Origin of the sequence: Burkholderia sp. BCC1985, from assembly GCF_905339915.1 — a bacterium.
Classification (GTDB): Bacteria; Pseudomonadota; Gammaproteobacteria; order Burkholderiales; family Burkholderiaceae; genus Burkholderia.
In genome coordinates, this window is record NZ_CAJPGY010000007.1 from 1 (window position 1) to 55,696 (window position 55,696).

General features: G+C 68.0%; 53 protein-coding genes and 1 pseudogene (1 of these 54 cut by a window edge). 22 read left to right on the forward strand and 32 right to left on the reverse strand.

Annotation, left to right across the window (positions count from 1 at the left end):
• Positions 1-100: 100 nt before the first annotated feature.
• Positions 101-415, forward strand: a pseudogene (locus tag U4Z31_RS08635) (helix-turn-helix domain-containing protein); the annotation flags it as partial.
• Between the two features lie 85 nt (positions 416-500).
• Here U4Z31_RS08635 and U4Z31_RS08640 read toward each other — a convergent pair.
• The 3 genes from U4Z31_RS08640 to U4Z31_RS08650 all read right to left on the reverse strand — a co-directional run bounded on the left by U4Z31_RS08640 (position 501) and on the right by U4Z31_RS08650 (position 5,417).
• Positions 501-3,599: an efflux RND transporter permease subunit gene (locus tag U4Z31_RS08640; RefSeq protein ID WP_321809973.1), complete on the reverse strand. Its 3,099-nt coding sequence runs from the start codon at positions 3,597-3,599 to the stop codon at positions 501-503.
• Entirely contained in the window at positions 3,596-4,723 is a 1,128-nt protein-coding gene (locus U4Z31_RS08645) for an efflux RND transporter periplasmic adaptor subunit (protein ID WP_321809974.1), read from the reverse strand. Before U4Z31_RS08645 ends, U4Z31_RS08640 begins: the two co-directional genes overlap by 4 nt.
• A 76-nt stretch (positions 4,724-4,799) precedes the next feature.
• Positions 4,800-5,417, reverse strand: coding sequence for a TetR/AcrR family transcriptional regulator (locus tag U4Z31_RS08650; RefSeq protein ID WP_321809975.1), 618 nt, complete (start codon positions 5,415-5,417; stop codon positions 4,800-4,802).
• Positions 5,418-5,515: 98 nt separating this feature from the next.
• Between U4Z31_RS08650 and U4Z31_RS08655 the strand changes: the two genes are divergently transcribed.
• The 7 genes from U4Z31_RS08655 to U4Z31_RS08680 all read left to right on the forward strand — a co-directional run bounded on the left by U4Z31_RS08655 (position 5,516) and on the right by U4Z31_RS08680 (position 13,705).
• On the forward strand, positions 5,516-6,982 hold the full coding sequence (locus tag U4Z31_RS08655; RefSeq protein ID WP_321809976.1) for an efflux transporter outer membrane subunit: 1,467 nt from the start codon (positions 5,516-5,518) through the stop codon (positions 6,980-6,982).
• 236 nt (positions 6,983-7,218) lie between these two features.
• Positions 7,219-8,151, forward strand: a complete 933-nt coding sequence (locus U4Z31_RS08660) for an AraC family transcriptional regulator (protein WP_321809977.1) — start codon at positions 7,219-7,221, stop codon at positions 8,149-8,151.
• Between the two features lie 372 nt (positions 8,152-8,523).
• Positions 8,524-9,993: a catalase gene (locus tag U4Z31_RS08665; RefSeq protein WP_321809978.1), complete on the forward strand. Its 1,470-nt coding sequence runs from the start codon at positions 8,524-8,526 to the stop codon at positions 9,991-9,993.
• Between the two features lie 66 nt (positions 9,994-10,059).
• Entirely contained in the window at positions 10,060-10,701 is a 642-nt protein-coding gene (locus U4Z31_RS08670) for an HD domain-containing protein (RefSeq protein WP_059502101.1), read from the forward strand.
• A gap of 159 nt (positions 10,702-10,860) precedes the next feature.
• Positions 10,861-11,607 carry a glucose 1-dehydrogenase gene (locus U4Z31_RS08675; protein WP_257773258.1) on the forward strand — a complete coding sequence of 249 codons (747 nt, stop codon included), beginning with the start codon at positions 10,861-10,863 and terminating at the stop codon, positions 11,605-11,607.
• A gap of 450 nt (positions 11,608-12,057) precedes the next feature.
• Positions 12,058-12,444, forward strand: coding sequence for a DUF3331 domain-containing protein (locus U4Z31_RS37175; RefSeq protein WP_415750278.1), 387 nt, complete (start codon positions 12,058-12,060; stop codon positions 12,442-12,444).
• A 553-nt stretch (positions 12,445-12,997) separates the two neighbouring features.
• Positions 12,998-13,705, forward strand: a complete 708-nt coding sequence (locus U4Z31_RS08680) for an SDR family NAD(P)-dependent oxidoreductase (RefSeq protein ID WP_044843508.1) — start codon at positions 12,998-13,000, stop codon at positions 13,703-13,705.
• 124 nt (positions 13,706-13,829) lie between these two features.
• On the opposite strand, the gene U4Z31_RS08685 is transcribed toward U4Z31_RS08680, so the two are convergent.
• The gene (locus U4Z31_RS08685) at positions 13,830-14,762 is read right to left on the reverse strand and encodes a LysR family transcriptional regulator (RefSeq protein ID WP_321810135.1); all 933 of its coding nucleotides are present in this window, start codon (positions 14,760-14,762) and stop codon (positions 13,830-13,832) included.
• Between the two features lie 339 nt (positions 14,763-15,101).
• Here U4Z31_RS08685 and U4Z31_RS08690 point away from each other — a divergent pair, with 339 nt between their 5' ends.
• From U4Z31_RS08690 to U4Z31_RS08715, 6 genes are all read left to right on the forward strand, one after another.
• Positions 15,102-15,566: a RidA family protein gene (locus U4Z31_RS08690; RefSeq protein ID WP_321809979.1), complete on the forward strand. Its 465-nt coding sequence runs from the start codon at positions 15,102-15,104 to the stop codon at positions 15,564-15,566.
• Positions 15,567-15,837: 271 nt separating this feature from the next.
• Entirely contained in the window at positions 15,838-16,257 is a 420-nt protein-coding gene (locus tag U4Z31_RS08695; protein ID WP_124485459.1) for an organic hydroperoxide resistance protein, read from the forward strand.
• A 66-nt stretch (positions 16,258-16,323) separates the two neighbouring features.
• Positions 16,324-16,650, forward strand: a complete 327-nt coding sequence (locus U4Z31_RS08700; protein WP_321810136.1) for a DUF4148 domain-containing protein — start codon at positions 16,324-16,326, stop codon at positions 16,648-16,650.
• A 90-nt stretch (positions 16,651-16,740) separates the two neighbouring features.
• A complete protein-coding gene (locus tag U4Z31_RS08705; protein ID WP_321809980.1) occupies positions 16,741-17,067 on the forward strand; it encodes a DUF4148 domain-containing protein in 327 nt (108 codons plus the stop codon).
• Between the two features lie 72 nt (positions 17,068-17,139).
• Positions 17,140-17,469 carry a DUF4148 domain-containing protein gene (locus tag U4Z31_RS08710; protein WP_321809981.1) on the forward strand — a complete coding sequence of 110 codons (330 nt, stop codon included), beginning with the start codon at positions 17,140-17,142 and terminating at the stop codon, positions 17,467-17,469.
• A gap of 141 nt (positions 17,470-17,610) precedes the next feature.
• Positions 17,611-18,354, forward strand: coding sequence for a GNAT family N-acetyltransferase (locus tag U4Z31_RS08715; RefSeq protein ID WP_321809982.1), 744 nt, complete (start codon positions 17,611-17,613; stop codon positions 18,352-18,354).
• Positions 18,355-18,478: 124 nt separating this feature from the next.
• Here the strand turns inward: U4Z31_RS08715 and U4Z31_RS08720 are convergent, their stop codons facing one another.
• The 7 genes from U4Z31_RS08720 to U4Z31_RS08750 all read right to left on the reverse strand — a co-directional run bounded on the left by U4Z31_RS08720 (position 18,479) and on the right by U4Z31_RS08750 (position 24,657).
• Positions 18,479-18,934 (reverse strand): MarR family winged helix-turn-helix transcriptional regulator, encoded by a 456-nt coding sequence (locus tag U4Z31_RS08720; protein WP_044843621.1) that lies wholly within the window; start codon positions 18,932-18,934, stop codon positions 18,479-18,481.
• A 126-nt stretch (positions 18,935-19,060) separates the two neighbouring features.
• On the reverse strand, positions 19,061-19,204 hold the full coding sequence (locus U4Z31_RS08725; RefSeq protein ID WP_321809983.1) for a hypothetical protein: 144 nt from the start codon (positions 19,202-19,204) through the stop codon (positions 19,061-19,063).
• On the reverse strand, positions 19,201-19,572 hold the full coding sequence (locus tag U4Z31_RS08730) for a GFA family protein (protein ID WP_044843515.1): 372 nt from the start codon (positions 19,570-19,572) through the stop codon (positions 19,201-19,203). The genes U4Z31_RS08725 and U4Z31_RS08730 overlap by 4 nt, the downstream gene beginning before the upstream one ends.
• 202 nt (positions 19,573-19,774) lie before the next feature.
• Complete coding sequence (locus U4Z31_RS08735) at positions 19,775-20,875, reverse strand: nitronate monooxygenase (RefSeq protein ID WP_321809984.1); 1,101 nt, start codon at positions 20,873-20,875, stop codon at positions 19,775-19,777.
• Positions 20,876-21,154: 279 nt separating this feature from the next.
• A complete protein-coding gene (locus U4Z31_RS08740; protein ID WP_321809985.1) occupies positions 21,155-22,414 on the reverse strand; it encodes an MFS transporter in 1,260 nt (419 codons plus the stop codon).
• Positions 22,411-23,613, reverse strand: coding sequence for a YbfB/YjiJ family MFS transporter (locus tag U4Z31_RS08745; RefSeq protein ID WP_321809986.1), 1,203 nt, complete (start codon positions 23,611-23,613; stop codon positions 22,411-22,413). The genes U4Z31_RS08740 and U4Z31_RS08745 overlap by 4 nt, the downstream gene beginning before the upstream one ends.
• A gap of 117 nt (positions 23,614-23,730) precedes the next feature.
• Positions 23,731-24,657, reverse strand: a complete 927-nt coding sequence (locus U4Z31_RS08750; RefSeq protein WP_044843518.1) for a LysR family transcriptional regulator — start codon at positions 24,655-24,657, stop codon at positions 23,731-23,733.
• A gap of 142 nt (positions 24,658-24,799) precedes the next feature.
• Between U4Z31_RS08750 and U4Z31_RS08755 the strand changes: the two genes are divergently transcribed.
• The 3 genes from U4Z31_RS08755 to U4Z31_RS08765 all read left to right on the forward strand — a co-directional run bounded on the left by U4Z31_RS08755 (position 24,800) and on the right by U4Z31_RS08765 (position 27,913).
• Positions 24,800-25,969 carry a hypothetical protein gene (locus U4Z31_RS08755; RefSeq protein ID WP_321809987.1) on the forward strand — a complete coding sequence of 390 codons (1,170 nt, stop codon included), beginning with the start codon at positions 24,800-24,802 and terminating at the stop codon, positions 25,967-25,969.
• 140 nt (positions 25,970-26,109) lie between these two features.
• Positions 26,110-26,388, forward strand: a complete 279-nt coding sequence (locus tag U4Z31_RS08760; protein ID WP_321809988.1) for a hypothetical protein — start codon at positions 26,110-26,112, stop codon at positions 26,386-26,388.
• A 67-nt stretch (positions 26,389-26,455) separates the two neighbouring features.
• Positions 26,456-27,913, forward strand: coding sequence for an MFS transporter (locus tag U4Z31_RS08765; protein ID WP_321809989.1), 1,458 nt, complete (start codon positions 26,456-26,458; stop codon positions 27,911-27,913).
• Between the two features lie 89 nt (positions 27,914-28,002).
• On the opposite strand, the gene U4Z31_RS08770 is transcribed toward U4Z31_RS08765, so the two are convergent.
• From U4Z31_RS08770 to U4Z31_RS08790, 5 genes are all read right to left on the reverse strand, one after another.
• The gene (locus tag U4Z31_RS08770; protein WP_044843520.1) at positions 28,003-28,896 is read right to left on the reverse strand and encodes a LysR family transcriptional regulator; all 894 of its coding nucleotides are present in this window, start codon (positions 28,894-28,896) and stop codon (positions 28,003-28,005) included.
• Positions 28,897-29,016: 120 nt separating this feature from the next.
• Positions 29,017-29,844, reverse strand: coding sequence for an alpha/beta hydrolase (locus tag U4Z31_RS08775; protein ID WP_321809990.1), 828 nt, complete (start codon positions 29,842-29,844; stop codon positions 29,017-29,019).
• A gap of 294 nt (positions 29,845-30,138) precedes the next feature.
• Positions 30,139-30,522 carry a VOC family protein gene (locus U4Z31_RS08780; RefSeq protein ID WP_044843522.1) on the reverse strand — a complete coding sequence of 128 codons (384 nt, stop codon included), beginning with the start codon at positions 30,520-30,522 and terminating at the stop codon, positions 30,139-30,141.
• Between the two features lie 19 nt (positions 30,523-30,541).
• The gene (locus U4Z31_RS08785; protein WP_321809991.1) at positions 30,542-31,507 is read right to left on the reverse strand and encodes a hydroxymethylglutaryl-CoA lyase; all 966 of its coding nucleotides are present in this window, start codon (positions 31,505-31,507) and stop codon (positions 30,542-30,544) included.
• Between the two features lie 29 nt (positions 31,508-31,536).
• Complete coding sequence (locus U4Z31_RS08790; protein ID WP_321809992.1) at positions 31,537-32,727, reverse strand: CoA transferase; 1,191 nt, start codon at positions 32,725-32,727, stop codon at positions 31,537-31,539.
• A gap of 394 nt (positions 32,728-33,121) precedes the next feature.
• Here U4Z31_RS08790 and U4Z31_RS08795 point away from each other — a divergent pair, with 394 nt between their 5' ends.
• Positions 33,122-34,087 carry a D-2-hydroxyacid dehydrogenase gene (locus U4Z31_RS08795; protein ID WP_321809993.1) on the forward strand — a complete coding sequence of 322 codons (966 nt, stop codon included), beginning with the start codon at positions 33,122-33,124 and terminating at the stop codon, positions 34,085-34,087.
• A gap of 357 nt (positions 34,088-34,444) precedes the next feature.
• On the opposite strand, the gene U4Z31_RS08800 is transcribed toward U4Z31_RS08795, so the two are convergent.
• The 12 genes from U4Z31_RS08800 to U4Z31_RS08855 form a co-directional block, all read right to left on the reverse strand.
• Entirely contained in the window at positions 34,445-34,657 is a 213-nt protein-coding gene (locus U4Z31_RS08800; RefSeq protein ID WP_044843526.1) for a hypothetical protein, read from the reverse strand.
• A 287-nt stretch (positions 34,658-34,944) separates the two neighbouring features.
• On the reverse strand, positions 34,945-35,382 hold the full coding sequence (locus tag U4Z31_RS08805; RefSeq protein WP_124485474.1) for a hypothetical protein: 438 nt from the start codon (positions 35,380-35,382) through the stop codon (positions 34,945-34,947).
• A gap of 228 nt (positions 35,383-35,610) precedes the next feature.
• Positions 35,611-36,534: an ABC transporter permease gene (locus U4Z31_RS08810; RefSeq protein WP_321809994.1), complete on the reverse strand. Its 924-nt coding sequence runs from the start codon at positions 36,532-36,534 to the stop codon at positions 35,611-35,613.
• On the reverse strand, positions 36,534-37,406 hold the full coding sequence (locus U4Z31_RS08815) for an ABC transporter permease (protein ID WP_044843529.1): 873 nt from the start codon (positions 37,404-37,406) through the stop codon (positions 36,534-36,536). The genes U4Z31_RS08810 and U4Z31_RS08815 overlap by 1 nt, the downstream gene beginning before the upstream one ends.
• Before the next feature lie 145 nt (positions 37,407-37,551).
• Positions 37,552-38,631: an ABC transporter ATP-binding protein gene (locus U4Z31_RS08820; protein ID WP_321809995.1), complete on the reverse strand. Its 1,080-nt coding sequence runs from the start codon at positions 38,629-38,631 to the stop codon at positions 37,552-37,554.
• A gap of 49 nt (positions 38,632-38,680) precedes the next feature.
• Positions 38,681-39,847, reverse strand: a complete 1,167-nt coding sequence (locus U4Z31_RS08825) for an ABC transporter substrate-binding protein (protein ID WP_321809996.1) — start codon at positions 39,845-39,847, stop codon at positions 38,681-38,683.
• 280 nt (positions 39,848-40,127) lie between these two features.
• Positions 40,128-40,703, reverse strand: coding sequence for an RBBP9/YdeN family alpha/beta hydrolase (locus tag U4Z31_RS08830; protein ID WP_321809997.1), 576 nt, complete (start codon positions 40,701-40,703; stop codon positions 40,128-40,130).
• A gap of 22 nt (positions 40,704-40,725) precedes the next feature.
• Entirely contained in the window at positions 40,726-42,054 is a 1,329-nt protein-coding gene (locus U4Z31_RS08835) for an MFS transporter (protein ID WP_321809998.1), read from the reverse strand.
• Between the two features lie 163 nt (positions 42,055-42,217).
• Complete coding sequence (locus U4Z31_RS08840) at positions 42,218-43,273, reverse strand: 3-keto-5-aminohexanoate cleavage protein (RefSeq protein WP_044843535.1); 1,056 nt, start codon at positions 43,271-43,273, stop codon at positions 42,218-42,220.
• 120 nt (positions 43,274-43,393) lie between these two features.
• Positions 43,394-44,242, reverse strand: a complete 849-nt coding sequence (locus tag U4Z31_RS08845) for a TauD/TfdA dioxygenase family protein (RefSeq protein WP_321809999.1) — start codon at positions 44,240-44,242, stop codon at positions 43,394-43,396.
• Between the two features lie 10 nt (positions 44,243-44,252).
• Positions 44,253-45,233 carry a quinone oxidoreductase family protein gene (locus tag U4Z31_RS08850; RefSeq protein WP_124485480.1) on the reverse strand — a complete coding sequence of 327 codons (981 nt, stop codon included), beginning with the start codon at positions 45,231-45,233 and terminating at the stop codon, positions 44,253-44,255.
• Between the two features lie 33 nt (positions 45,234-45,266).
• Complete coding sequence (locus U4Z31_RS08855) at positions 45,267-46,235, reverse strand: universal stress protein (protein ID WP_321810000.1); 969 nt, start codon at positions 46,233-46,235, stop codon at positions 45,267-45,269.
• A gap of 254 nt (positions 46,236-46,489) precedes the next feature.
• On the opposite strand from U4Z31_RS08855, the gene U4Z31_RS08860 reads away from it, so the two are divergent.
• The 3 genes from U4Z31_RS08860 to U4Z31_RS08870 all read left to right on the forward strand — a co-directional run bounded on the left by U4Z31_RS08860 (position 46,490) and on the right by U4Z31_RS08870 (position 51,625).
• Complete coding sequence (locus U4Z31_RS08860) at positions 46,490-49,183, forward strand: LuxR C-terminal-related transcriptional regulator (RefSeq protein WP_321810001.1); 2,694 nt, start codon at positions 46,490-46,492, stop codon at positions 49,181-49,183.
• 290 nt (positions 49,184-49,473) lie between these two features.
• Positions 49,474-50,598 (forward strand): porin, encoded by a 1,125-nt coding sequence (locus U4Z31_RS08865; protein ID WP_044843540.1) that lies wholly within the window; start codon positions 49,474-49,476, stop codon positions 50,596-50,598.
• A gap of 322 nt (positions 50,599-50,920) precedes the next feature.
• Positions 50,921-51,625, forward strand: coding sequence for a glutathione S-transferase N-terminal domain-containing protein (locus U4Z31_RS08870; protein WP_321810002.1), 705 nt, complete (start codon positions 50,921-50,923; stop codon positions 51,623-51,625).
• 151 nt (positions 51,626-51,776) lie between these two features.
• Here the strand turns inward: U4Z31_RS08870 and U4Z31_RS08875 are convergent, their stop codons facing one another.
• A complete protein-coding gene (locus U4Z31_RS08875) occupies positions 51,777-52,289 on the reverse strand; it encodes a MarR family transcriptional regulator (RefSeq protein ID WP_321810003.1) in 513 nt (170 codons plus the stop codon).
• Between the two features lie 135 nt (positions 52,290-52,424).
• On the opposite strand from U4Z31_RS08875, the gene U4Z31_RS08880 reads away from it, so the two are divergent.
• A complete protein-coding gene (locus U4Z31_RS08880; RefSeq protein WP_321810004.1) occupies positions 52,425-53,609 on the forward strand; it encodes an MFS transporter in 1,185 nt (394 codons plus the stop codon).
• Positions 53,610-53,873: 264 nt separating this feature from the next.
• Here the strand turns inward: U4Z31_RS08880 and cobM are convergent, their stop codons facing one another.
• The 3 genes in view from cobM to U4Z31_RS08895 are tightly spaced (at most 44 nt apart) and all read right to left on the reverse strand, a layout consistent with a single transcriptional unit that may run on beyond the window.
• Positions 53,874-54,602 (reverse strand): precorrin-4 C(11)-methyltransferase, encoded by a 729-nt coding sequence (gene cobM, locus U4Z31_RS08885; RefSeq protein WP_124485487.1) that lies wholly within the window; start codon positions 54,600-54,602, stop codon positions 53,874-53,876.
• A 44-nt stretch (positions 54,603-54,646) separates the two neighbouring features.
• Complete coding sequence (locus U4Z31_RS08890; RefSeq protein ID WP_321810005.1) at positions 54,647-55,378, reverse strand: cobalt-precorrin-6A reductase; 732 nt, start codon at positions 55,376-55,378, stop codon at positions 54,647-54,649.
• Positions 55,375-55,696: the end of a cobalt-precorrin-5B (C(1))-methyltransferase gene (locus tag U4Z31_RS08895; protein ID WP_321810006.1), read on the reverse strand. Its footprint extends 767 nt past the window's final position; only the last 322 of its 1,089 coding nucleotides appear in the window; the start codon falls outside the window, past its right edge — the gene reads right to left on this strand; it ends in the stop codon at positions 55,375-55,377. Before U4Z31_RS08895 ends, U4Z31_RS08890 begins: the two co-directional genes overlap by 4 nt.

Consider the following 55,696-nt stretch of genomic DNA (forward strand, 5'->3'; position numbering starts at 1 on the left):
TGTAGTAGCTTTTTAGAAATGTCGTGTTCTGGCTACTTAGAAATGTCGTGTTTTGACCTCGGTATGCTGGCCGGTTCTTTGCGGGACCACGGAGCCGACCATGTATCCAGGTGCACTGGTGACACTGAACATGCGAGAACTCGACCGTCTGAAGGTAATCCAGGCCGTGGTGGACATGGGACTCAAGCCCGGACGCGCGGCCGAACGACTGGGCGTGACCGTGCGTCAGCTCCAGCGTCTGGTGGATCGTTACCGTGAGTCTGGCGCCGCCGGACTGGCTTCGCGCAAGCGTGGGCGTCCCGGTAATCGGCGGCTGGACGCTGATCTGGCCGATCGAGCACTGTCGATCATCCGTGATCGCTACGCCGATTTTGGCCCGACGCTGGCCTGCGAGAAGCTCCCCGAATGTCACGGGCGGAGTTGCCTTCCGTCCGGACGCATCGTTGCCGGTTCACATCGACGGCCCCGGGCGAGACCGTCATCGCCCGGAGCGCACCTGCCTACGTCGTCACGCTGGCACTGGGTTCGAGCGCAGGATTGTTTTCCCCTGCCCCGGGACGGATCTTGAACCAGATCGAGTACATAGCCGGCAGAAACACCAACGTCAGAACCGTTCCGGCGAATGTTCCCCCGATAAGCGTATAAGCCAGCGTGCCCCAGAACACGGAATGGGTAAGCGGAATGAACGCAAGCATCGCGGCGACCGCAGTCAGGATCACGGGCCGCGAGCGCTGCAGCGTGGCCTCCACCACCGCATCGAACGGCGTCATGCCCGCGCGCGCGTTCTCTTCGATCTGGCCGATCAGGATCAGCGTGTTGCGCATCAGGATGCCGGAGAGCGCAATGAGTCCCACCAATGCGTTGATGCCGAATGCCTGATTGAACAGCAGGAGTGTTGGCACCACACCGATCAATCCCAGCGGACTGGTCGCGAACACCATCATCGTGGCGGAAATCGAGCGCGTCTGAAAAATGATGATGAGCAGCGTCAGCGCGATCATGATCGGGAACAGCGGCGCGAGCGCAGTTGTCGCCTTGTTGGCCTCCTCGATGGAGCCGGCCTCCTCGATCCGGTAGCCGCCCGGCAGCTTCGCGATGATGGGCTGAAGCTGCGCGAGCATCGCGGTCGACACATCGGGCGGTTGCAACCCTTCGGCGATATCGCCGCGCACGGTGATCGTCGGCGTTCGGTCGCGCCGGCGCAGGACCGGATCCTCCATGCGGATGTCGACTTTGCCGACCTGCGAGAGCGGCACCCGCTGCCCTGCGGCGCCGATCAGCGTGAATCCGTCGATCCGTTGCGGGTCGAGCCGGATGTCGCCCGCCGAACGCGCGACAAGCTCCACCGAACGAATGTCCTCGCGCACGTGCGTGACGGGAATGCCGGTCAGCAGGAATTGCAGTTGCTGCGCGACCGAGCTGGACGTCAGTCCGAACGCCCCGAGACGATTTTGATCGAGCGTGAAATGCACGGTGGGAACGCGCGGCCCCCAGTCGGCGTTCACCGTTCGCATCATCGGGCTGGCGTTCATGGTCCGTTCGACCTGTGCGGCGATGGTGCGCAACGTCTGGGCGTCCGGGCCCATGACCCTGAACGCAACGGGGTAAGGCGAGTAAGGGCCGAACACCAGCTGCGTGACGCGAACCTGCGCCCCGGGCACCAACCCTTCCGCGATGACCTTGCGCAGACGGAATTTGAGCGCTTCCCGTTGGCGCTCGTCATTCGTGCGGATCACGATCTTCGAGAAGGACGAATCCGGCAACTCCGGAGACATGGCCAGATAGAAGCGCGGAGCGCCCTGCCCGATGTACGAGGTCACGATCTGCGCTTCCGGCTGCTTCGCGAGCCATGCCTCGACTTTTTCCGTTGCCGACGCGGTCTGCTCGATCGAAGTCCCATAGGGCATCTGCACTTCGACGAGCACTTCCGGGCGATCGGAAGTCGGGAAGAATTGCTTCTTCACGAGCCCCATGCCCATCACGGCGACCACGAACGATGCCACCACGATCCCGGCGACCATCCACTTGCGCGCGACCACGCGCCCGAGGAAGCGGCGAAAGCGCCGGTAGTTCGGCGTGTTGTAGATCGCCTCGTGGCCGCCTTCGATCACGGCGATGTCGGGTAACAGCTTGACGCCGAGGTACGGTGTGAAGACGACGGCCACGATCCACGAGGTGACCAGCGCGATGCCGACGATCCAGAACATGTTGCTGGTGTATTCGCCGGCCGTCGAGCGCGCAAAGCCATTCGGCATGAAGCCGACAGCCGTGACCAGCGTGCCCGACAGCATCGGTGCGGCCGTGTGGCTCCACGCGTAAGCTGATGCCTGGACGCGGCTATAGCCCTCCTCCATTTTCACGACCATCATTTCGATGGCGATGATCGCGTCGTCGACGAGCAGGCCGAGCGCGAGAATCAGCGAACCGAGCGTGATGCGGTCGAAGCTCTTGCCCGTTGCGGCCATGACGACGAAGACGCCCGCGAGTGTCAGCGGCACCGCCGCCGACACGACGATGCCGACACGCCATCCCATGCTCGCGAAGCTCACGACCATCACCACGAGCAGCGCGACAAAGAACTTCACCATGAATTCGTCGATGGCCGAATGGATGTTGACGGCCTGGTCGGTCACTTTCGTGAGGCTCACGCCCAGCGGCAGCCCGGCATTGATCGATGCGACTTCCGTGTCGAGCGCCTTGCCGAGATTGAGCCCGTTCCAGCCGTCCCGCATCACGACGCCGAGGAGCAACGCCGGTTCGCCTTTGTTGCGAATCTGGAACGTGGCCGGGTCTTCGTAACCGCGTTCGACGGTCGCCACATCGGAGAGCTTCAGTGTGCGGCCCTGAACGACGATCGGCGTGTCACGGATGGTCTGCAGCTTGTCGAAGGCGCCTTCGACACGAATGAAGACCTGCGCGCCCGCCGTATCGATCGAACCAGCCGGCGTGAGAACGTTCTGGTTGTTCAGCGCGGCAAAGATCTCCTGCGGGGTCACGCCGAGCGTCGCGAGCCGGTCGTGCGAAAACGACACGTAGATCCGTTCCGCCTGCTCGCCGATGATGTTCACCTTCTTGACGCCCGGCACATGAAGAAGCCGCTGGCGTAACCCCTCGGCGTCGCGCACCAGCAATCGTTGCGGCTCGCCTTTCGCCTTGAGCGCGAACAGCGCGAACGTTACGTCGGAATACTCATCATTGACGAGCGGGCCGATCACGCCGGGCGGCAGGTTGCCCGCTTCGTCGTGCAGCTTCTTGCGCGCCTGATAGAACTCCTCGGGCACGTCCGCGGGCGGCGTACTGTCGAGCAAGGTCACGGTGGTGAAGGCCAGCCCCGGACGCGTATAGGTCTCGGTCCGGTCGTACCAGCGCAGCTCCTGCATGCGCTTTTCGAGCGGCTCGGCCACCTGGTCCTGCATTTCCTGCGCGGTCGCGCCGGGCCATGCCGTAATGACCGTCATCGACTTGACGGTGAATGGCGGATCTTCTGCCCGCCCCAGTTTCAGGAAGGCAATCACGCCGGCGATCGAAATCAGGATGATCAGAAACAGCGTGACCGAGCGCTCCCGCACCGCAAGAGCCGACAAATTGAAGCCGCTCATTGCGCTGCTCCTTGCGTGGAGACGGATGCCGCGGCCAGCTTGTCGTTGGCGAGACGCACGCGCTCTCCATCGTGCAACAACTGGGCACCGAGCGCGACGACCTGGTCGCCTTCGCGAAGATCGCCAGTCACCGTCGCACTGTCGTCGCTCAATGCGGTGACACGAACCTTGTGCCAGGTCACACGCGATTGAGATCGATCGACGGTCCAGACGCCGGTGCCGGTTCCCGTGCCCGGATCGAACAAGGCGCCGACCGGCACCACCATGCCGGCCTGTGTCTGGCCGGCATTGCCGGCGAGATCGATGGTCACGGTCGCGCCGAGCGGTGCATTCGAGAGCGCGCCCTCGAGGACGTATCTCGCCTCGTAGGTTCGTGTCAGCCGATCCGCAGAATCGGAGAGCTGGCGCAGGACGGCGGGAACGGGCTTCTGGTCCGCGCCGTAAAGCGTCGCCGCGGCCATCGAGCCGGACGCGGGACGCAGCGTCTCGGGAAGCTGGACGACGGCCTCGCGGGGGCCGGCATGCGCGAGCCGCACGACGATTTGTCCCGGCGCGACGACCTGGCCCGGCTCCGCCAGCGTCTCGACCACCACGCCGTCGGCGTCCGCCATGACGACGGCGTATCCGGAAGCATTGTTGGCGAGCACGGCCTGCGCCTGCGCTGCGACGAGCTGGGCCCTGGCGGAATCGGCGGCCGCCTTGAGCTGGTCGTAGGTCGATGCCGACACCGCCCCCGCCCCGACGAGATCCCGATACCGCGCCTCGTCGGCAGCCGTCTGCGTCGCGCGCGCCTGCGCAGCGTCCACGAGTTTCTGCTGCGCACGGGCCTGCAGCCCGAGATCGATCGGATCGATGCGCATCAGGGGCTGGCCGCGCTTGACCGTTTGGCCCGCGTCGACCAGTCGCTCGATGACTTTACCCTGAACGCGGAAACCGAGATCGCTCTGAACGCGGGCGCCCACGACACCCGAAAACGACCGGCTCGTACCCGCCGCGCCATGAACGGCGCTGGTACGCACAAGTGGCGCCTCGGTACGCGGATCAGCAGCCGGATGCTCGCCGCATGCTGCGAGCGCAAGCGAAGCCAGGCCCAATGTGTAGACAAGACGATGGCGCCGGAACATGAGATCCCCTCTCGCAAAGAACAGGAGACCTCATTCTGATACCAGTGACCAAATCAGTCAATAGTCACAACAAGATTCATGGAGCGAGACTTCTGAGGACGAGGTTCGCGAGTTGGGCCGTCGCCTCTTCCGCACCATCGAGGTTGTACTGGAGCATCAACGGATTGAAGTAAGGCTTCATCACCAGAAAGATCGCATTCACCGCTTCGTCTGGCGGCGTCTTGCGTTCGAATTCGCCGGTTTCGCGTCCGAGTCGCAGGATATCGGTGATGAGTTGCCGGATCTGGTCCTCGTAGCCTTTGACGGAGGGCCAGGGCGATGCGGCCGCCTCGGCGGCGATATCGTAGAGCTTGCGATCCTGGAAGAAAAGCTGGCTTCCAGACGCAAGCAAGGTCTTGAACATACGGCGAAATTTCTCGGTTGCCCCGTGCGCGCCGTCGACATTTTCGCTGACCGCGGCCGCGATCGCGGCGAGCCGATTGGCGCAGATGACCTGACCGATCGCCTGTTTGGAGTCGAAAAACTTGTAAATATAGGCTTTTGAAAACCCGATTTCCTTCGCGAGGTCGGAGACCGTGGTTTTTTCGTAGCCGTAGCGGCTGAAGTATTCCGTTGCGGCGTCGACGATCTGGGCGCGAACTTCGTGGTCCGAGGGGCCACGGGACGAAGAGGTGGAGGGAGTCGGTTTGTTCATGCGTCAAGCTTAGTCCGACGATCGTCAGTTGACAACGTGTGACCATATTGTATATTGGTCACTGTATTTCCTCTCCCGTTGTCGCTCCCGAGATGATCATGCCCTTGCGCCGTCCACTTGTTCTCCTGACTAGCGTCGCCGCCCTTTCGGCGTGCGCCGTGGGTCCCGACTACCACCGCCCGGATGCGCCGCTGGCGCAGCACTACATGACCCAGCCGCCCGCCCGCGCGGCAAAGGCGCCGGTTGCCGACCTGTCCGCATGGTGGGAAAGCTTCAACGACCCGCTGCTCACGCATTACGTTTCGCTGGCGCTGGCCCAGAACCTGGACCTGGCCCAGGCCGTCGCGCAAATCACTCAGGCGCGCGCGCGCCTCGGCACGGCCAACGCGGCGCTCCTGCCGTCGGCCTCGGTTTCCGCGTCGGCGGCACGAGCCTATCAGTCTGTCGATACGCCGTTGGGGCGATTGCTCAATGCCAGGCCGGGGTACGAGCGCTGGGGCACCGAGTACGAAATCAACCTGGAGGCCGGTTGGGAGCTCGACATTTTTGGCGGTCTGCGCCGGCAGCGTGAAGCCGCGCTCGCCGATTACTCGGCAACGCAGGCGGCGGCAGTTGCCACCCGGCTTGCCGTCGCGGCCCAGACTGCCGATATCTACGTCACGATCCGAGGCCTCCAGGCCCGTCTGGATATCGCGACCCGGCAGGTGCAGACGCAGCAGGCGCTTCTCGCAGACGTGAAACTCCTGTATTCGAAGGGCGCGGCAGCCGACTATCAGGTTCAGCAGGCGCAAGGTGCGCTCGACCAGGTGCAGGCCAGCGTGCCCGTCCTCCTCGCGGCGCTCGATGCGGCGTCGAACGCCCTCGACGTGATGCTCGGTACACCTCCTGGCACGCACCGCGCAGAGCTGGGCTCGCCTTCCCCGATCCCCGTCGCGCCGGCGCTCGCGGAAATGGGCACGCCAGCCGATCTGCTGCAAAGACGTCCCGATCTGATCGCCGCCGAACGTCACCTCGCCGCCGCCAATGCGCGCATCGGCGCTGCGATCGGCGAGTACTACCCGACGGTCTCGCTGAACGCCTTCCTCGGCAGCGCGACTTCGGCCGCCGCCGGTACGTTGTTCTCGGGCGGCGCCAACCAGGCGGCCGGCCTCGTCGGGCTGCGCTGGCGACTGTTCGATTTCGCGCGCATCGGTGCCGATGTCGACGCGGCGAAAGGCGCCGACGCGCAAGCGCTCGCGGCCTATCGGCAGGCCGTGCTCCGCGCCTCCGAGGACGTCGAAAACTCGCTCTCGTCATTGGTGAATCGAGAGGCGCAGGCTGCCACGCTGTCGCATGCCGAGTCGTCGTTTTCCCGCGCCAAGGATTCCTCGATGACCGCGTACCGCAGCGGTGCAGCGAGTTTCATCGACGTATTGCACGCCAACGAGACCCTGCTCCAGGCCGCCGACGCGCGTGCACAGGCACAGACGGAATCCGCTCGTGCAGCGATCTCGACGTTCAAGGCGCTCGGCGGCGGCTGGGATCCGGCATCGCCCGATGCGCAGACGTCGTTGACCTCACGCTGACGCCGCCGCCCTGCACTGGCGCGCGCAATGGCGCCTGCGCACGTTCCTGGTTCGCGCAATCGCGCACCGCACCATTGACGTGCGCGTCGCGCCCGCGATCGGAGAGCGTCTCGCGCGTCACGACACCAGTCGCGCGCCAGTCATCGAATTGCGCTAAATTGGGCCTGTTTTCATTTGAACCCGCCGTCGGGTAAAGGCACACGACGCCTGTACGGGCGCACTCCAAGGCGCGATGAATGAACGATAGGAATCACGTCGATTTCGGGCAACCCGTTGCAGACGACGCCCTCGCCAAACGGTTTCTACTGCGAGATGCGCCCACCGTGCGGGCCGGCGTTTTCTCCCACGGGCAGCCTATCTCGTTCACACGGCTGACCAACCCCCGGCCTCAACCGGGGCGCTCGCTCACGCCGCAACCGGAGGAAGCCTTTGTCTTTCAGATGCCGCTGATACTGAGCCCCGATCCCGGCCTCCGTTATTCAAGCGGTCACCTCGATGCTTCCGCGTCGTGCAGTCCCGGCAGCTGCTTTCTGCTCGACCTGCGCTCGAGCCCGACGCGCCGTCTCGACATGCCGTTCGATACCATGCGGCTCTATCTGGCCCAGAGCGCGATCGAGGAATTCACCGATCAAAAGCGGCGCCGGCGCATAGGCGGACTCGTGCAGCCGCATCTCGGCGCCAGCGACCCGGTGCTGTTCAGTCTTTCGCATACGCTGCAGGCGGTCCTGCAGCAGCCCGACCTGACGAGTGCGCTGTTCATCGATTACCTCGCGCTGGCGTTTTGCGAACACGTCGTCACACGATATGGCCGAGCCGATCCGGCGCTCCGGCCTCGCCGCTCCGGACTCGCTCCGTGGCAGATGCGGCGCATCGAAGATTATTTCGCGTCCCACCTGCACGACAATCCGTCGATTGCCAATCTCGCGCGCGAGTGCAATCTCTCCACCAGCTATTTCGGTGAAGCCTTCAAGCAGACGACCGGCAGCACGCCCCATCAGTGGCTGCTCAAGCGCCGCATCGAGCGCGCGAAATCGCTGTTGCGGGAAACAGATGCGAGCCTGGCCAGCATTGCATCGGACTGCGGATTTTTCGACCAGAGTCATTTTTCGCGCGTGTTCTCGCGCCTCGAAGGATGCGGGCCGAAAGACTGGGCACAGCGGAACCGATAGCGCCGGATAGGTGCGAACGTCGTTATCGGCGCTTGCGCGCCCGCTCGATATGCGTCGACGCACGACGCACCATCGCCTCCTGATCCGAATTCAACCGCCCCCGGTGTTCGGCGACCGTCCGGGATTCGTCCATCGAATCGTTGTTTTATACAAGATCGTTCTGGCACCCGACAGGTACGCTTCTCTCACATCGACTCGTCGATGCCTGCGCGGCTCGTCACGCATCGAGCGGGTGGCCGTCGCAGTACGGCCGTTTCTTTTCACCGCACCCGCCGGGATAGCACGCTGATTTGCCCGTAAAGCTTCGCGCGGCCGCCACCCTGGAACGGTATGGCGCTGCGCCGGTCCGCCCAACCCTCCTGGAGTCGAGGCATGAAAAACCGCGATACGTCTACGCGTCTTGATCACGCAACGGGCGCGCCCGTTGCCGACAATCTGAACATCGAAACGGCCGGCCCGCGCGGCCCCGCGCTGCTGCAGGATATCTGGCTGATCGAGAAACTCGCGCACTTCGACCGCGAGGTGATTCCCGAACGACGCATGCACGCCAAAGGATCGGGCGCGCACGGCGTATTCACGGTAACGCACGACATCACGCGCTACACCAAGGCCAAACTCTTTTCGGAAATCGGCAAGGCAACGCCTGTATTCATGCGATTTTCGACGGTCGCCGGCGAGCGCGGCGCCGCCGATGCCGAGCGCGACATCCGCGGCTTCGCGGTGAAGTTCTATACGGAAGAAGGAAACTGGGACATCGTGGGCAATAACACGCCCGTGTTCTTTTTCCGTGATCCGCTGCGTTTTCCCGATCTCAACCACGCGATCAAGCGCGACCCGCGCACGGGACTGCGCAGCGCAAACAGCAACTGGGATTTCTGGACGCTTTTGCCGGAGGCACTTCACCAGGTCACGATCGTTATGAGCGACAGGGGCATTCCGCGCAGCTATCGCCACATGCATGGGTTCGGCAGCCATACGTTCAGCCTGGTCGATGCCGACAATCGGCGGACGTGGGTGAAGTTTCACTTCCGTACGCAGCAAGGCATCGCGAATCTGACGGACGGCGAAGCCGAACAGCTCGTGGGCAAGGACCGCGAAACGCATGGCCGCGATCTTTACGTAAGCATCGAGCGCGGCGACTTCCCGCGCTGGACGCTCTTCATTCAGGTGATGAACGACGACGAGGCCAGGTCTCTGCCGTTCAATCCGTTCGACCTGACCAAGGTCTGGCCGAAAAGCGATTTCCCGTTGATCGAGGTCGGCGTACTCGAATTGAACCGCAACGCGGGCAATTATTTCGCCGAGGTTGAGCAGGCGACCTTCTCGCCCGCGAACGTCGTGCCCGGCATCGGCTTTTCGCCGGACAAGATGCTGCAGGCACGTCTGTTCTCTTACGGCGACACGCAACGGTATCGGCTGGGTGTGAACTTCAATCACATTCCCGTCAATGCGCCGAAGTGCCCCTTCCACAGCTACCACCGCGACGGCGCCATGCGCACCGACGACAACCTCGGCGGCACGCCTTCTTACTATCCGAACAGTTCCGGCGAGTGGGAAGTGCGGCCCGATCTTCACGAGCCGCCGCTGCGAATCGAAGGCGACGCCGCGCATTGGGACCACCGCGTGGACGTCGATCACTTCGCGCAGCCAGGAAACCTGTTTCGCCTGATGAGTCAGGCGCAGCAACAATTGCTGTTCGACAACACCGCCCGCCAGATGGCCTCGGTTCAGGCGCATATCCAGGAACGCCACATCCTCAATTGCACGAAGGCCGACTCCGACTACGGCGCGGGTGTTCGCGAGGCCCTGGCGAAAATCGGGGCGACGACTGCAGCGAAGTAGCCAGCCATTCGCGTGCGGCGTCCGCGACGACGCCGGCGTCCGCTCACATTTCGATGGAGGACCGTCATGCCAGAGTTCATTCAGGATGTCGCGGTGCCCGACAGTCAGCTTGCACGGGAAATTACCGAGTTCGTGCGCGACACGTCCACCCCGCTGCTCTTTCATCATTCGAGCCGCGTATATTTGTTCGGCGCGCTCGAGGGCGTGCGCCGCGGCCTGAAATTCGATCCGGAACTGTTGTACGCCGGTGCCATGTTTCATGACGTCGGCCTCACCGGAGCGTACAGCAGCGCCACCGAACGCTTCGAAGTCGACGGGGCCAATGCGGCCCGCGACTTTCTCTCGGGCCGGGGCATCAACGCGGCCGACATCGATCTCGTCTGGACGGCGATTGCGCTGCACACCACACCCGGCATTCCGCGCCATATGCATCCGGTCGTCGCGCTGGTGACCGCCGGGGTCGAGATGGATGTGCTCGGACTGTCGTACCACGCGTTCACGCACGAGGAACGCGAAGCCGTGACGCATGCGCATCCGCGCCCGCCGCACTTCAAGGAAGAGATCATTCAGGCGTTCTACGACGGCATCAGGCACAAGCCGGAAACCACGTTCGGCAACGTGAAAGCCGACGTGATCGCCGACAAGGAGCCTCATTTCCATCGGGGGAATTTCTGTTCCGTCATCCGTAATTCGGCATGGCCGGGTTGAAGATGCCGTGTCCCGCGCATCGATGCCCGGCCAGTCGCGCCGCGCCACTCGATCGCGATCGTACGCAGGTCCGCATAGGCAGAAAACACCGGCGATCGCATTGGGCGAGACGGCATGCCGGTGTCCATCAACGGAATCATTCACACTGAGGTGAACATCATGGGCAAGCTTGCAGGGAAAGTGGCCGTCGTAACCGGTGCGTCGAAGGGTATCGGTGCCGCCATCGCCAAGGCGCTCGCAGCAGAGGGCGCGTCGGTCGTAGTGAACTACGCAAGCAGCAAGACGGGCGCGGACGACGTCGTGTCTGCCATCACCACGGCCGGAGGAAAAGCGGTTGCCGTCGGAGGTGACGTGTCGAAGGCCGCCGATGCAAAAGGCATCGTCGATGCGGCGATCGAAACGTATGGCCGCCTCGACATCCTCGTCAACAACTCGGGCGTCTACGAGTTCGCCCCGATCGAGGCGTTCACGGAAGCGCAATACCGCAGGCAGTTCGACATCAACGTGCTCGGCGTCCTGCTCACCACACAGGCCGCTGTCCAGCACCTGGGCGAAGGCGCCAGCATCATCAATGTCAGTTCGGTCGTCTCGACGCTCACACCGGCGACGACTGCCGTCTACAGCGGCACGAAAGGCGCGGTGGATTCCATCACGGGCGCGCTCGCACGTGAACTCGGGCCGCGAGGCATTCGCGTGAATACGATCAATCCCGGCGTGATCGTGACCGAAGGCGCACAAAGCGCCGGGGTGATCGGATCGGAGTTCGAGAGTTCGGCGGTCAGCCAGACGCCGCTCGGGCGCGTGGGCAGACCGGACGACGTTGCGTCGATTGCGGTTTTCCTCGCGTCCGACGACGCAAAGTGGCTGACGGGCGAGCATATCGTCGCCAGTGGCGGCATGCGATGACGCAGGTTCGCGAAACCGCGCACGCACGGTCGGCCTCAAAATCGACGAAACAAGCGTGACGGTCGTTCTGGATTTCTCACGCTTGAGTGTGTCCTCACGTCCAGTTGAAGCGTGACGACCGAAGTCACCGACACGAAACGTCGACGCCCGTACTTTGCAAGTGTGACCTGCATTCGCGGGTCACCTCCCTCTCCCGCTTTTCACGCGTTTTTCGTTCGTTGAACGGTGCGTGGCCGGGGATCGGCGTCAGCACGATCGCACACGCCGGGTTCACGCCGACGTCGCCTTTGACGCTTATCCAATGGCGATCATGAAGCTATGGAAAACACTCCAGGTACCGACGATGTCACGAACGGCATCAGCGACCGGCATCGCTGGGACAGGATTCTTGACGCCCTGCGATCGCCTCCGGCCGCACTGCCCTTTCCGGGAGTGGCTGAGCGTGCGTGCATGAGCCACTCAAACCTGGGGGCCGTCCGCATTGTGATTCTCGAGCGCCCGTCAACCGACACCGTTCTCATCTCGTGGAGCAGCTCGACGGCGTGTCGATATGGCGAACAGACCTGGCGGAGAGTGATTGCCCGAGAGGACGGGGTTTGCATTCTGACGGGCGACTCGATTGCCCGGGGGGATTCGGTCTTTCGTCCAAAGCGCACACGGAATGCGATGTGCAGCAACTCGATGGCGATGATCAAGGCGTCGTCCATCGATCTGCCGCGGTATCGGGTCGGTCAGACATCGGCCAGGTTGGTCGCGGAACCCAAGCCCTCGACGCCAGACCGGCTCGGAGATCGGCACGCAGATGCTCTCCCCGATCTCGAACCGCACCTTGCCTGACTGTTCTCCGAGGCTTGAGTCGGCGGCCGACGTAAGCGAGAAAACGGAGACGTACGGACCGTTGCCGTGATTGCAGTTCCATTCGATGCGCCAGCAGATGAGCAAGCCTGAGCCGCGGAAGGCACAGGAAGCGTATGCAGGTCAGGTCAGACGCGTTTTCGTACTCGCCGGTTTCGATTCATATCGATGCTATTGTGATAAGAAAAGTTATCCGGATAGATTCGATAAACCCTCGAAGTACCCGACGTGTCCGAGTACACCATCGCGCGGCATTGACAGCACTTCCTCGCACGAATCGCGGATTTCACGGCGATTCGACGTGCGGTGTCGCCCCCGATTGCTGCTTCGTTCGCAGCCGCGTCGATTCCCCTTCCGCCGCAACGATCGCCGTCGCGGCCGCCCCGTTCTTTCCCGCATTTGTTCCCGCGACGCAAGACTGTTGGTCCACGGTGGGTGTTCGAACTCCGGCGCGACGCGCCTAAAGTCTGGTCCATCGGATTCATCGATCCGGTCGGCACCCACGCCGAAAACCAGTCACCTGTCGAGGCATATCATGAGCACATCCAAAGTCATCATCGTCACCGGCGCATCGCAAGGCATCGGCGCGGAGACGGTCAACGCATTCCGCGCCCACGGTCATCGGGTGGTCGCGACGTCCCGTTCGATCGGCGCGTCGGACGATCCCGATCTGGTCACCGTCGCGGGCGACATCGGCGACCCGGCTGTCGCGCGGCGGGTGGTCGATACCGCACTCGAGCGCTTCGGCCGGGTCGATACGCTCGTCAACAACGCCGGCGTGTTCATCGCGAAGCCGTTCACGCAGTACACCGCGGACGACTATGCGACCATCACCCGCGTGAACCTGGACGGGTTCTTCCACGTCACGCAGCGCGCGATCGCGGCGATGCAGCGCAACGGCGGCGGACACGTGGTCAGCATCACGACGAGCCTCGTCGACCATGCGAACAGCAACGTGCCGTCGGTGCTCGCATCGCTGACGAAAGGCGGACTCAACGCGGCGACGAAGTCGCTCGCAATCGAGTACGCGAAGGCCGGCATCCGCGTGAATGCCGTGTCCCCCGGCATCATCAAGTCGCCGATGCATGCGCCCGACACGCACGCGACGCTCGCTTCGCTGCATCCGGTCGGCCGGATGGGCGAGATGAGCGACATCGTCGGCGCGATCCTGTATCTCGATTCGGCGCCGTTCGTTACCGGCGAGATCCTGCACGTGGATGGCGGCCAGAGCGCCGGGCATTGAGCGGCGACGATGGGAGACTGCGCCGGGGCAAAGGGGGCAAATGGTGAGCGGCGGTCCGGCAACGGCGCAGCCGCGCCATTCGCGCCCCGCTCTGCCCCGTTGCCGGCATTCTCCCCGGACGCGCCTAGCGCGCCCGCTTGCCGGGCGCTTGTTGCAGATGTTCGACGAGAAAGTCGACGAACACGCGCACGCGCGAAGACAGATAGCGCGCATGGGGATACAGCAGCATGAACGGCCGCGACCGGCCGCCCTGGCCGGACAGTACCTCCGCGAGCGTGCCCTCGCGCAGATCCCGGTCGACGATGAAGCGATAGGTCTGGAACAGGCCCGCACCGCTGCGCGCGAGCGTGACGCCGGCGAGGACGTCGCCCGACGTGCCGTAGCCGCCGGTCGTCGCGACGTCGATTTCCGCCGAGCCGTCGTTGAACAACCACGGAACCGGCCGGCCGCTGCTCGGGAGCTCGAACTGGATGCATTCGTGCGCGTGCAGATCGTCGACGGCGCGCGGCACGCCGGCGCGTTTCAGGTAGCCGGGCGTCGCGACGACAACGAGTTCCGCATCCTCCAGCTTGCGCGCGACCAGGCTCGAATCCGCCGGCGCGCGGCCGCGGATCGCAAGATCGAAACCCTCCTCGGCGAAGTCGATGTTGCGGTTGCTCAGATGCGTTTCGACGCGCACGTCCGGATATCGCTCGCGAAACGCGGGCAGCAGCGGCAACACGCGATAGTGTCCGTACGGCGTCGGCATGCTGATGCGCAGCACGCCGGCCGGCGTGGCCTGCTGACCCGTCGCTTCGCGCTCGGCGTCGACGAGCTGCGATAGCGCATCACGGCATTGCTCGAAATAGCGCCGGCCGGAATCGGTCAGGCGGATCTGCCGTGTCGTCCGCACGAACAGGCGTACGCCGAGACGCTCCTCGAGGCGCGCGACCGAGCGGCTGACCGCGGCCGGCGTGACGCTCGCAGCCGTCGCCGCGAGCGTGAAGCTGCCGAGTTCCGCGGCCAGGCAGAACAGCTCGATGCTGCCGAGCAGCAGGTCGTCGAATTTTCTCTGCATGGGGCGCTCCTGCTGCTTCGTGCGTGGCGTGGCCGGCAACGCGAACGTAGGCATCACGGAATCGCGCTCGCGGCGAGCCGGCGCGCGCCGTTTCGTCGCGTGACGCTGAAGCAGCGAGTGTGCATGAATCCCGGCCGGGAAACCAGCGTACCGATGACCGTCGCCGGCAACCGTTCGCGCCACATTGCGCCGCGCGCGATTCGTTACATCGCGTGTCGATTCAATTGCGCGAACGATATTTACCGGCGTCGACCGGCTCAATAGAGTGACTGACAGAGACCCGTGCGAGTGAATCTTCCTGGCCTGGGCGCCACTCAATCTTCCCCGAAGGAGCAAGCGATGACGATCGAACAGAAGCTGGCCGAACTCGGCCTCACGTTACCCGAACCGCCGCAACCGCTCGGCAGCTACACGGCCGTCAGCGAAGCCGGCAACCTGTTGTTCATCTCCGGACAACTGCCGCTCGTCGACGGCAAGGTTGCCTATACAGGCCGCGTCGGCGAACGGCTGAACGTCGACGACGGGCGGCATGCGGCGCAACTCGCGGCGCTGAACGTGCTTGCGCAGATCCGCAAGCACCTCGGCGGGTTCGACCGCCTGCATCACATCGTGCGTGTCGAGGGGCACGTTGCGTCGGCGGACGGCTTTTTCGGCCAGCCGGCCGTGATCGACGGCGCCTCCGATCTGTTCGCCGCCGTGCTGGGCGACAAGGCCGGACACGCGCGCTCGGCCTTTTCCCAGCGCCAGTTGCCGGCCGACGCAGCCGTGATTCTGGTCGTGATCGCCGAAATCCGGCCGGCGTAGCCGCGTTGCCGTCGCGCGGGCAGTCGCCGTTCCGACGGCGGCTGCCCTGCCGGTGACTGGAATTCCGTGGGACGCGATCTTTTCGATATAAGGGATGGAACACCGCACATCCTTGCCTGGCAAGGCCGTACACGATCCAGATACATTGAAATACAAAATATCGCATGCGATTTAATCGAATCCGCTTGACGAGGTTCGGCGTCTCGACCAAACTGCATCGCATGCGATCGAATCGCATTAGATAGAACCTTCCAACCTGACGGAGTGAACGATGAGCAAGATCGAAAAAGTGCTGTACACGGGCAAGACGCATACGACTTCCGGCGGCCGCGACGGCGCGGCGCGCAGTTCCGACGGTCGCCTCGACATCCAGTTGTCGTCGCCGGGCACCGCCGGAACCGGCACGAATCCGGAACAACTGTTCGCGGCCGGCTGGTCGGCCTGCTTCATCGGCGCGATGCAGCTCGCGGCACGTGCGGCGAAGGTGACGCTGCCGGCCGATCTCGCGGTCGATGCGGAAGTGGACCTGGGCATGGGCGGCAACGCGTACTTCCTGCAGGCCCGCCTGAACGTGAGCGCGCCAGGGCTCGACCGTGACGTCGTGCAGCACATCGTCGACACCGCGCATCAGACCTGCCCGTACTCGAAAGCGACGCGCGGCAACATCGACGTCGAAATCCGCATCGTCTGAACGTTGAATCGGGCGGCCAGGCGCCGCCCTCCCGAATCTCCTGCCATTTTCTTGTCGAGGTAAATGATGAAGACCCAACTGATCGCCGCCCTGCTCGTCGCCGTGTCCGCTGCCGTTGCCGCACCGGCCTTCGCCAGTGACGCCGTCGTGACGCGTGCGCAAGTGCGCGCCGAACTCGTGCAGCTCGAACGGACCGGCTACCCGCTGAACCGCGCCAGCGACGCGACCTACCCGGACAACCTGCAGGCCGCGCTGACGCAGATCCATGCGGACGACGCGGTGGCCAACGCACCGTCGAACGCGGGCTACGGCGGCGACGCCGTCGCGTCGACGCAGTCGGGCCGACGCGCGGTCGTGCAGATGGCCGAGCGTTCGATCTATTTCGGTCGTTGAGCGCGATCCGCGATTCCGGACGAATCGCGCCGACATGCCGCACACGCCTGAACACCCCGTTTCTTTCCATTGAATCTGTCGAGGAAAATGATGAAAACCCCAGTGATCGCCGCCCTTCTCGTTGCCGTATCCGCCGCCGTTGCCGCCCCCGCCTTTGCCAATGAAGCCGTCGTGACGCGTGCGCAAGTGCGTGCCGAGCTCGCCCAGCTGCAGCAAGCCGGCTATGTGCCGGGCCGCGCGAACGATCCGCACTATCCGGACGACCTGCAGGCCGCGCTGACGCGTATCCATGCGAACGACACCGCCGCAGCCGATACGGCGACGTCCGGTTACGGCAGCGACGCGGCAGCCGGCACGCAGTCGGGCAGCCGTCTCGTCACGCGTGTCGCCGAGCGCTCGATCTACTTCGGCCATTGAATGAAATCGCGATCGGCGCCGATTGCCGGCGTGCGACGCTCACACTCCGATCACTCTTTTCCGTCGAGGTCAATGATGAAGACCCAACTGATTGCTGCCCTGCTCGTCGCCGTGTCGGCTTCCGCTGCCGCACCGGCATTCGCGACCGAAAGCACCGTCACGCGTGCGCAGGTGCGGGCGGAACTGGTCGCCCTTCAGAAGGCCGGCTACCTGCCGAATCGCCCGAACGATCCGAACTATCCGGAGAATCTGCAGGCCGCGCTGAAGCGGGTGCGCGACAATGCTGCGACAGCGGCCGATACCGACGCATCCGGTTACGGCAGCGACGCCGACGGCGCGACGCAAGCCGGCAGCCGGAACGTCGTTCGCACGGCCGAGCGCTCGATCTACTTCGGTCATTGAGCACCGCGCCGAAATCGGCGACGTCATCCATCAGATAAAGCGCATGCGATGTAATCGCGTGCGCTTTTTGTTCGTCTGAGACCTGAATGGACGATCGCGTCTATGCTGTGCGACGAACGACCTTCAATCAGGGAGCAGGCAATGCGGCAAGCAACGACGGGGAACGAAGGAAGCGGAGCGTATCCGCTCGACAACGCCGTGTGGCATGCGCTCGCCGGCGAGCAGCAGCGTTTTGCGCTCGGCGACGAGCGCGCGCGGCGCTTTCCTCCCGAACTCGCGCCGTTTGCCGGCCTCGCCGAGCGCAGCCCCGCCGCTTTCGACGCGTTGCGCGCATTGATCGACACGCACGGGCCCGCGGCACTGGTCACGCCTGACGAGATCCCGACGCCGGGCGGATGTTCCGTGGTCCGGCGCGCGGTGCTGCATCAGATGATCTGGCAGGGAACGCCTGACGATGCGCAGCCGCTGGAGCATGTCCGGCTGACCGACGGCGACGTACCGGCGATGCTCGAACTGATCGCGGCGACGGAGCCGGGTCCGTTCGGCCCGCGCACGATCGAATTCGGCGGCTATCTCGGTGTACGGAGAGAAGGACGGCTCGTGGCGATGGCCGGTCAGCGACTGACTGCCGGCGGCCATACGGAGATCAGCGCCGTGTGCGTGGATCCCGCCTTTCGCGGCCAGGGCCTCGCGGCCGGACTGATCCGCGCATTGATCGCGCGGATTCGTGCGCGGGCGGAAACGCCGTTTCTGCATGTGTTGTCGTCGAATCGCGTCGCAATCGAGCGCTATCTGGCGCTCGGTTTCACGATCCGTCGCGACATGCAATTGCTGGTGTTGGGGCGTGAGGATACCGGGACGGGCCAGCCCGAGCGTCAACCGTAAGCAACCGAGCGCAGCATTGCAAAAGTCGGTCCGGACGGCCGGAAAAGCATGGAAATCGTGGAGGAAGCCGGCTGCAATCGTATCGCCGGCTCGACATCGAGCCGGCGGCCAGGCTATTCGTGCTTTACTCGTCGATCGAATCGATCAGGTTGCCGCGCAGCGTGACGATCGCCTTCTGCATCTTCGCGAATTCGTCGGGTTTGAGCCCGGTGGCTTCGACGAGATTCATGTCGAGCCCCTTCTCGCGCACGCGGCGACCGCTTTTCGTCAGGCTCACGACCACCTGGCGCTCGTCCGACGGATCGCGGTGCCGTTCCAGATAACCCATCGCCTCGAGCTTCTTCAGGATCGGCGTCAGCGTGTTCGATTCGAGGAACAGCTTTTCGCCGAGCTGCCCGACCGTCTGGTCGCCCTCCTCCCACAGCGCAATGATCGTGATGTATTGCGTGTACGTGAGGCCGAGCTCCTCGAGGATCGGCTTGTAGGCCTTGCCGAACGCGAGGTTCGTCGAGTAGATCGCAAAGCACAGGAACTCGGAAAGCTTCGGCGTGGCGGGCGATTGGGTTTCGGTCGGTTTCATGAGCATCCTCCATCGACACGGGAGCGTGTCGCAGATGAATGCATTATATATCGCGTGCGATCTTATCGGAAGCATGATTATCGTTTCCGATCGACAGCACGCGACGCGAGCGCTGCCCGCTCACGCTCAGTCTCGAGCGCCGTCGTTCCGGCCCCGGCGCTCGCCGTGCCGTTGCCGGCTGATCGACAGCAGCGAACACTGCACCGGATGCGCGATTTCGGTCGCGAGGCCGCCTGCGGCGAACAGCAGGATCGTCAGCCAGCGTTTCATGCATCCTCCACGACGGACAGGCTCGCGCCGTCGGCGACGGTCGCGTCGAGCGCATACGGATCGACGCCTTCGAGGCAGCCGAGATTGACGCGCCAGCACGCGGGATCCTTGCGCGTCTGATGAAACGGGTAGACGCCGCACCGGCTGCAGAAAAAGTGACGGGCCGTGCGCGTGTTGAAACGGTAGGTCGTCAGCGCGTCCTCGCCTGCGACGATCTTCAGGTCGGCGGCGGGGAACATCGGGCTCATCAGCGCGCCGCGACGGCGGCAAAGGCTGCAGTTGCAGCGAACGGCCGGCGCAAGCGCGGTCCGGACCTGGAATTTCACGGCGCCGCAATGGCAGGATCCGTTGAACCATGTAGCAGACATGTCGTGCTCCTCGAGAGGTGATGTCTGCTTTATAACGAACCCGGGCGGACGCGTTGTATCGCTCTGTATCCGCGCGGTGCGCAGACACAGAGCATTGCAATTTTGTCGCGAACGGTGCGGATTTCAGCGCCTTCCGGCGCCTTCGGGCACGTCCGCCGCGCGCCGGCGTGCGCGCCGCGTGATCCGGCACTCATTCCGGCACTCAGTCCAGCGCGTGCTGCAGCCGCGCGATGGCCGCCCGCGTCTCGCGCTCGAGCGTCGCGAACAGTTCCGCCGCCGGCAGCGACCGCACGAGCGGCGCCGCCTGCCCTGCCCACTGCGCGCCGTAGCCGAACTCGCCCTTCGCCTTCGCGGCCGCATGCAGCGCCTTGCCGGCGTCGTACGCGATCGGATAGGCGGGCGTCGCCGGTGCGTGCGGATCGTCGCCGAGCGCGGTCAGCCGGTTCGCGATGCCGCGCGCGACACGGCCGGAGATCGCGGTCGTGAAGGTCGTGCGGTGCGCCGCGTCGCCGAGGATCGCGCGGCGATAACCGTCGTCGATCGACGTTTCCGGACACGCGACGAACGCCGTGCCGAGTTGCGCGGCCTGCGCGCCGAGCGCGAGCGCCGCGGCGATGCCGTCGCCGTCCATGATGCCGCCGGCGGCGATCACCGGCAGCGCGCATTCGCGCACGAGCAGTCGCGTCAGCGCGAACGTGCCGAGCCGGTCGTCGTGCGCCGTCGAGTCGAATACGCCGCGATGCCCGCCGGCCTCGATGCCCTGCGCGACGATCGCATCGATGCCGGCCGCGGCGATCTGGCGGGCTTCGTCGGGATGCGTCGCGGACGCGAACAGCGTGATGCCGGCGCGCTTCAACATCGCGATCGCCTCGTCGGACGGCAACCCGAAATGAAAGCTCACGACCGCCGGTTTTTCCTCGAGCAACATCGCGAGCATCGCATCGTCCGCGACGAAGCTCGTGTAGATCTCCGACAGCGCCGCCGGCGGCGTCGCGCCGTATTCGCGGAACACCGGCGCGAGCCACTCGAGCCACGTGCGTTCGACGGCGGCATCGGCACGGGCCGGCTGGTGGCAGAACAGGTTGATGTTGAACGGCCGGTCGGTGAGCGCGCGCGTGTCGCGGATCATCTTGCGCGCGCCGTCGGCGTTCGTCGCGCCGACGCCGAGCGAGCCGAGCCCGCCCGCGTTCGACACGGCAGCCGCCAGCGCGGGCGTGCTGACGCCGGCCATCGGCGCCTGGATGATCGGAGTGCGGACGCCGAGCGTGCGCAGCAGCGTCCGGTTGTCGGTCGGTCGATTCATGTCGTTGCCTCCTGCAACGTCCGGGATCGGAAGGCTCGGGCCGGCTGCCGGCCGAAGCGGCTTGGGTGGGTCCGGCGACGTCGCGGATGCGCGGTGCGTCGCGTGGACCCTGTCATGCGAATGCGAAAGCGGTGCCGGGTACGGCGGCTGACCAAACGACGACGCGGCCGTCGCGACGCGTTGTTGCGGCATCGCCTCCGCACGGCGTGCGAACCGGCCGCCCCGCAACTGCGCCCATGCTACGCCAGAGCGCCGCCCGCGGGCCAGCGCGCAGCGCTTCTACCGGCTGCGCACCCGATACGCGAGCGCCGCGCAGGCCGCCAGCAGCGCGGCCGTCACGAAGAACACCGAATGCAGGCCGAGCGCGACGCCGATCTGGCCGCCGATCACCGGGCCGATCACCTGCCCGCCGAACTGCGCGGACTGCAGGTAGCCGAGCATCTGGCCCGTCGCGCGCTCGTCGACCGACTGCCGGACCAGCTTGCCGATCGATGGCAGCAACCCGGCGAGCGTCATCCCCATCAGCACGCGCAGCGCGGCGAGCTGCCACCAGTGCGTGACGAACGCCTGCGGCAGCATCGCGAGCGCGGTCAGCAGCAGGCAGCCGACGATCACGTTCCAGCTGCCGATCCGGTCGGCGAGCGCGCCGAGCCGCGCGGCGGTCAGCATGCTGCCGAGTGCGGAGCCGGCCATCACGACGCCGGCGATGCGCGCCAGATTACTGCCGTCCACGCCGAGCCCGCCGATATAGACCGTGATGATCGGCTCGATCGACATGTTCGCGAGCAGCACCATCATCGCCGTCACGAGCAGCGCGGCGACCGCCACGCGATCGGTGCGCCGGGCCGGGTTCGCCGACGTTGCGCGGGCGTGCCGCGCGTGCGCGTCGGTGGCCGGATCGAAGTCCTCCTTCACGACGACGATCGTCAGCAGCGCGGCAACGGCGATCATCGCGCCACCCGCGAAAAACGTGCCGCGAATGCCGAGCCAGCCCGGCAGCAGGCCGCCGACGAGCGGCCCGACGAGATTGCCCGCGAGCGCGCCGGTCGACAGGATGCCGAGCGCCCAGCCCGCGCGTTCGCGCGGCGCCTGGGTGCCGACCATCACGGTCGACGCGGACGCATAGCCGCCGACGAGCCCGGCGATCAGCCGCAGTGCAACGAGTTCCACCACGTTGTGCGCGACGCCGATCAGCGACATCACGACGGCCATCCCGAGCGCCGCGCGCACGAGCATCGGCTTGCGGCCGAAGCGGTCCGCGAGGCGGCCCCACAGCGGTGCGGTGACGGCCGTGCCGAGAAACGTCGCGCCGAACGCGACGCCCGACCACTGGATCACGGCCGACTGCGCGTCGACGCCGAGCTGCCGCACGTACAGCGGCAGGAACGGCAGCAGCATGCTGAGACTCACGAGCGTCGTGAACGAACCGAACACGCACACGGCGAGATTGCGGCGCCAGTAGCGCGCATTGCGTTCGGCGTAGCCGGCGCTCGAGCGGCCGGCGTGTGCGGCGGCCGGTGGGTGGGCGGTCGTGCTCATCGCGCCCTCGCCGAGGAGATCACGTCGACCGCGAGCGCCAGCAACAGCGCGGCGGTGCCGACGCCGAACAGCGCTTCGTAACGGCCGCCGCTCGATACGAACAAGTACGACAGACCGTAGGCGGCGACCGCCTGCATGATCGCGAAGCTGGTCGTCGCGCTGCGCCATGCGCGCTTCGCGACCGACGGATGATGCGCGAGCAGCTCGTTTACGCGGCCCAGCGCGAGCGGCACGATGCCGGGCGTGAACGCGCCGACGAGCAGGCTCGACACGATCAGCGCGGCCGGCCCCAGGCCGAGCAGCGGCAGCGCGACCGCGACGGCTTCGATCGCGAATGCGATCCGCAGTGCGCGGCCGAAGCCCGCACGGTCGGCCAGATGCCCGCACGCGAGCGGCCCGACGATCGCGCCGAGGCCGTACAGCACCCAGTACTGCGCGCCCGCGTCGACGCCCTTGCCGAGTCCGCGCGCGACGTAGTCGACGAGGAAGATCATGTGCGGGACGAGCCCGACCGCGTTGAGCCCGTATTCGACGTACAGCGCGCGCAGGCTGCCGGCCGGCAGGTTGCGCGCGTGCGCGGCATGCGCCGCGGCGGCTGCGGGCTGTGCGTCGTCGGCCGGCCAGCCGCGCCACGCGACGGCGGTCAGCAGCAGCGACACGATCGCGAGCCCGAGCCACGTGACGGTGAGCCCTTGCCGCAGCAGGATCGGCACGATCGTGCCCGATGCCGCGATGCCGAGCCCGATCCCGGTGAAGATGCCGCCGCTCGCGAAACCGCGCCGCGACGGCGGCACGTGCGTGAGGACCGCCGGCGCCGCGAGCACCATCAGCGCCCCGCCCGACAGGCCGGACGCGAACCGCCACACGAAGAACCACAGGAACGACACGGGCGCCGCGCACGCGACGAATGCGAGCGTCGCGAGCAGCATCATCGCGCGCAGCACGGCGGTCGAGCCGGCGCGGCGCGCGAGCGTGCCGGCGACCAGCGCACCGGCCAGATAGCCGCCGAGGTTGGCCGCCCCGAGATACGCGGCGGTGGACGCGGGAAACCAGTGCGCACCGATGATCGCCGGCAAGAGCGGCGTGTACGCAAAGCGCGCCAGGCCGATGCCGATCAGGCTCGCACTGGCGCCGGACACCGTGCCGCGCCACACGTTGAACGCAGGGGCGTGCGGCCGGTCGAGAAGCGCTTGTTGCATGGAGACCTCCCATTCGCTGGGCGGATGCACGCGCATCCGCCGGTTGAAGGAAGTCTAGATTGAACCGGGTATCGGGAGAATCCATGCAGCACGGAAGCCATTCTTCCGTAACGCGATTCAATCTCCGTCGGTGATGGCCGCCAGCTGCGCGAAATGCTCGCGCAATCGCGGCGCGGCGAAATCGACGAACGTCCGCACCTTCGGCACCGACAGGCGTCCGTAAGGCGTGACCAGATGAATTGGCAGCGGCGCGTGCTCGCTGTCGCGCAGCACGATGCGCAGCGCGCCGTCCCGCACCGGCTCCGCGACGTGATACGAAAACAGCCGCGTGACGCCGTGGCCGGCGAGCGCCGACGCGAGCGCGCCGCGGATCGTGTTGACGATGAAGCGCGGCGCGAACTGGACCACCTGCGGCAGCGCCGACGGCGCGGACGGCGGAAAGCTCCACGAATCGAGCCCGAAGTGCGTCATCGAGATGATCCGGTGCCGGGCGAGATCGGCCGGCGCGGTAATCGGCGGATGGTTCGCAAGGTAGTCCGGCGACGCGACGACGACACGCCGCACCGCACCGACGGGCATCGCGACGAGCGTCGAATCGCTCAGGTGCGCGATGCGCAGCGCGACGTCGATGCCCTCGTCGATCAGGCTGACGGGACGGTCGAGCAGTTGCAGGCGAATCGACACGGCCGGATGGCGGTCGATGAATTCGTCGATGAGCGCACGCAGCACGTCTTCGCCCGCGGCGACCGGTGCGGTGATCGTCAGCAGGCCGCGCGGCGCCGAGCGTTCGTCGGCGATCAGCATGTCGGCTTCCTCGAGATCCGCGAGGATGCGGCGGCACGCTGCCGCGTAACGTTCACCGGCTTCGCTCAAACGGATCGTCCGGGTGGTCCGGTACAGCAGCGCGGTGCCCGTGTGTTCCTCGAGAAACGCGAGCGCGCGGCTGACGGCCGCCGGCGAGCGGCCCAGGCGGCGGCTCGCGCCCGCGAGGCTGCCCTCGTCGAGCGTGGCGACGAACACCTTCATCGCATCGATTCGGTCCATGTCGTGTGAGGGGGGCGTGGGGTCGTGTCGTGGGCGGGAAAAGCCAGCGAGCAGTCTACCGTACGCGTTGCGCAACGCGGGGGCAGCGCGGTCGCGCCGCTTCGTGAAATACTTCGGCCACGCGTCCTTGCGGAACTTCGAGATGACCGACTTGCCTGCCGTGCCCGCGTTGCGTTGCGTCGTCATGCGTTGCGCGTCGGCGTGCGTCGTCGCGTGGCTGGTCGCCGGGCCGGCGATGGCCGGCTCGTCCGCGGTGTCGCCGCCCGGGTTGCCGGCGCCCGCAATCCGCACGCCGCAACGCATCCTGTTCGTCGGCGACAGCCTCACGCACGGCCGTTACACGCCCGTGCGTTCGTACGGCGCGATGCATGCCGGCCGTCAGGCCGCAGGCGCGGCCGCGGCGCGGGTGATCGACGAGAACTTCGGGCAGACCGGCGCCCGCGCGGAACGCGAGCCGGGCCCGTGGGGCGGGATTCCGGGCATCTTCGCGCGGTTTGCCGTCGAAGCCGGGCTCGACTATGACGTCCATCTCGAAGCGATGTCGGCGACGAGTCTCGCCAAACACGACCGCGTTGCATCGGACGTGATCGACCGGCCTGTCTGGGACGCGGTCGTGCTGCAGGAGTTGAGCGCGAAGCCGCTGCCGTTCGTGCTCACGCATAGCCGTGCCAGCGATCCCGCCGCCTTCTGCGCGAGCGTCGCGAAGATCGCGCGCGGCATTCGCGCTGCTGCACCGCAAGCGCGCGTCTATCTGTACGAAACCTGGCCGGGCGCCGATCTCGCGAAGGCGCTGGCGGGCGAGCCGGGCAGCGCCGGCTTTCACGCGCGCTACGTCGAGCGTCTCGCCGAACTCGTCGCCGCGTATCGCGATGCATTCGAACGCGCCCGCCGCACCGATCCGTCGATCGTGGCCGTCGCGCCGGTCGGCCGCGCATGGCAGCGCGCGTGGATGGCGGGCATCGCCGATCCCGATCCGTATGCGCCGTCGGGCGCCCCGCTGCTGTGGTACGGCATGCGCGCGCACAACGACCCGCCGATCTCGCGGCTCGACTATCAGCATCCGGGCGTGACGGGCGCTTACCTCAGCGCGCTCGTGCTGTTCCAGCAGATCGCCGGCGTCGACGTGCGCACCCTGGGCGCGCGGGAGCAAGCAGCCGCGCAGCTCGGCATCGCGCCGGACCTGGCGGTGAAGCTGCAGGCGGTTGCGTCGGAGACGGTGCGGCATGAACGGGCCGACGTCGGGGTCGGGACCGGCACCGATGCCGGTGCGGCGGCGACGGATGAACGGTCCGATCCGTGCGCGTCGCCATGAGCCGGATGGGCAGACGAGCGGCGGCGCTGCACATTCGGTGCGTCGCAGCGATCGATGAACGCTGACGAATGCAAGGTCCCGCGGCGTCGCTCCGCCTTTCCCTCGCGCGGCGCCGGCGGATTGACCGACGATACCGAACCGTGCGGTACGCGATCACCATCACCGGCCGCCGAATCCGCGCAGCGCGGCCTATCGTTTTCCCTGCCCTGACCTTCCAGCTTCGGCTCGCCTTCCGTCCGACGCCCGCCCAGCGGGCGTTTCCCGGCCTTTCTGCGCGGGAAAGGATGCTTGAAGCATCCGCAATTATCGCGTCGCGCAAATTCGCCGACCATGTTTCGGACGATCGGCGCGATCCCGCGCATCCGGCCTTTCGCGGGCCTTGCGGGCACGTGCGCCGCGTCGCGCGACCGGGCCCGTGATGCCGGCCGCGAATAGCCGCGAACGGCCGGGCATCGCGCCACGGCAAATCGATAATCAGGAGACACGATGAACAGCCAATCCCTCGACCTTGGCGGCACCGCGGGCGGCCCCGCGTCCGCCGCATCGTCCGCGGCCCGGGCCGGCGCCGATGCGACGGCCCTGCCCGCCCGCGGCATCACGCTCGGCGAATTCATGGACGACCTGCCGGTCGGTGCGCTGCACCGGTTCGTCGTCTGGGTGATCGGCATCGGGCTGTTCTTCGACATGTACGAGATCTTCCTCGTCAGCACGATCGGCTCCGCGCTGCAGCACGAATACGGGCTCAGCCGGCAAAGCGCCGATTTCAAGCTGCTGCTCGCGTCGGCATTCATCGGAATGTTCGTCGGTGCGCTGTGTCTCGGCAGCCTCGCCGACCGCATCGGCCGGCGCAAGGCGTTCCTGATGACGCTCGTCTGGTACAGCGCGTTCTCGCTGATCGGCGCGTTCTCGGTGAACGCCGACATGCTCGTCGCATGCCGCTTTCTCACGGGCATCGGCGTCGGCGCGATCTACCCGGTCGCCGACAGCTTCCTGTCCGAAATCCTGCCGAAGGACAAGCGCGGACGGCTTGCCGCCTGGGCCTATACGACTTCGTACGTCGCCGTGCCGCTGGTCGGCTTCCTCGCGCTGTGGCTGAATCCGCTGCACGTCGCGGGCGTGGCCGGCTGGCGCATCATCCTCGCGATCGGCAGCCTCGGCGCCGTGTACGTGCTGCTGGTCCAGCATCGTCTGCCGGAAAGCCCGCGCTGGCTGCTCGCGCAGGGCCGCGCCGCGGATGCGCATGCCGCGGCGAAGCGCTTCGCGGATAGCGCCGGCGTGCGCGTGCCCGACCAGTTCGCGGCATCGGCCGAACCGCAGCGGCCGCTGCGCGTCGGCGAGCGCATCGCGCTGCTGCGCCGCCGGCCGTACGGCGCGCGCTACTTTATGCTCGCGGTGTTCCACCTGTTCCAGGGCTTCGGCTATTACGGCTTCGGCACGCTCGCGAGCACGGTCGTCAAGAGCCGCGGGTTCGACGTCACCGACAGCACGCTGTTCATCGCACTGTCGTTCATCGGTTATCCGATCGGCTCGCTGCTGTCGATTCCGCTGCTGAACTGGATCGAGCGCCGCACGCTCGTGATCGTGTCGATCCTGTCGATCGCCGCGTTCGGGCTGTGCTTCGCGTATTCGGGCAACACGGCGCTGATCGTCTGTTTCGGGTTCCTGACGACCTGCGCGTCGAACGTGTTCAGCAACGCGTATCACGTGTATCAGGCGGAGATCTTCCCGGCGCGCGTGCGTTCGACCGCGATCGGCAGCACCTACTCGCTGTCGCGCATCGTCAGCGGCGCGCTGCCGTTCGTGCTGCTGCCGGTGCTGGCCCAACACGGCGCGGGAGCGATGTTCGGCGTGATCTCGGTCGCGCTCGGCATCGTCGCGGTCACGCTGCGCGTGCTCGGGCCGCTGACCACGCGGCGCAGCCAGGACGACATCAACCCGGTATGACGCGGTTTGCGGCACGGGGCATGCGTGCCCCGTGCGTCGCGCCTGGCGCGCGTTGAACGCAGGTCGCGCATTCCTCGCATTCAGCGCGTTCAACGCGCCGACATGAAATCGAACAGCTTCGCGATGTCCGTGGTCAGCACGGTGCCGGCCTTCACGCCGACCCACAGCGTGCGCGTCGCCCACGCGTCGTCGAGCGTCACGACGCCGAGCCGCGCCGCGCGCTCGCCCGTCACCGCATCGCGCGGCAGCACGCCGATCCCGAGCCCGGCCTCGATCATCCGGCTCACGCCGTCGAAATTCGATACCTGGATGCGCAGCTTCAGCGAACGCTCGGCCGCGAACGCGGCGTCGGTCATCCGCGCGAGCAGCGAACTGCCGTCGCTCAGGCCGACGTAGTCTTCATCGAGCGTCTCCGCGAAGCGGATGCTGTCGCGCGCGGCGAAGCGATGCCCGCGCGGCACGAGCAGCACGAGCTCGTCGCGCCGGTACAGCCGGCGTTCGATGCCCGGCGCCGGCACGTTGTCCGCGAACACGCCGAGATCGGCCTTGCCGGACCCGAGCGCATCGACGATCTCGTGACTCAGCCTCTCCTCGAGACTGACCTTGATGCCCGGGTTGTCGGTGAGGAACGCGGCGAGATCGGCCGGCAGGAACTGGACGATCGCCGACGTATTGGTCCACACGTGAATGTGGCCGCGCACGCCGGCGACGTAATCGCTCATCTCGTGCGCCATCCGGTTCACCTGCTCGATCACCTTCGCCGCATGTTCGAGCAGCGCGCGGCCCGCGGGCGTCAGCTCGACGCCGCGCGCATGCCGGACGAACAGCGCGCTGCCGGTCACGCTCTCGAGTTCGGCGATCCGCTTGCTGACCGCGGACAACGTGAGCTGACCGTGTTCGGCCGCCTTGGTCAGGCTGCCGTGCTCGGCGACGAGCGCGAACACGCGCAGCGACTGCAGATCGAAATGAAGCGGGTTCACCATGACGAAGATCCTGGGGTGTGCCATGCGACGCGCGCGAACGGCGCCCGACCGGCCTGATGCCGATCATACGCCCGGCCATGCACGCGGCGAAATCGCGCGAAACGATGCAGGACAGCGCGCTCAGCGCGGCGCGATCGCCTGCAGTGCGGCGAGCATCGCGCTGTCCGGTCGCGCGAGATCGTCGAGTACCGTGAAGTGCTGCATGCCCGGCAGCCACGCGCGCGCAACCGGCTCGCCGGCCGCCTCGCATGCGTGCGCGTATTCATGTGCATGGCGCACGAGTTCCGGCAACTCGGCCGCGCCGACCGCGACGACGGTCGGCGCACCGGGTCCGACGTGACGCAGCGGGCTGTAGGCGGCGATTTCCTGCGCGGTGAGTCGAAGCTTCTCGCCGAGCACGCACAGCGAGATCGGCTCGAGATCGACGAGCGGGCTGATCGCAAGCGCCGACACGACCGCCGGATGCGCGCGATACACGGCGCTCAGGTGACCGCCTGCCGAGTGGCCGCTCAGGTGGATCGGCCGGCCGCCGGTGCCGATGCGATCGGGATCGGCCGCGAGATGGTCGAGCAGCGCGCCGATCTCGCCGACGATGTCGGTCATCGATGCAGCCGGTGCGAGCGTGTATTCGGCGAGCACGACATCGAACCCGCGTGCGAGCGGCCCGGCGGCCGCGTACGCGAAATCTTCCTTCGCGCAGTGCTGCCAGTAGCCGCCGTGAATGAACACGAACAGCGGCGCGCCGGGCAGGCCGCAGCGCAGCCAGTCGAAGCGCTGCGCGGGGCGCGATCCGTAACGCAGGTCGCGCTGCGCGGGCGTCGCGGCGTAAAGCGCGGCGCTGCGCGCCTGGCAGGCCTCAAGTACCGCGGGGAAGTCGGGAATGGCCTTCGTGTTCAGGTAAGCGGCGTCGAGCGCCGCGCGGTCCATGCCGCGATAGAGGATCGTCATTCGGAATGTGCGTGGGTCGGATTGCGGATCCGCGGGACGCGCGTCGCGCCCGCTGCGAAGGCGGCGGACGGACCGGCGCCGATGCACGCCATTATCCGCAGTGCAACGCGGCGCGCCTATCCGGAATCGGCGGGTGCGGTACGCGCCTGTCCGCTTTCGGCGGAGGATTGCTGCGTGGCGGGCGCATCGCGCCGGCGCATGCGGAACCGGCAGAACGGACGCGATGCTGCGCCCACGCCGCACGACAGCTCGGCATGACCGCCGCGCGCGCCGTGCAATTCAACGCAACGTAACTCAGATCAGCTCGGAGATCTCGATCAGGTTCAGGTCCGGGTCGCGCACGTACACCGACCGGATCTTCTGCGTCGCACCGGTGCGCTCGACGGGCCCTTCGACGATCGGCCATTCGACGCGGTGCAGATGCGCGATCACGTCGTCGAGCGGCACCGACGCGATGAAGCACAGGTCGAGCGCGCCGGGCACCGGCACGTGCGCCTTCGGCTCGAACTCCGCGCCGCGCACGTGCAGGTTGATCTTCTGGTTGCCGAAGCGGAACGCGAGCCGGCCCGCGCCGAAGGTTTCGAGCTGCATCTGCAGCACTTCGGTATAGAAATGCTTCGTCCGCTCCGGATCGACGCAAGTCAGCACGAGGTGGTCGAGGTGGTCAATCAGTGCCATGTGATTCGCTCCGGTTCGGTTACGAGAAAGCCCGCTGCGCCGGCATGTGGCCGGCTTCGGCGCGCGGCGGCGGATGCAGGTCCGAGCGGCGCCCGGCCTTCAGGATCTGGCTCGGCACGTCATGCCCGATCAGCGCGGGCAACCGCGCGGCCGCGGCGAGTACGCCCGCGAGGTCGACACCCGTATCGTAGCCGTCGAGCGCGAGCATGTGCACGAGCTCCTCGGTGCATGCGTTGCCGGTCGCGCCCGGCGCGTACGGGCAGCCGCCGAGGCCGCCGAGCGACGCGTCGAAGCGGTCGATCCCGGCGTCGAGCGCGGCGAGCGTGTTCGCGAGCGCCATCCCGCGCGTGTTGTGAAAGTGCAGCGTGAGCTGCAGCGCACCGAAGCGTTCGCGCGCGCGTTCGGCCAGGTCGCGCACCTGGGACGGATACGCCATGCCGGTCGTGTCGCACAGCGTGAAGCCGTGCACGCCGAGATCCGCGAAGCGCTGCATCCACGCGAGCACGGTTTCCGCACGCACGTCGCCTTCCATCGGGCAGCCCATCGCGGTCGACAGCGACACGTTGAGCGCGACGCCGGTGCCGCGCACCGTGTCGATCACGTCGCGCAGTTGCGCGAACGACTGCTCGCGGGTCATCCGCAGGTTCGTGCGGTTGTGGCTCTCGCTCGTCGACATCACGAGGTTCACCTCGTCGACGCCGCACGACAGCGCGCGTTCAGCGCCGCGCACGTTCGGCACGAGCACCGTATAGACGACACCCGGCGCGCGCACGATGCCGTGCATCACGGCTTCCGCGTCGCGCAGCGCGGGGATCGCCTTCGGCGACGTGAACGACGTGACCTCGATCTTCGCGTAGCCGCACGCGCTCAACGCGTCGACGAGCGCGATCTTGTCGTCGGTGTCGACGAACGCCGCTTCATTCTGGAAACCGTCGCGTGTCGCGACTTCTTGAATATAAAGTCGTTGGGGATGGGGCTGGTTCATGTCGTCGTCCCGGTGGCAGGTTGGTCGCTTCAGATCACGCCGCGCGTGCGCCAGTCGTCGCGCGTCGCGGCATCGATGCCGATCGATTCGAGTACCGCGTCGGTATCGGCGCCGAGCGCGGGTGCCGGACGCTCGATGCATCCGGGCGTCGCGCCGAGTTTCGGCACGATGCCCGGCACGAGCACGGGCGTGCCGTCGGGCAGCGCGGCGTCGACGATCATGTCGCGTGCGCGGTAATGCGGATCGGCCGCGATGTCCGCGACGTCGTAGATGCGCCCGGACGGGATGCGTGCGTCGTGCAGCGCGGCGAGCACGTCGTCGAGATCGAGCCGCGCGCTCCATTCGCCGATCGCCGCGTCGATGCGCGCGACCTGCGCGACGCGCCCGTCGTTGTGCGCGAGCGCGAGATCGTCGCCGAGATCGGGGCGCCCGATCAACGCCATCAGGCGCCGGAAGATGCTGTCGCCGTTGCCGGCGATCAGCGCGTACCTGCCGTCGCGGCAGCGGTACGCGTTGGTCGGCGCGATGCCCGGCAGGCTGCTGCCGGCCGGCTCGCGCACCGCGCCGAACGCCGAGTATTCGGGCAGCAGGCTTTCCATCATGTTGAAGACGGATTCGTACAGCGCAACGTCGACGACCTGGCCCTTGCCGCCCTGCTGTTCGCGATGGCGCAGCGCGAGCAGGATGCCGATCACGCCGTGCAGCGCCGACAGCGAATCGCCGAGCGACACGCCGACGCGCACCGGCGTGCGGCCGGGCTCGCCGGTCAGGTGGCGCAGGCCGCCCATCGCTTCGGCGATCACGCCGAAGCCGGGCCGGTCGCGATACGGGCCGGTCTGGCCGAAGCCCGATACGCGCAGCATCACGAGCCGCGGGTTGATCGCGGACAGCGTCTCCCAGTCGAGCCCCCAGCCTTCCAGCGTGCCGGGCCGGAAGTTCTCGATCAGCACGTCGGTCCCGGCGACGAGGCGGCGCACGACGTCCTGCCCTTCGGGCGTGCGCAGGTCGAGCGCGAGCGAGCGCTTGTTGCGCGACTGCGCGGCCCACCAGACCGACGTGCCGTCGTGCAGCAGCCGCCATTTGCGCAGCGGGTCGCCGACGCCGGGCGGCTCCACCTTGATCACGTCCGCGCCGAATTCGGCGAGCATCCGGCCCGCAAACGGACCGGCGATCAGTTGGCCGAGTTCCAGCACGCGGATACCGTCCAGGGGGCGCGTCATGACTGTCTCCTGAAAATCGTGTTGTCGATGACGGCGATCATGACTGCGTTTGCATCCGGCGAAAATCGATCGATGCTCAACCAGCCTTTCCTGAACGGAAAGGGGCGCGTGGCTCATTTCGCGGGCCCGCACGGCGGCTTCGGCGAGCGCCGCGCACGCATCGTCCCAGCGGCGCACGCGTGCGCCATCGCCTGCAGCACGACGGGGCGCTGCCACAGCGGCTCGTGCGACGGAACAGTGAACCGGGAAGTCGTCGGGCCGGCCGTGCACGGATGGCACCGACGTTTTCCGCGCGGGAAAGCGCGCTCGCGCAATGCGCAAGCCCGATCGCATGCGCCGTTGGCAGAATCGTTGCCGTTGCGCGCCCGCCGGGCGCCCGTCAGCGAGGCCCGCCATGTTTTCCAGTTCCTCTCCTGCGCAGATCGTGTTTCTCGACCGCGCGACGCTGTCGCCGAAGACCGTGCTGAAGCCGTTTCCGTTTCCGCATGCGCTGCGGACCTTCGAACGGACGGCCGCGGACGAAGTGGCCGCGCGTATCGGCGCCGCGGACATTGTCGTCACCAACAAGGTCCGGCTCGACGCGACGGCGCTCGACCGTGCGCCGCACCTGAAAATGATCGCGATCGCCGCGACGGGTACCGACATCGTCGATCTCGATGCGTGCGCCGCGCGCGGCATCGTCGTCAGCAACATTCGCGGGTATGCGGTGCGCACCGTACCCGAACACACGTTCGCGCTGATGTTCGCGCTGCGGCGCAGCCTCGTCGCGTATCGCGACGCGGTGCGCGCGGGGCGCTGGCTCGACAGCGGACAGTTCTGCTTCTTCGATCACCCGATCCGCGACCTGGCCGGCGCGACGCTCGGGATCGTCGGCGACGGCATGCTCGGCCGTGCGGTGGCCGGCATCGCCCGCGCGCTCGGCATGCGTGTGCTGTTCGCCGCGCACGGCGCTGCGCGGGGCGCCGGGCATGTGCCGCTCGACACGCTGCTGCGCGACAGCGACGTGATCACGCTGCACTGCCCGCTCACGCCGGCGACCCGCGGCCTGATCGACGCGGCCGCGTTCGCGCGGATGGCGCGCCGGCCGCTGCTGATCAACACCGCGCGCGGCGGGCTCGTGGACGAAGGTGCACTCGTCGACGCGCTGCAGGCCGGGCAGATTTCGGGCGCCGGCTTCGACGTGGTCACGCAGGAGCCGCTGCCGGCCGCGCATCCGTTCCACGCGATCCTGTCGCATCCGGCGTTCATCCTGACGCCGCATGTCGCGTGGGCGAGCGACGAGGCGATGCGGGCACTGGCCGATCAGCTCGTCGACAACGTTGCCGCGTTTGCGCGCGGCGAACCTCGGCAGGTGGTGTGACGCCGGTCGCTGCAAACCGAACCTGCGGACCGCGCGAATTCGGGCCGTGCAGTCAGGGCCGTGTAAATGGGGCGCGCAGATGGACCGTGCAAATGGCCCGCGCAAATGGAGCGGCCCCGCTCGATTGCTCGAGGCGGGGCCGACGGAATGGGGGCTGCTTACGCCAGCGACTCGGCACGTTACGGGTTCGTGCATCCGCCCTGCCTTGCGGCCGGTTTCCGAATTCCTGATGGGCGCTACTTCAAGGAATTCAGGCCGCCAAATCTGTAGGGCGAGTCCGAAACTGATGAAACGGTGCCCAGGACGCCGTTCGCTGCCGCGCGCCGACCGGCGCGCGAGCCTCGACGCGAAGATCGATCAGTAAGCGGACATCTCGACGCAAGGATCGACCTTGGACGGCGAGCAGATGACCGAATACTTGGCGCTTTCGCGCATCAGCGCTTCGCCTTCGTGCAGCGCGATCTTGATCTCGGGGTGACGCTCGTACGCGAGGAACGCGGAGCAGAAGACCGCGGACATCACGACCAGGGAAAACACAAATTTTTCAAGGGATTGGAGACGTTCGGGCATGGTTCGACCTTTCTTCTAGGCCGTGATTATAGCTCGAATTAAGGGTTTTCCCTATATTCCGATCCGCATACCGAGGATGGGTTCGACCGGTACCCGGTCGCGGTTGTGCCCTTTTTTCGCCGCTAATCGGGGCTCGAGCGCGGGTCGAACAAGATGGGGCGCCGCCACGGTCGCGGCGCCCGCCGGACCGTTCGCGCAGTCCTCCAGCGTCCTGTGGAAAACGGTACGGCTCCGCTCGCCGGGAGCGTCCTCTGAAGAAAGCGCGACGAAGCCCGTCGCCGGCCGCGTCACTGCGGCGCCGATGCGCCGCTCGCCGCGTTGCCGGGCCACGCCTTGCCGATCCGGTCGATCAGCGATTTGGCGGCGCCGGTCGCGATGGCCGCGTCGACGCCCGAGGTCTGCCACGAACCGTCGGCGGCCTTGACGAAGGTCAGGTTCGCGCGCGACGGTGCGTAATCGTGGTTGCGCCACGTGACCACGACGTCGCACGTGTAGGTCCGTTCGCCGACCTTCCTGCAGTCGCCGTCGGGTTTCGCGGAGATCACGTCGGCCGACACGGGCAGCGGCTGGCCGAACAGCGCGTTCAGGCCGCCGTGGTTTTCCGCTTCGAGCGCGCGGCGCACCGCGGCATCGACGTCGCTCGATCCGGGGCCGTCGTGGAGCAGGTTGCAGGCGGCAAGCAGCGTGGCCGCACAGCCGAGCGTCAGCAGCGTGGGAAACTTCATGGAACTCCGCGAATCGGGTGAACGTCGGGCGGCATGCGGCGATGCGAGCGAACGTATCGCCGGGCCGGTACGCTGCGTAGTCTGCAACGTCCGTGCACGGTTCGCGGTATCCATTTGTAACCAATTGCACGGATGGCGCGCACAAGCACCGGCGGACCGCCTGCATCGCTGCGCCGCCGCTGTCCTTCGCGTTGAGCCGCGTTAACGCACGCCGCCACACGTGGACGCCTACTGCCGCTCCTGCTTCACGCGGCTCACGAGCTGCGTCGGGCTCACGAACTGCAGCGCGATCACGACCCACACGAGCGTGATGGCCATGTAGATCATCGCCATCGCGTCGATCGACTGCGGCGCGCGCACGCCGGTCGAGAACACCGCGTAATACAGCGCGACGACGAGCGTCTGCGTGCTCGGGCCCGCGGTGAAGAAGGTCAGCTCGAACATCCCGATCGTGCGCACCAGCACGAGCAACCCTGCCGCGAGCATGCCGGGCACCAGCAGCGGCAGCAGCACGTAGCGGAAATAGCGCCACGTGTTCGCGCCGAAGATGCGCGCGGCGGCTTCGAGGTTCGGATCGATCTGCTCGATGAACGGTGTCATCACGAGGATCACGAACGGCAGTGCCGGCACGAGGTTCGCGAGGATCACGCCCAGCAGCGTGCCCGCGAGCCCGACCTTGTACATCACGGTCGCCATCGGGATCCCGTACGTGACGGGCGGCACCATCAGCGGCAGCAGGAACACCAGCAGCGCGAAGCGCTTGCCGCGGAATTGCACGCGCGCGAGCGCATAGGCGGCCGGCACGCCGAGCGCGACCGACAGCAGCACCACCGCGCCGACCACTTCGAGCGTCACCCACAGCACGCTCGCGAGCTGGAAGTCTTCCCACGCCTTGGCATACCAGTGCAGCGTGAAGCCCTGCGGCAGCGGCGTGCCGAACCAGCGCGTCGCGACCGAGTTCACCGCGACGGTCGCGATCAGCAGCATCACGTTCAGCAGGAAGAACGCCATCAGCCCCCACACGAGCGTCTTCCACGCGCGGCCGGCGAGGCTGCCGCGCAGTTTGCGCGGCTTCATCGCGTTGACCGGCTGCGCGCCCGGCGGGCTGTGCTTCGGCGGCCACGCCGGCGCGGCATGATTGTCGGTCGCCATCAGCCCTTGCCTCCCGTGACCGGACCGGTATAGAAGAAGCGGCGCGCGCCGAGCATCGACGCGACCACCAGCAGCTGCACGAAGCCCATCACGATCGCGATCGCCGACGCGAGCGAATAGTCGTAGCTCTCGAACGCGGCTTCGGCGGCCGCGATCGAGATCACCCGCGTCGGCCCGGCCGGCGCGCCGAGCAGCACGGCCGACGGGAACACCGAGAACGCCTGCACGAACGACAGGCACGCGGCCATCGTGAGCCCCGGCACGAGCAGCGGCAGGTAGATCCGCCGGAACTGCTGCCACGGGTTCGCGCCGAGCGTGGCCGCGGCGCGCGCGAGCGTCGGGTCGATGCCGCTGATGTACGACAGCATCAGCAGGAACGCGAACGGAAAGCCCGACACGATCAGCGACAGCAGCACGCCCCAGTAGTTGTGCGTGAGGCGCACCTCGTCGGTGTACAGGTGCAGCCCTTGCAGCGCCTGCGGGAACCAGCCGTTCGGGCCGAAGTACGTGAGCATCCCGTCGGCGACGAGCACCGTGCCGAGCGTGACGGGAATCACGAGCAGCGTCGTGACGAACTTCTGGTACGGCGAGTTGCGACGCAGCGCGAACGCGACGGGCACCGCGATGCCGACGTTGATCAGCGTCGCCGGCACCGCGAGCTTCAGCGTGACGAGCACGGTCGGCCACATCGCGGTGTCGGTGAAGAACTGCACGTAGTTCGCGAGCACGCCGCCGCCGTTCGTCGGCTGGAACGACAGCACGAGGCCGTACGCGAACGGATAGATGAACAGCGCGACGATGAACGCGAGCGCGGGCGTGACGAGCCACGCCTTCGCGTCGCGCGGCGCGCCGCCGGTCGCGAGCGTGCTCATGCGGCCCTGCCTTTGTAATTACTGTTTCGACCGTGCCCGACAGAAGCATTCCGTCGCGCAAGAATGTGAGTCGGGCGGCGATAGCGGATGGTTTTCATGCTGGCCTCCCGGGGGCATGCTGCCGCGCATGCGGCGCTGCGGCCGTTCATCGCGCGTCTCCCGCATAGACGAGCGTGCGCGCCGGGCTCACGCGCAGCCGCAGCCGTTCGCCCTCCGTGAATTCGCCCGCGACGCGCGCCCAGATCGGGCCGAACGGCGCGATCGCGCGGATGAGCGAGTCGCGGCCGCCGTATTCGACCGTTTCGACGGTCGCGTCGAATGCGTTGTCGGCGCCTGCTTCCGCGCGCTCGATGTCGTCGGGGCGCAGTGCGACCACGACGTCCTTGCCGTCGAAGCCCGCCATCGGCACGCCGGTGACGCGCACGCCGGCGGCGGCGACGTTCACGTAATCGCCGGCCATGCCTTCGAGCGTGAACGGCAGCACGTTGCGATAGCCCATGAAGCGCGCGACGTGCAGGTTGTGCGGACGCGTGTACACGTCCTTCGGCGACGCGACCTGCTGCACGACGCCCTCCTTCATCACGACGATCCGGTCGGCCATCGACAGCGCCTCGTCCTGGTCGTGCGTCACGTAGATCGTCGCGCGTTCGAGTTGCGTGTGGATGCGGCGGATCTCGGCGCGCATCTCGATGCGCAGCTTCGTGTCGAGGTTCGACAGCGGCTCGTCCATCAGCACCAGCGGCGGCTCGATGACGATCGCGCGCGCGATCGCGACGCGCTGCTGCTGCCCGCCCGACAGCTGCCCGGGCAGCTTGCCCTCGTGACCGACGAGCTGCACGAGTTCGAGCGCCTGCTGCGCGCGCCGCCGCGTTTCCTGCTTCGGCACGCCGCGCATCTTCAGCCCGAAGCCGACGTTCTCGAGCACCGACATGTGCGGAAACAGCGCGTAGTTCTGGAACACCATGCCGAAGCCGCGGCGCTCGGGCGGCAGCACGTCGATGCGCGTGTCGTCGAGCCAGATGCCGCCGCTCGTGAGCGGCTGCAGCCCGGCGATGCAGTTCAGCGCGGTCGACTTGCCGCAGCCCGACGGGCCGAGCAGCGCGACGAACTCGCCGCGCCGGATGTCGAGATCGAGCCCGTTCAGTGCGGCGACCTGCGCGCCCTCCGCATTGGTGAAGCTGCGGCACACGCCGTCGAGCCGCAACCGTTCGAAACTGTGCTTCATTACGCGAACTCCGTCGGCGCGGGCGCCGCGGCGCCCGCGGGTTCATCCGTCATTTCGACTTCTGCGACCCGATCTCGCGGTCCCACTTCTGGAACGCGGCGACCATCGCCTGCGCGTTGAGCGGCTGCACGTGCGGACGCTCCGCGAGCAGCTTCGCGTACTCGGGGCGGCCGAACTTCCTGATCACTTCCTGGCTGTGCGCGGGCGCCATCTCGAGCGTCACGCCCTTCACCGCCGGGCCCGGATAGAAGTAGCCGTCGTCGTAGGTCATCGCCTGCTGCGCCGGTTCGAGCAGGAAGTTCATCAGCTTGAACAGTACGTCGAGCTTGTCCTTCGCCACGCCCTTCGGAATCACCATGTAGTGCGCGTCGTTGACCCACGTCATGTTGTCGAACGCCTGGATCCGGAAGTCGGCCGGCACGATGCCGAGCGCGCGCGGGTTGAGGTCCCAGCCGGTGACGGTCACGGTCATGTCGCGCGTGCCTTCGCCGAGCTCCTTCATCACGGCCGACGTGCCGCCCGGGTAGTACGGCACGCAGTCGTTGAGCTGCTTCAGGAACGCCCAGGTCTTGTCCCAGCCGTTGATCGGATCCTGCGGGTTCTTGTCGCCCAGCACGTACGGCAGCCCCATCAGGAACGTGCGGCCGGGGCCCGAGTTCGCCGGGCGTGCGTAGATCAGCTTGTTCGGATGCGCCTTGCACCACGCGAGCAGCTGTTCGGGCGTCTTCGGCGGGTCGGCGACCTTCGCCGGGTTGTATTCGAGCAGCGGGCCGGCCGGCATGTAGGTCACTTCGAGGCCGAAGCCTTGCGCGACATCCTGCATCTTGCGCGGGCCGGGCGCGTACCGGTCGAGCACGCCGGGAAACGCGCCCGCGTTGTCGGGAAGCAGCTTCAGCCACAGGTTCTGCTCGATGCCGACGGCCAGCGCGTCGGTGCCGGTCAGCACGAGATCGATGTCGGCGCGCCCCGCCGCCTGCATCGCCTTGATCTTGCCCGGCAGCTGCGGCGCGGGCGCGTTCGTGAACGTGACGTTCGCGACGAGATTCGGGTTCTTCTCCTTGAACGCCTCGATGGCCTTCTGCGTGAGCTGCAGGTTGCCCGCGACGTCGACGACGTTCAGCGATACGGGTGCGGCAACGGCTGCCGCGGCCGACAGCGTGAAACCCAGCGCGAGTGCGATCCGGCGGACACGGCGAGCGATCGGGGTGGCGTTCATGTCTCCTCACTTCGGTCGGTGGATGGGACCTTTCTTTTCAGGAAATCATGACGGCGTTATACGATGTCGGTCAACAAAAAACCGAATGGCGCGGGGCGGGAATTTCCCTAACAGAAACCTTCCGTTTCCCGAGGATTTGTAGATTGAACGATTTCGCGGCGCGACACGGCGACGGGCAGGCGGCGTGTTAGGACGTCGTATGTCGCTGGGCGCTCAAATGGAATCGGTTCACATTGACGCGCCGGCAGGGAATTCATGCGCGGCGCGTTGCCGATGGCGCTCAGGCCGCACCGAGCGCGATCATCTCCCCGATCAGCCGCTCCGCATCCCGCCACTCGCCAAACCCGGACGCCGGATTCAGATGCCCGACTTCGCCGAGATCGACGAGCTTGCTGCCCCACCCGGCCGCCAGCACTTCGACGCGTTCGAAGCGCGCGAGCGGATCGTTGCGGCTCGCGGCCACGACGCTCGGAAACGGCAGCCGCCCGGTCGGTACCGGCGTCCAGCCGTTCGCGGCGATCGCGTCGGGCGCCGGATAACCGGCGGGCATCGGCGTGTCGAGATCGGCCGGTGCCGCGAGCAGCGCGCCGTGGATCTTGCGCGTGGCCTGCCGTGCCCAGTGCACCGTGATCATCACGCCCGCGCTGTGCGCGACCAGAATCACGGGGCCGTCGATCGCGGCGAGCGCCGCATCGAGTGCCGCGACGCGCGCGGCGCGGCTCAGCTTGTCGGCTTCGAGCGGCGCGACGGACCGTGCGTTCGGCAGGCGTCGTTGCAGATGCGTCTGCCAATGGTCTTCGACGTGATCGCGCAAGCCGGGCACGATCAGGATGGTGGGCGCGGTCGCCAGGGTCATGCAGCCTCCGGGAGGGTTCGGTTCAGGAAAGGTGGGACGCGCGCCGTTCGCGTTCGACGCGCGCGAGATCGGCCGCGTAGTTCGCGCGTCCGATCGCGAACAGCACGGCGGCCGCGAGCGGCACGACGGGAATCCATTGCAGTGCGCCGACGAGGCCGGCGCGATCGGCGACCCACCCCGTCAGCAGCGGGCCCGGCGCCATGCCGAGCAGGTTGTTGGCGAGCGTGAGCGTCGCGAACGCCGATGCGTGGATCGCGGCGGGCGTCAGGTTCGCGACCATCGCGCCCGATGCGCCGGACGCGCCCGCGCCGACCAGCATGCCCGCACAGATCAGCGCGAGTTGCAGCGGCCCGGGCGGCAGCCGGAACGCGATCGCGAGGCACACGCCGGTCAGCACGCAATACGCGATCGCGGTCAGCCACTTGCGCTTGCCGTCGGTCTTGCCGACGCGGTCGGTGACGATCCCGCAGCCGACCATCCCGACGCCCGACAGCAGCACGAAGCCGGCCGCGAGCACCGCGGCGCGGTCCGGCGCCATCGCGTAATAACGGTTCAGGTAGCTCGGCAGCCACGCGAACAGCGCGCCGGGCACGAACAGGTGCAGCCCGCTGCCGACATACGCGCAGATCACCGAACGCGATGCGAACAGCCCCGACATCAGCGCGCGCACGCTGCCGCGCAGGTCGCGCGGCGTATCGGCATGGGGCCGGCACGGTTCGACGCGGCAGGCCGCGAGCCGCCGTTCGGTGACCACGCCGCGGTACGCGACGAGCAGCACGATGCCGAGCGCGGCCATCACGCCGAACGACCAGCGCCAGCCAAGATGCGCGCCGACGAGGCCGCCGAGCGCCATCCCGAACACCGAGCCGAACGCGCCGCCGGCCATGAACGCGCCGGTCAGCGTCGCGCGCAGGCGCGCCGGAAAGATGCTGAGGATCAGTGCGACGCCGACGCTGCCGTACGCGGCTTCGCCGAGCCCGACGAGGCCGCGCGCAACCAGCATTTGGGCGTAGTTGGTCGACAGCGCGCAGCCGAGTGTCGCGACGCTCCACAGCGCGGCCATCAGCACGATGCTGCGCACGCGGCCGAAGCGGTCGGCGAGCACCGACAGCGGGAACGTCAGCAGGCCGACCAGCAGCGCGACGACGCCGGACAGCGAGCCGAGCTGCGTGTCCGACAGTCCCCACGCGTGCTTGAGCAGCGGAAACACGGCATTGAGCACCTGCCGCGACATGTAGTCCGACAGCAGTAGGCCGACGGTCAGCCCGAACACGAGCCAGGCATAGGCCGGCGCGCGCCGCCCGGTGGTCGCCACGTCCTGCAGCGACGGCTCGACGTGATGAATCAGCATGCGTGTCTCCTCCGGCACCGGTGCGGCAACGCGCCGGCGCGGCTTGCGCGGCCCCGCTCCGTTCGTCGGAGCTTGCCTCGCGCACCGCGCGAGGGTGGGTCCGCGCCACATCGATCGGCGGGCGGCGCTCGCGGGCCGCCCGGTTGCACGGTCGCCCGGTGCGTCAGGCCGCGCGCAGCGGCACGCTCAGCTGGCCCGGCCGGCGGTTCGGCGCCATCCCGAGCTGCGCGAGCGTCTCGTCGACGCCGTCGTACTGCACGCCGATCCGGTAGATCGCCTTCGCCTCCTTGCCGGTGGCGATCTCGCGCCCGAGTTCGCGCGCGATCCGCGCGCACTGCTCGACCTGCTGCACCGACGTCATCCGGTTGCCCTTCTGGTCGATGATCGTGTCCTCGATCCCGCAGCGCGGATGCAGGCCCAGCGCCATCGCGACCGTGTTGATCGGCAGCACGTTCTTCATCAGCGATTCGAGCGTGATGCACGCGCCGTCCGGGCAGCGCCGCACGAATTCCATGAAGTTGTACGGATTGGGACCGTCGAAGCCGCCGCCGATGCCGACCCACGTGACGTTCAGCGGCCCGCGATAGACGCCGCGGCGGATGATCCGCTCGAGCGTTTCGAGCGCATGCATGCCGGTGAGCTGGAAATGCGGCTGGATGCCGGCCGCCTGCAGCCGGCGCAGGTGCTCGTCGACCCAGCCGGGGCCGGCCGGCACGGTCATCTCGCGGTACGCGTCCCACAGCGCGGCTTCGTTCAGCGACGTGCCGGCGATGTCCTTGCGGTTCATCAGCTCGGTGATGTTCATCTGCACGGTGTTGATCGCGACCGTCACCTGGTCGGGCTTCGGCGTCAGCTCGGCGAGCATGTGGCGCGTGTCGTCGGACAGCCATTTCGCCTCGGCGCCGTCGCCTTCCGGCGCGAACGAGATCGAGCCGCCGACCTGCAGGATCATGTCGGGCACCGCCTCGCGCAGCCGGCCGAGCAGCTCGTTGAATTTCGACAGTCGTTTGCTGCCCTTGCCGTCGAGCTCGCGCACGTGCAGGTGCAGCACCGTCGCGCCCGCGTTGTAGCAGTCGACGGCCTTCTGCACGTGCTCGTCCATCGTCACCGGAATGTCTTCCGGAAAGTCGGCGGGCATCCATTCGGGGCCGTACGGCGCGACCGTGATGACTACCTTGTCCTGGTTTTCCGGGTGCAGCGAATCGTCGAGAAATTGCATGTCGTCCTCCAGTGGGAATCGTTTTAGTGCAGGCGTACGGGCGTGCGTATCCCGCCGCGCCGGGCGGCTGGCCCGGCGCGTCGTGTACAGGGTTGCGAGTCGGTTAAGGTGCGGGCGCGTTCAGAACGGCACGTCGCCGACGATGCCCGCGCGCTCCATCCTGCGCACGCACGGCGGGTAGTCCATCACCGCGTAATGCTGGGTGCTGCGGTTGTCCCAGATCGCGACGCTGTTCTTCTTCCAGCGCCAGCGCACCTGGTATTCGGGGATGTAAGCCTGGCTGATCAGGTATTGCAGCAGCTGGCCGGCGCCCGGATTCGCGTCCTGCCCGACGCGCACGCGCGCGGGCGTATGGAAGTTCGTGAAGTGCGTCGTGAACGCGTTCACATACAGCACCTTCTCGCCCGTTTCGGGATGCGTGCGCACGACCGGATGCTCGGCGTCCGGATACTGCGCTTTCAGCGCGAGGCGCTTGTCGACCGGCATCGCCGCGCCGAAGCTCGCCTCGATGCTGTGACGCGCGCGCAAGTCTTCGATCTGCTGCTTCACGTGGTCCGGCAGGTTCTCGTACGCGAGCACCATGTTCGCCCACATCGTGTCGCCGCCAACCGGCGGACCCTCGATGCAGCGCAGCACACAGCCGAGCGGCGGCGCCACGCGCCAGCTCGCATCGCTGTGCCACGCATTCTCGTAGCGGTCGTTCGGCTGGTCGGGCGACTTGTAGATCCGCACGAGCCCCGGGTGCTCGGGATCGCTGCCGGCGACCGGATGATCCTCGAGCTCGCCGAAGCGGCGCGCGAACGCGACGTGCTCGGCGCGCGTGATGTCCTGGTCGCGCAGGAACAGCACGCGATGGCGCAGCAGCTGCGTGCGGATTTCGGCGAACAGGCCGTCGTCGTGCACGGCGTCGGCGAGGCTCACGTCCAGCAGCTCCGCGCCGATCGCACAGGTCAGGGGTTCGACTCGCATGCGCGTCTCCTCAGACGATGAACACCGACGAACCGGTCGTCTTGCGCGACTCGAGATCGCGGTGCGCCTGCGCCGCATCCTGCAGCGCATAACGCTGGTTGATCTCGATCCGGATGCGGCCGGCCGCGACGTGCGCGAACAGCTCGCCGGCCAGGTCGTTCTTCTCGGCCGGATCGGCGATGTAGTCGGCCAGCGCCGGGCGCGTCAGGTACAGCGAGCCCTTCATCGCGAGGCGCTGCGGGTCGAACGGCGGGATCGGGCCCGACGCGGTGCCGACGCAGACCATCAGCCCGCGCCGCTTCAGCGAATCGAGCGAGCCCTCGAAGGTGTCCTTGCCGACGCTGTCGAACACGACGTCGACGCCCGCGCCGCCGGTCAGTTCGCGCACGCGCTTCGCGACGTCCTCGCGGCTGTAGTCGATCGTATGGTCACAGCCATGCGCGCGGGCGATCGCGGCCTTGTGCTCGCTCGACACGGTGCCGATCACAGTGAGCCCGAGCAGCTTCGCCCATTGCGACACGATCAACCCGACGCCGCCCGCGGCCGCGTGCAGCAGGATCGTGTCGCCCGGCGCGAACGCGTGGATGCGGCGCAACAGGTACGCCGACGTCAGGCCGCGCATCGTCATCGCCGCGGCCGTTTCGCAGGCGATCCCGGCCGGCAGCTTCACGAGCGGCGCGGCGGCGATCAGCCGTTCGGTGCTGTACGCGCCGAGCGTGTTCAGGAAGCCGGTGTAGGTCACCCGGTCGCCGGCGGCGACGTTCGTCACGCCGGGGCCGACGGCCTCGACCACGCCGGCGGCCTCGACGCCGATGCCGGCCGGCAGCGGCACCGGATACAGGCCGCTGCGGAAATACGTGTCGGCGAAGTTCAGGCCGACGGCCTCGTGCCGCAGGCGGACCTGCCCCGCGCCCGGGTCGCCGACTTCGACCGCTTCCCAGCGCAGCACGTCGGGGCCGCCGGTTTCGTGGAATCGCACTGCATGTGCCATCTGGTTCTCCGTAGGGTTTCAGTCGGATGCGCGTCACGCATCGTCGGGTTCGTCCGCGCCCGGCGTCGTCGCAGCTGAGCCGCTCGCCGGAGGCGCGTCCAGTTCGGTCCAGTCGGCGTCGCTCAAATAGCGCCGCGCGGCCGGGAAAATCACGCCTTCCATGCGCCCCATCTGCTCGAACGCGCCGCGCGCATAGACGGCGAGCGCGGCATCGAACGCGGCCGACGGCAAGCCGTCGGCGGCGAGCCGCACCAGCGCGCCGAGCGCGTGCGCATCGCGGCGCCGCTGGCGGTCGAGCTCGTCGAGTTCGGCCGCGGTGCTCTCTGCCCGTCTGCGCAATGCCGCGCACAGGCGTGCTTCGGCGGACGGCCCGGAACGCGCGTCCTGCAGCGCCGCGAGCGACGCCAACGCGGCGTGCACCGCGAGCGTGCGGTCTGCATCGGCGGCCGGCCGCGTTGCCGAGTCCGGGTCTTCGCTCGCGAGCGTCGGCGCCTGCAACTGCGTCAGCGCCTGCAACTGCGCGCCGAGCGCGCGATGCGCGGCGAGACAGCGGGCCATCACGCGCGCCTCTGCCGGCGCACGCCGCGCCGGGCACACGAGCACCGGCACGCCGCTCGTCGCGAGCAGCAACCGCCGTTGCGCGGCCGCGCCGGCATCGGCATCGTGCGGCAGCGCCGCGACGCCGATCAGGTCGCAGCCGAGTTCGCCGGCGAGCGTGGCGGGCGACGTGCCGCCGGCCGCCGGCTGACCGGCCCCCGGATCGCCGGCCGCCGCGATCGCATGGGACAGGCCCTGGGCCCGTGCGGCGGCTTCCACTTTCGCACCGTGTTCCGGCATCCGCGCTCCGGATAAACGCGAGTCGGAGCCAGGCGATTGCGGCGCCGCGCCGGACAGCACGAACGTGACCCGCGCGCCGACCGAACGCGCCAGTTCGAGCGCATGGCCGATCGCGTCGATGCCGCCGGGCACGCCGTCGACCGTCACGAGCAGATGGCGATACATCGTGCCGCTCCGTTTATCCGGCGCTCGGCGCGCTGCGGCGCGCGCCGGTCGATACGATGTTCATGGCCCCTCCCCGTTACATTCGTCAATCGCGTTCGTCACGCCTCGGAACCCATGCTATCGGCCGGGCGGCGGCGCGGCCCCACTCGCCGCGGGGGGGATTGACGCGCGAACGCGGTTCGGCCGATCCTTCCCCCCACGCCCACCCCGGACGCCCGCCTGCACGGCAGCGCCGGATTCCGACTGCTGCCCCGATGGCCCACCCACCCGATCGCGCCGACGCGCCCCCGACCGAACTCGTGCTGAAGACGACCGCGCCGCGCGTACCGGCGCAGTTGCTCGCGCGCGCGCGGCTGAGCCTCGCCGCGGCGGCGTTCGACGCCCGGCCCGTCACGCTCGTGCAGGCGCCGGCCGGCTACGGCAAGACCTCGCTGCTCGCGCAATGGCGGCGCGAATCGCTCGCGCTCGGCCGCGCGGTCGTGTGGCTGTCCGCCGACGAGCGCGACGACGCGCCGCGCCTGCTGCAGGGGCTCGTGCAGGCGGTGCGCACCGGTTGCGCGCGGCCCGCGTTCGGGCGCCTGATTCCGGACGGCGCGGCCCGCGCGCTGGAGGGGCTGACCGCGTGGCTGGCCGAGGTCGCGCAACTGTCGATCGACGCGCTGCTGATCGTCGACGATGCGGAGCGGCTGCCCGCCGCCGGCCTCGACGCGCTGACCTACGTGCTGCACAACGCGCCGCAGAACCTGCGGGTGGTCGTCGCGGCCCGGCGCGGGCTCGATCACGCGGCCGGCGACCTGCTCGCCGGCGGGCAATGCACGCTCGCGGGCCCCGACTGGCTGCGCTTCACGCTCGACGAGACGATCGCGCTGGTCGGCGCGCGCTTTGCGCAGCGGGTCGACGCCGACGCGTGCGCGCGGCTGTTCGAGCGCGTCGACGGCTGGCCGCTCGGGCTGCAGCTCGCGATGGCCGCGATGGCGCGCTCGGCCGATCCGCGCCAGGCCGTCGATGCGCTCGCCGCGCGCATGGACGGCACGCGCGACCGGCTCGTCGAACTGCTGCTCGCGAATTTGTCGGCCGACGACACCGCGTTCCTGACCCGCACGAGCGTCGCCGACCGCCTGCATCCGTCGCTGTGCGCCGCGCTGCTCGACGACGCGGCCGCCCCCGGCCGGCTCGCACGGCTCGCGCGCGACACGCCGCTGTTCATCGCGTCCGACGCTTCCGACTGGTGCCGGCTGCATCCGCTCGTGCGCGATACGCTGCGCGACCGTCTGACAACGAGCGCCGAAGCGGACCGCAGCGCGCTGCACGCCCGCGCGGCCGCGTGGCTCGACGCGCACGGGATGACGGAGGAAGCGGCGCGCCACGCGTATGCGGCCGGCCAGTTCGAGACGGCATACGCGCTCGCGCAGCGCTGCCTCGAGGACGCGATCAAGCAGGGCCGCATCAACGACGTGCTCGACTGGCTCGCGCTGCTGCCCGATGCGGAACTCGACAAGCGTCCGACGCTGCGGATCGCGGTCGCGTGGGCGCTGGCGCTCGGCGAGCGCCATGTCGAGGCGCGGCGCCAGATCGCCGGCATCCTGGCCGACCCCGGCACACCGGCCGCGATGCGCTACGAATGCGCGCTGATCCTCAGTGCGGCCGCCTACTACGCGGACGAAATCGACCATTTCGTCGAGCTGTTCGAACCGTGGGCCGACTTCACGCCGCCCGCGGCGACCTGGCTCGCGCAGATGCACGCGAACCGCCTGTCGGCGCGCGCGATCATCGTCGGCGAACCGGCGCAGGCGCGCCGCTTCCAGCAGGCCGCGCCGCGCGGCGCGACCGCGGCCGGGTTCGGCTACGTCGCGCGCTGGGGCGAGCTGATCACCGGTCTTAGCTATCTGCGCGAAGGCCAGATCCGGCTCGCGGACGACGCGTTGTCGCCGGCGCTCGCGCGCGCGGAAGCGGACCTCGGCCGCCGCCATCCGCTGACCTGCATGCTCGCGGCGATGTGCGCGGCGATCGCCTGCGAAGCCGATCGCGTCGACCAGGCCGCCGCGCTGCTCGCGAACCGGCTCGACGTGCTCGAGCACGCGGGCACGCCCGACACCGTGCTGCTCGGCTACCGCACGGCCGCGCGCATCGCGCTGCTGCGCGGCGTCGAGCATCGCGCGATCGACCTGCTCGAGGCGCTCGACGCGATGGGCGTCGCGCGCCGGCTGCCGCGCCTGTCGGTCGCGAGCCTCGCCGAGCAGGTGCGCATTCACGCGGCGCGCTATCGCGAGGCGACCTGCCATGCGCTGGTCGAGCGGATCGATGCGATTGCCGCGGCCGAGTTTCCGTCGCACGGGCCGCTGTGGCGGCGCCCCGTCGTGCTGCTGCAGGCGATGGCGCACGCGGGCGCCGCGCTTGCCGCGCGCCGCTGGGACGATGCGTGCGCGGCGCTCGACGAAGCCGCCGTGCTGGCCCGCGAAATGAGCATGGGACGCGAGCGCATCGAGATCATGGCGCTCAGCGCGTTCGCGCTCGAACAGTCCGGGCACGGCGGCCGCGCGCTGCTCGACGAGGCGATGAACCTCGCGGACATGTTCGGCCTCACGCGCACGCTCGCCGACGCGCATCCGGCCGTCGCCGACTGGGCGCGCCGCATCGGCGACGAGACGGCCGCGGGCGACGGACCCGCCCGGCCCGCGCAGCCGCAGCCGCGCATCGTGCCGCCCGCGCCGCGCAGCACGGCCAGCCCGCGCGCGGTGCCGAGCGTCGTGCTGACGCCGAAGGAGCGCGCGATCCTCGAGCTGCTCGCGCGCAACCTGTCGAACAAGGAGATCGCGGTGGCGCTCGCCGTCGGCGAGGAAACCGTGAAGTGGCACCTGAAGAACCTGTTCGGCAAGCTCGACGCCAGCTCGCGCAAGCACGCGGTGCGCCGCGCGCTGGTGCTCGGGTTGCTCGAAAGCGCGCCTTGACGCGCGCGTTGCCCGCCTGCGCACGTCCGAAGCGACCTTAACTGGCCTTGATCCGCCTCGATCGGCCTTGCCCGGCCGTTGATGACAACCGCGTTGCCCGGGTTCCCCGCCGATTCTCCGCAACCCTGCCCCCCGCGCATGGGGGGGAGCGGCCGCGCGCCGTTGCGTAGTCTTTCCGCACGGCTCGCACCGGCGGCGCACCCGGCGCCCTCCCGCCTGCCTCGATGCTTCCCCCGCTGCACCCGCCCGGGCTCGATCCCGGGCGGTCCATTACGATCCTGGAGACTTCGATGAAGACGAAACTGGCCGCGCTTGCGGCGCTTGCCGGCAGTGCGGCGCTCGCGCACGCGCAATCCTCCGTCACGCTGTACGGGGTGGTCGACACGGGCCTGCTGTACCAGAGCACGTCGGCCGCGTCGTTCGGCCCGAACGCGCCGAACACCGGCAAGGTGTTCCGCATGAAGGACGGCGGCATCTATTCGAGCTTCTGGGGCATCAAGGGCAGCGAGGACATCGGCGGCGGCTACAAGGTCAACTTCAAGCTGCAGGGCTCGTTCGACAGCGGCACCGGCAGGATGCAGCTGAGCGACACGCCGGGCGCCGTCGCGATCTTCAACCAGGTTGCGTCGCTCGGCGTGTCCGGGCCGTTCGGCACCTTCACGGCCGGCCGCCAGATCGTGCCGATGATCTACGCGATGGCCGACACCGACGTGCGCAACGCGCAGTTCTTCGGCAGCGTGCTGACCGCGTGGCTCGGCCTGAACACCGCGGCCGGCTGGCCGGGGACGAGCACCAACGGCGCGATCGGCGCGCTGTACGACAGCAATGCGCTCGTCTATCAGTCGCCGACCTTCGCGGGCGCGTCGATCGCGCTCGAATACGCGCCCGGCGGCGTCGCCGGGCAGTTCCAGGGCGGCACGCGCGAATCGGTCGTGCTGCGGTATTCGAACTACGGGCTCAACGCGTCGGCCGTCTACTACAACGGTCACGACACGAATCCGGCGCCGGGTGTCGCGCCGACCGGCGTCGACAACAACCGCTTCATCTATGTCGGCGCGAAATACACGATCCGCGATTTCTCGGTGTCGGCGTCGTACGGCAACGGCAGGAATCCGTCGCATGCGGACAAGGTGAACCTCGACATGCTGTCGGCCGGCGTCGGCTATCGCTTCACGCCCGCGTTGCAGGTGACGTCGGCGGTGTATTACCTGAAGGACCGCAACCGGTCGGAAAACCGCTCGACGGCCGTCGTGCTCACGGCCGACTACAGCCTGTCGAAGCGGTCGATGGTCTATGCGCAGGTCGGCCACGTGAACAACCGCGGCACGATGAACCAGATGCTCGTGTACGGGCAGCCGGTCGCGCCCGGGGTCGGCACGACCGCGGCGATGGTCGGGCTGCGGCACAACTTCTGACGATGCGGTGCGGTGTGGCACGGGTGCCGCAGCGCGCAGGGCCTGGCGCGATGTCCACAGGCACCCGTTCGCGACACGTCGATGCGTCGTCTGTTGAGGCGGCTGACCGAAACAGGCAGGCGCGCTGCGCGCGGCGGCGCACGGACACGACGCGCGGCCGCCGTCTGCAGCGATCGCGGGGATCGGCTACAGTGGGCGTCTTCGGCGCGCCCCGCCCGCCGGTCGATGCGTTCGTCCCGTTCCTGCCGCCGTGTCAGCGGCTGCCGGCGACGCGCGGCAGGCTGGCGGGGCGCGGATCCTCAACGTTGACGAACGAACCTCCATGCCCGATCTGTCCGCCTTCCCGATCACGAAAAAATGGCCGGCCCAGCATCCCGACCGTCTCCAGCTGTACTCGCTGCCGACGCCGAACGGCGTCAAGGTATCGATCATGCTCGAGGAAACCGGGCTGCCGTACGAGCCGCACCTCGTGCGCTTCGACACGAACGACCAGCTGTCGCCCGAATTCCTGTCGCTGAACCCGAACAACAAGATCCCGGCGATCATCGATCCGAACGGCCCCGACGGCCGGCCGCTGGCGCTGTTCGAATCCGGCGCGATCCTGGTCTATCTCGCGGACAAGACGGGCCAGCTGATCCCGAAGGATCCGGCGGGCCGCTACGAGACGATCCAGTGGGTGATGTTCCAGATGGGCGGCATCGGCCCGATGTTCGGGCAGGTCGGCTTCTTCCACAAGTTCGCGGGCCGCGACTACGAGGACAAGCGTCCGCGCGACCGCTACGTCGCCGAATCGAAGCGCCTGCTCGGCGTGCTCGACGCGCATCTCGCGAATCGAAAGTGGGTGATGGGCGATACGTACACGATCGCCGACATCGCGATCTTCCCGTGGGTGCGCAACCTTGTCGGCTTCTATGAAGCGGGCGACCTGGTCGGCTTCGGCGAATTCAAGCATGTCGCGCGGGCGCTCGACGCGTTCGTCGCGCGTCCGGCCGTCGCGCGCGGGCTCAACATCCCGGCACGCGGCTGAGCTGCGCGGCGGGCGCACGCGGTGCGGCCCGCCGTTTGTCCGGCCCGCCGCAGCGCGCGGCGGGCGGTTCACGCGCTGCCTTTCGCGCGTTTTCTTTCGGTGTTTCCATGTCCCGCTCGTCGCGTTCGTTCGACGTGACGATGCGGCGGCGCTACTTTTCGGCCGACGCCGACGCTTCTCCTCCCAATCCCGCCAGCAGCTTTTCGAGCAACGCCGCAAGTTGCGCCTGCTCCACCTCCGACAGCGCGGCCAGCATCGCGCGCTGATTGTCGACGTGCGCGACCACCGCATCGTCGATCAGCGCGCGGCCGGCGTCGGTCAGCGCGACGAGCGTGCCGCGGCCGTCGGCCGGGTTCGGCCGGCGCTCGACCCAGCCGGCCTTCTGCAGCCGGTCGATGCGCGCGGTCATCCCGCCGGACGACATCATCAGCGCGTCGTACAGCGCGGTCGGTGTCAGCGCGAACGGCGCGCCGCTGCGCCGCAGCGTCGCCAGCACGTCGAACTCGCCCGGCTGCATCCCGTAGCGCGCGAACAGCGGATTGAGACCGTCGCGCGCGATCACGAGCGCGGCTTCCTGCAGCCGTCCCATCACGAGCATCGACGATGCATCCAGATCCGGACGCTCGACGCGCCATTGCGCGAGCGCATGCGCGGCTCGATCCATTAACCCTCCTCGGCTCACCAGTTATCTTGACGTCGAGATAAATACGCATTTATCTTGATGTCGAGACACTTTACATGAAAATGCACGGCACGCAGGACGGAGGTGTCGTGCACCGATATCGAGGGCCACTCCATCATGAATCGCTTCACTTCCCTCGGCTGGCGGCTGGCCGCCATCGTACTGGTCGGGTTGAACCTGCGGCCCGCGCTGGCCGCGATCGGTCCGCTGCTCGACATGATCCAGCGTGCGACCGGCATCGGCGACGGCGCGGCGAGCCTGCTGACCACGATCCCGATCCTGCTGATGGGCCTGGGCGCGCTCGGCGCGCGGCGGCTGCAGCGCGTGACGGGGATCGCCGGCGGCGTGTGGCTCGGCGTCGTGCTGATCGGGCTCGCGTGCGCGTCGCGCTTCGGCGCGCAGCACGCGTGGCTGCTGCTCGCGAGCGCAGGTTGCGCGGGCATCGGGATCGCGATGGTGCAGGCGCTGCTGCCGGGGTTCGTGAAGGCGCATTTCGCGACGCGCATCGGCGGCGCGATGGGCGTCTATTCGACGTCGATCATGGGCGGGGCGGTGCTCGCGAGCGTCGTCGCGCCGTTCGCCGCGGCCCGCTGGGGCTGGCTGGTCGCGCTCGCGGGCTGGGCGCTGCCGGCCGCGGTCGCGGCACTCGCGTGGCCGCTGGCCAGTCGTGGCGGCGACGCACCGGCGTCCGGGCCGACGGCCGCGCCGCCGATGCAGGCGCGGCCGTCGCGCTCGCCGCGGGCCTGGCGGCTCGCGATGTTCTTCGGGATCGCGACGGGTGCCTACACCCTCGTGCTCGCATGGCTGCCGCCGTACTACATGCGGCTTGGCTGGTCGCCGACGGCGGCCGGCAGCCTGCTCGGCGGCGTGACGCTCGCGGAAGTCGTCGCGGGGCTGGCGATCTCGGCGACGATCGACCGCCTGCCCGATCGCCGGCCCGCGCTGCACGCGGCGATCGCGTCGCTGTTCGCCGGATTGCTGGTGATGCTGGCCGCGCCGGACACGCTCGCGATGCCGGCCGCGCTGCTGCTTGGCGCGGGGATCGGCGCGCTGTTCCCGCTGTCGCTGATCGTCACGGTCGATCATGCGGCGACGCCGGCTGATGCGGCATCGCTGACGGGGTTCGTGCAGGGCGTCGGCTATCTGGTCGCCGGGTTGTTTCCGTTCGCGGCCGGCATCGTGCGCCAGCATCTCGCGGATCTGACGCCGGCATGGATCGCGATGGCATGCCTGTGCATCGTGCTGTTCGCACTGGCGGCCGGCTTCGCGCCGCAGTTTGCGCGGCGTGTCGCGCGTGCGTAGCGCCGGTCAGACGCGGTGCGTGAAGGCGTCGACCCGGTTCGTGGCCGGCGCGTGGTTGCCCGTTGCCGGTTCATGCAGTGCCGTTCGACGATGGGCATCGATCGGCGGCCCGGCTCGCGCGGTTGCCCGTTGTCACCCGGTCGCGCCGGTTCACGCGGAGAGCGCCGCTCGACGATGGGTATCGATCGGTTGCCCCGCTCGCGAGGCAACCCATTGTCGCGATGCCTCGCAACGCGAAGTGCGTTGCGTTCGGTACACGCGTCATCACCCCCCGCTCGCGTACAGCGTCGAATCCGCGAACCCTTCCGCGTCGAGCACGCGTCCGATCAGGATCAGCGCGGTGCGTTCGATCTGCGTGCCCTGCACCTTGCCGACGATGTCGGCCAGCGTGCCGGTCACGCGCTCCTCGTCGGGCCAGCTCGCGCGGTAGATCACCGCGACCGGGCACGCGGGCCCGTAATGCGGCAGCACTTCGTCGACGATCCGCGCGAGATGCCGCACGCCGAGGTGAATCGCGAGCGTCGCGCGATGCGCGGCGAGCGCGCCGAGCGCTTCGCCTTCCGGCATCGTCGTCTTGCCCGCGAAGCGCGTGAGGATCACCGTCTGTGCGACACCGGGCAGCGTCAGCTCGACCCCGAGCGTCGCCGCGCAGGCGGCCGTGGCCGTCACGCCCGGCACGATTTCATAGGGAATCCCGAGCGCTTTCAGCCGGCGGATCTGTTCGCCGATCGCACCGTACAGCGACGGATCGCCCGAATGCACGCGCGCGACGTCCTGCCCTTTCGCATGCGCGTCGGCGAGCAGCGCGACGATTGCGTCGAGGTCGAGCTCGGCGGTATTGACGACCCGTTCCGCACGATGGCCGTCAAGCACGGCCGGCGGCACGAGCGACCCTGCATACAGGATCACCGGGCACGTGCGCACGAGGCGCTGGCCCTTTACCGTGATCAGCTCCGGGTCGCCGGGGCCCGCGCCGATGAAATACACCGTCATCGAAAAATCTCCGTCAATTCATGGGTCAGCCGGGTCGCGTGGCATCAAGCACGCGCGGCCGGGTCGAGCGCATCGAGCAGCGCGGCGGCCGAGTCGAACGCGCGGTCGGCGTCGGGCAGCGGCGGCCGGCGCAGCATCACGACCGGCAGCCGGCGTTCGCGCGCGACGTCGAGCTTGGCTTCGGTCGCGGCGCCGCCGCTGTTCTTGCTGACGACGACGTCGATGCCCGCGAGCGCGAACAGCGCGCGTTCATTTTCGAGCGTGAACGGCCCGCGCGCGGCGACGATCTGCGCGCGCGCGTTGCCGGGATGCGCATCGAGGCAGCGCACCAGCCAGAACTGGTGCGGCGGGATCGCGTCGAGATGCGCGAGCGGTTCGCGGCCGAGCGTGAACAACGGCCGCCGGAACGGCGCGAGCGCGGCCTCGATGCCGGCCCAGTCGTCGACCATTCGCCAGTCGTCGCCGGGTTGCGGCGCCCACGGCGCGCGGCGCAGCGCCCACAGCGGCACGCCCGCGTCGCGCGCGGCGGCCGCCGAGTTCGCACTGATGCGCGCGGCATACGGATGCGTGGCGTCGATCACGAGGCCGATGCCGGCACTGCGCAGATACGCGGCGAGCCCAGCCGCCCCGCCGAAGCCGCCGACGCGCACGTCGCAGCGCAGGTCGTCGGGCACCTTGCCGAGACCCGCGAGGCTATAGACGTGCCGCGGACCGAGTGCGCGTGCGATCTTCAGCGCGTCGCCGGTGCCGCCGAGCAGCAGGATGCGCGCGCTCATCGTGCGATCCCGACGAAGCGGCCCTGCCGGTCGATCGCGAACATCTCGACGGCGACCGATGGCGGCACGATGTCGCGCGCGACCCGCAGCGCGTGCGCGCAGACGAGGTCGCCGAGCGGCACGCCTTCGGCCAGCGCGAGCTTCAGCGCTTCCTGGCTGGTGTTCGCCGCGCGCATCGCGGCCTGCAGCGCGTCGTTCGCGCCCGCCTCGGCCGCCCACTGCGCGAGCAGCGGCAGATCGATGCTCGAATGGCGGCTGTGCAGGTCGAGATGGCCGGCCGCGAGCTTGCTGAGCTTGCCGAAGCCGCCGCACATCGAC

Bases quoted from the DNA above. Each gene is read 5' to 3' on its own strand.
- U4Z31_RS08640 (WP_321809973.1), bottom strand. From the start codon at position 3,599: ATGAGCGGCTTCAATTTGTCGGCTCTTGCGGTGCGGGAGCGCTCGGTC.
- U4Z31_RS08645 (WP_321809974.1), bottom strand. From the start codon at position 4,723: ATGTTCCGGCGCCATCGTCTTGTCTACACATTGGGCCTGGCTTCGCTT.
- U4Z31_RS08650 (WP_321809975.1), bottom strand. From the start codon at position 5,417: ATGAACAAACCGACTCCCTCCACCTCTTCGTCCCGTGGCCCCTCGGAC.
- U4Z31_RS08655 (WP_321809976.1), top strand. From the start codon at position 5,516: ATGCCCTTGCGCCGTCCACTTGTTCTCCTGACTAGCGTCGCCGCCCTT.
- U4Z31_RS08660 (WP_321809977.1), top strand. From the start codon at position 7,219: ATGAACGATAGGAATCACGTCGATTTCGGGCAACCCGTTGCAGACGAC.
- U4Z31_RS08665 (WP_321809978.1), top strand. From the start codon at position 8,524: ATGAAAAACCGCGATACGTCTACGCGTCTTGATCACGCAACGGGCGCG.
- U4Z31_RS08670 (WP_059502101.1), top strand. From the start codon at position 10,060: ATGCCAGAGTTCATTCAGGATGTCGCGGTGCCCGACAGTCAGCTTGCA.
- U4Z31_RS08675 (WP_257773258.1), top strand. From the start codon at position 10,861: ATGGGCAAGCTTGCAGGGAAAGTGGCCGTCGTAACCGGTGCGTCGAAG.
- U4Z31_RS37175 (WP_415750278.1), top strand. From the start codon at position 12,058: ATGAGCCACTCAAACCTGGGGGCCGTCCGCATTGTGATTCTCGAGCGC.
- U4Z31_RS08680 (WP_044843508.1), top strand. From the start codon at position 12,998: ATGAGCACATCCAAAGTCATCATCGTCACCGGCGCATCGCAAGGCATC.
- U4Z31_RS08685 (WP_321810135.1), bottom strand. From the start codon at position 14,762: ATGCAGAGAAAATTCGACGACCTGCTGCTCGGCAGCATCGAGCTGTTC.
- U4Z31_RS08690 (WP_321809979.1), top strand. From the start codon at position 15,102: ATGACGATCGAACAGAAGCTGGCCGAACTCGGCCTCACGTTACCCGAA.
- U4Z31_RS08695 (WP_124485459.1), top strand. From the start codon at position 15,838: ATGAGCAAGATCGAAAAAGTGCTGTACACGGGCAAGACGCATACGACT.
- U4Z31_RS08700 (WP_321810136.1), top strand. From the start codon at position 16,324: ATGAAGACCCAACTGATCGCCGCCCTGCTCGTCGCCGTGTCCGCTGCC.
- U4Z31_RS08705 (WP_321809980.1), top strand. From the start codon at position 16,741: ATGAAAACCCCAGTGATCGCCGCCCTTCTCGTTGCCGTATCCGCCGCC.
- U4Z31_RS08710 (WP_321809981.1), top strand. From the start codon at position 17,140: ATGATGAAGACCCAACTGATTGCTGCCCTGCTCGTCGCCGTGTCGGCT.
- U4Z31_RS08715 (WP_321809982.1), top strand. From the start codon at position 17,611: ATGCGGCAAGCAACGACGGGGAACGAAGGAAGCGGAGCGTATCCGCTC.
- U4Z31_RS08720 (WP_044843621.1), bottom strand. From the start codon at position 18,934: ATGAAACCGACCGAAACCCAATCGCCCGCCACGCCGAAGCTTTCCGAG.
- U4Z31_RS08725 (WP_321809983.1), bottom strand. From the start codon at position 19,204: ATGAAACGCTGGCTGACGATCCTGCTGTTCGCCGCAGGCGGCCTCGCG.
- U4Z31_RS08730 (WP_044843515.1), bottom strand. From the start codon at position 19,572: ATGTCTGCTACATGGTTCAACGGATCCTGCCATTGCGGCGCCGTGAAA.
- U4Z31_RS08735 (WP_321809984.1), bottom strand. From the start codon at position 20,875: ATGAATCGACCGACCGACAACCGGACGCTGCTGCGCACGCTCGGCGTC.
- U4Z31_RS08740 (WP_321809985.1), bottom strand. From the start codon at position 22,414: ATGAGCACGACCGCCCACCCACCGGCCGCCGCACACGCCGGCCGCTCG.
- U4Z31_RS08745 (WP_321809986.1), bottom strand. From the start codon at position 23,613: ATGCAACAAGCGCTTCTCGACCGGCCGCACGCCCCTGCGTTCAACGTG.
- U4Z31_RS08750 (WP_044843518.1), bottom strand. From the start codon at position 24,657: ATGGACCGAATCGATGCGATGAAGGTGTTCGTCGCCACGCTCGACGAG.
- U4Z31_RS08755 (WP_321809987.1), top strand. From the start codon at position 24,800: ATGACCGACTTGCCTGCCGTGCCCGCGTTGCGTTGCGTCGTCATGCGT.
- U4Z31_RS08765 (WP_321809989.1), top strand. From the start codon at position 26,456: ATGAACAGCCAATCCCTCGACCTTGGCGGCACCGCGGGCGGCCCCGCG.
- U4Z31_RS08770 (WP_044843520.1), bottom strand. From the start codon at position 28,896: ATGGTGAACCCGCTTCATTTCGATCTGCAGTCGCTGCGCGTGTTCGCG.
- U4Z31_RS08775 (WP_321809990.1), bottom strand. From the start codon at position 29,844: ATGACGATCCTCTATCGCGGCATGGACCGCGCGGCGCTCGACGCCGCT.
- U4Z31_RS08780 (WP_044843522.1), bottom strand. From the start codon at position 30,522: ATGGCACTGATTGACCACCTCGACCACCTCGTGCTGACTTGCGTCGAT.
- U4Z31_RS08785 (WP_321809991.1), bottom strand. From the start codon at position 31,507: ATGAACCAGCCCCATCCCCAACGACTTTATATTCAAGAAGTCGCGACA.
- U4Z31_RS08790 (WP_321809992.1), bottom strand. From the start codon at position 32,727: ATGACGCGCCCCCTGGACGGTATCCGCGTGCTGGAACTCGGCCAACTG.
- U4Z31_RS08795 (WP_321809993.1), top strand. From the start codon at position 33,122: ATGTTTTCCAGTTCCTCTCCTGCGCAGATCGTGTTTCTCGACCGCGCG.
- U4Z31_RS08800 (WP_044843526.1), bottom strand. From the start codon at position 34,657: ATGCCCGAACGTCTCCAATCCCTTGAAAAATTTGTGTTTTCCCTGGTC.
- U4Z31_RS08805 (WP_124485474.1), bottom strand. From the start codon at position 35,382: ATGAAGTTTCCCACGCTGCTGACGCTCGGCTGTGCGGCCACGCTGCTT.
- U4Z31_RS08810 (WP_321809994.1), bottom strand. From the start codon at position 36,534: ATGGCGACCGACAATCATGCCGCGCCGGCGTGGCCGCCGAAGCACAGC.
- U4Z31_RS08815 (WP_044843529.1), bottom strand. From the start codon at position 37,406: ATGAGCACGCTCGCGACCGGCGGCGCGCCGCGCGACGCGAAGGCGTGG.
- U4Z31_RS08820 (WP_321809995.1), bottom strand. From the start codon at position 38,631: ATGAAGCACAGTTTCGAACGGTTGCGGCTCGACGGCGTGTGCCGCAGC.
- U4Z31_RS08825 (WP_321809996.1), bottom strand. From the start codon at position 39,847: ATGAACGCCACCCCGATCGCTCGCCGTGTCCGCCGGATCGCACTCGCG.
- U4Z31_RS08830 (WP_321809997.1), bottom strand. From the start codon at position 40,703: ATGACCCTGGCGACCGCGCCCACCATCCTGATCGTGCCCGGCTTGCGC.
- U4Z31_RS08835 (WP_321809998.1), bottom strand. From the start codon at position 42,054: ATGCTGATTCATCACGTCGAGCCGTCGCTGCAGGACGTGGCGACCACC.
- U4Z31_RS08840 (WP_044843535.1), bottom strand. From the start codon at position 43,273: ATGCAATTTCTCGACGATTCGCTGCACCCGGAAAACCAGGACAAGGTA.
- U4Z31_RS08845 (WP_321809999.1), bottom strand. From the start codon at position 44,242: ATGCGAGTCGAACCCCTGACCTGTGCGATCGGCGCGGAGCTGCTGGAC.
- U4Z31_RS08850 (WP_124485480.1), bottom strand. From the start codon at position 45,233: ATGGCACATGCAGTGCGATTCCACGAAACCGGCGGCCCCGACGTGCTG.
- U4Z31_RS08855 (WP_321810000.1), bottom strand. From the start codon at position 46,235: ATGTATCGCCATCTGCTCGTGACGGTCGACGGCGTGCCCGGCGGCATC.
- U4Z31_RS08860 (WP_321810001.1), top strand. From the start codon at position 46,490: ATGGCCCACCCACCCGATCGCGCCGACGCGCCCCCGACCGAACTCGTG.
- U4Z31_RS08865 (WP_044843540.1), top strand. From the start codon at position 49,474: ATGAAGACGAAACTGGCCGCGCTTGCGGCGCTTGCCGGCAGTGCGGCG.
- U4Z31_RS08870 (WP_321810002.1), top strand. From the start codon at position 50,921: ATGCCCGATCTGTCCGCCTTCCCGATCACGAAAAAATGGCCGGCCCAG.
- U4Z31_RS08875 (WP_321810003.1), bottom strand. From the start codon at position 52,289: ATGGATCGAGCCGCGCATGCGCTCGCGCAATGGCGCGTCGAGCGTCCG.
- U4Z31_RS08880 (WP_321810004.1), top strand. From the start codon at position 52,425: ATGAATCGCTTCACTTCCCTCGGCTGGCGGCTGGCCGCCATCGTACTG.
- cobM (WP_124485487.1), bottom strand. From the start codon at position 54,602: ATGACGGTGTATTTCATCGGCGCGGGCCCCGGCGACCCGGAGCTGATC.
- U4Z31_RS08890 (WP_321810005.1), bottom strand. From the start codon at position 55,378: ATGAGCGCGCGCATCCTGCTGCTCGGCGGCACCGGCGACGCGCTGAAG.